Annotated in this window: 49 protein-coding genes, 7 pseudogenes, 1 riboswitch and 1 other annotated feature; of the genes and pseudogenes, 43 read left to right on the forward strand and 13 right to left on the reverse strand. The window is 32.5% G+C overall.

The annotated features are described in order from the left end of the window. Positions 1-103 (forward strand): annotated as a pseudogene (locus DN394_RS05865) (serine hydrolase domain-containing protein); the annotation flags it as partial. Between the two features lie 317 nt (positions 104-420). Here the strand turns inward: DN394_RS05865 and DN394_RS05875 are convergent. Both DN394_RS05875 and DN394_RS28890 read right to left on the reverse strand, forming a co-directional pair. Next, positions 421-1026 (reverse strand): annotated as a pseudogene (locus tag DN394_RS05875) (MFS transporter); the annotation flags it as partial. Positions 1027-3099: 2073 nt separating this feature from the next. Beyond that, entirely contained in the window at positions 3100-3264 is a 165-nt protein-coding gene (locus tag DN394_RS28890) for a hypothetical protein (RefSeq protein WP_001113468.1), read from the reverse strand. A gap of 126 nt (positions 3265-3390) precedes the next feature. On the opposite strand from DN394_RS28890, the gene DN394_RS05880 reads away from it, so the two are divergent. From DN394_RS05880 to DN394_RS05910, 7 genes and pseudogenes are all read left to right on the forward strand, one after another. Continuing rightward, positions 3391-4020, forward strand: a complete 630-nt coding sequence (locus DN394_RS05880; RefSeq protein WP_000511127.1) for a Holliday junction resolvase RecU — start codon at positions 3391-3393, stop codon at positions 4018-4020. A 137-nt stretch (positions 4021-4157) separates the two neighbouring features. Continuing rightward, on the forward strand, positions 4158-4544 hold the full coding sequence (locus DN394_RS05885) for an ArpU family phage packaging/lysis transcriptional regulator (protein WP_098704938.1): 387 nt from the start codon (positions 4158-4160) through the stop codon (positions 4542-4544). Positions 4545-4660: 116 nt separating this feature from the next. Further along, positions 4661-4951, forward strand: coding sequence for a DUF2089 family protein (locus DN394_RS05890; protein ID WP_098149926.1), 291 nt, complete (start codon positions 4661-4663; stop codon positions 4949-4951). Between the two features lie 2 nt (positions 4952-4953). Further along, positions 4954-5250, forward strand: coding sequence for a hypothetical protein (locus DN394_RS05895; RefSeq protein ID WP_097917114.1), 297 nt, complete (start codon positions 4954-4956; stop codon positions 5248-5250). Between the two features lie 476 nt (positions 5251-5726). Beyond that, positions 5727-6818, forward strand: a complete 1092-nt coding sequence (locus tag DN394_RS05900; protein ID WP_000391548.1) for a low temperature requirement protein A — start codon at positions 5727-5729, stop codon at positions 6816-6818. 74 nt (positions 6819-6892) lie between these two features. After that, positions 6893-7074 (forward strand): annotated as a pseudogene (locus DN394_RS05905) (alpha/beta fold hydrolase); the annotation flags it as partial. Between the two features lie 440 nt (positions 7075-7514). Continuing rightward, positions 7515-7718: a hypothetical protein gene (locus DN394_RS05910; RefSeq protein WP_000290978.1), complete on the forward strand. Its 204-nt coding sequence runs from the start codon at positions 7515-7517 to the stop codon at positions 7716-7718. A gap of 27 nt (positions 7719-7745) precedes the next feature. On the opposite strand, the gene DN394_RS29325 is transcribed toward DN394_RS05910, so the two are convergent. Further along, entirely contained in the window at positions 7746-7988 is a 243-nt protein-coding gene (locus DN394_RS29325; RefSeq protein WP_097917112.1) for a hypothetical protein, read from the reverse strand. Between the two features lie 111 nt (positions 7989-8099). On the opposite strand from DN394_RS29325, the gene DN394_RS05920 reads away from it, so the two are divergent. From DN394_RS05920 to DN394_RS05940, 5 genes are all read left to right on the forward strand, one after another. Continuing rightward, entirely contained in the window at positions 8100-9026 is a 927-nt protein-coding gene (locus DN394_RS05920) for a zinc-binding dehydrogenase (protein WP_098149925.1), read from the forward strand. Between the two features lie 192 nt (positions 9027-9218). Further along, positions 9219-9386, forward strand: a complete 168-nt coding sequence (locus DN394_RS05925) for a hypothetical protein (RefSeq protein ID WP_048547055.1) — start codon at positions 9219-9221, stop codon at positions 9384-9386. A gap of 211 nt (positions 9387-9597) precedes the next feature. After that, on the forward strand, positions 9598-10095 hold the full coding sequence (locus DN394_RS05930; protein WP_046959496.1) for a DUF421 domain-containing protein: 498 nt from the start codon (positions 9598-9600) through the stop codon (positions 10093-10095). 238 nt (positions 10096-10333) lie between these two features. Next, a complete protein-coding gene (locus DN394_RS05935) occupies positions 10334-10963 on the forward strand; it encodes a class I SAM-dependent methyltransferase (protein ID WP_046959497.1) in 630 nt (209 codons plus the stop codon). A gap of 217 nt (positions 10964-11180) precedes the next feature. Next, positions 11181-11462, forward strand: coding sequence for a hypothetical protein (locus DN394_RS05940; protein ID WP_046959498.1), 282 nt, complete (start codon positions 11181-11183; stop codon positions 11460-11462). Between the two features lie 121 nt (positions 11463-11583). Here the strand turns inward: DN394_RS05940 and DN394_RS05945 are convergent, their stop codons facing one another. Beyond that, positions 11584-11994 carry a hypothetical protein gene (locus DN394_RS05945; RefSeq protein ID WP_046959499.1) on the reverse strand — a complete coding sequence of 137 codons (411 nt, stop codon included), beginning with the start codon at positions 11992-11994 and terminating at the stop codon, positions 11584-11586. A 506-nt stretch (positions 11995-12500) separates the two neighbouring features. Between DN394_RS05945 and DN394_RS05950 the strand changes: the two genes are divergently transcribed. The 3 genes and pseudogenes from DN394_RS05950 to DN394_RS05960 form a co-directional block, all read left to right on the forward strand. Next, on the forward strand, positions 12501-13013 hold the full coding sequence (locus DN394_RS05950) for a hypothetical protein (RefSeq protein WP_097917108.1): 513 nt from the start codon (positions 12501-12503) through the stop codon (positions 13011-13013). A 420-nt stretch (positions 13014-13433) separates the two neighbouring features. Continuing rightward, positions 13434-14915 carry a UDP-N-acetylmuramoyl-L-alanyl-D-glutamate--2,6-diaminopimelate ligase gene (locus DN394_RS05955; RefSeq protein ID WP_098149924.1) on the forward strand — a complete coding sequence of 494 codons (1482 nt, stop codon included), beginning with the start codon at positions 13434-13436 and terminating at the stop codon, positions 14913-14915. Between the two features lie 81 nt (positions 14916-14996). After that, a pseudogene (locus DN394_RS05960) lies at positions 14997-15173 on the forward strand (hypothetical protein); the annotation flags it as partial. A gap of 38 nt (positions 15174-15211) precedes the next feature. On the opposite strand, the gene DN394_RS05965 reads toward DN394_RS05960, so the two are convergent. Together DN394_RS05965 and DN394_RS05970 are read right to left on the reverse strand one after the other, a co-directional pair. Beyond that, positions 15212-15913 carry a class I SAM-dependent methyltransferase gene (locus tag DN394_RS05965; RefSeq protein ID WP_097917105.1) on the reverse strand — a complete coding sequence of 234 codons (702 nt, stop codon included), beginning with the start codon at positions 15911-15913 and terminating at the stop codon, positions 15212-15214. Beyond that, complete coding sequence (locus DN394_RS05970) at positions 15910-16812, reverse strand: SMP-30/gluconolactonase/LRE family protein (RefSeq protein WP_141475102.1); 903 nt, start codon at positions 16810-16812, stop codon at positions 15910-15912. The genes DN394_RS05965 and DN394_RS05970 overlap by 4 nt, the downstream gene beginning before the upstream one ends. Before the next feature lie 142 nt (positions 16813-16954). Here DN394_RS05970 and DN394_RS05975 point away from each other — a divergent pair, with 142 nt between their 5' ends. Then, positions 16955-17125, forward strand: a complete 171-nt coding sequence (locus DN394_RS05975) for a DUF2197 domain-containing protein (protein ID WP_000551044.1) — start codon at positions 16955-16957, stop codon at positions 17123-17125. Positions 17126-17191: 66 nt separating this feature from the next. After that, positions 17192-17448: a binding site (T-box leader), on the forward strand. Positions 17449-17522: 74 nt separating this feature from the next. Then, positions 17523-19076, forward strand: coding sequence for a lysine--tRNA ligase (gene lysS, locus DN394_RS05980; RefSeq protein WP_097994358.1), 1554 nt, complete (start codon positions 17523-17525; stop codon positions 19074-19076). Between the two features lie 55 nt (positions 19077-19131). Here lysS and DN394_RS05985 read toward each other — a convergent pair whose 3' ends face one another. Continuing rightward, positions 19132-19560, reverse strand: coding sequence for a cell wall hydrolase (locus DN394_RS05985; RefSeq protein ID WP_001128408.1), 429 nt, complete (start codon positions 19558-19560; stop codon positions 19132-19134). A 157-nt stretch (positions 19561-19717) separates the two neighbouring features. Between DN394_RS05985 and DN394_RS05990 the strand changes: the two genes are divergently transcribed. From DN394_RS05990 to DN394_RS06000, 3 genes are all read left to right on the forward strand, one after another. After that, on the forward strand, positions 19718-20632 hold the full coding sequence (locus tag DN394_RS05990) for an acetamidase/formamidase family protein (RefSeq protein WP_046955979.1): 915 nt from the start codon (positions 19718-19720) through the stop codon (positions 20630-20632). A 126-nt stretch (positions 20633-20758) separates the two neighbouring features. Then, the gene (locus DN394_RS05995) at positions 20759-21466 is read left to right on the forward strand and encodes a response regulator transcription factor (protein WP_046955980.1); all 708 of its coding nucleotides are present in this window, start codon (positions 20759-20761) and stop codon (positions 21464-21466) included. Further along, the gene (locus DN394_RS06000; RefSeq protein ID WP_141475104.1) at positions 21463-22446 is read left to right on the forward strand and encodes a sensor histidine kinase; all 984 of its coding nucleotides are present in this window, start codon (positions 21463-21465) and stop codon (positions 22444-22446) included. Before DN394_RS05995 ends, DN394_RS06000 begins: the two co-directional genes overlap by 4 nt. 237 nt (positions 22447-22683) lie before the next feature. Here the strand turns inward: DN394_RS06000 and DN394_RS06005 are convergent, their stop codons facing one another. After that, a complete protein-coding gene (locus DN394_RS06005) occupies positions 22684-23310 on the reverse strand; it encodes a DUF6518 family protein (protein WP_097917095.1) in 627 nt (208 codons plus the stop codon). A gap of 192 nt (positions 23311-23502) precedes the next feature. Here DN394_RS06005 and DN394_RS06010 point away from each other — a divergent pair. From DN394_RS06010 to DN394_RS06035, 6 genes and pseudogenes are all read left to right on the forward strand, one after another. Next, positions 23503-23667: pseudogene (locus DN394_RS06010) on the forward strand (LysR family transcriptional regulator); the annotation flags it as partial. 488 nt (positions 23668-24155) lie between these two features. Continuing rightward, positions 24156-25784: a ribosomal protection-like ABC-F family protein gene (gene abc-f / locus DN394_RS06015; protein WP_097994360.1), complete on the forward strand. Its 1629-nt coding sequence runs from the start codon at positions 24156-24158 to the stop codon at positions 25782-25784. Between the two features lie 20 nt (positions 25785-25804). Further along, positions 25805-26389: a GNAT family N-acetyltransferase gene (locus DN394_RS06020; protein WP_097994361.1), complete on the forward strand. Its 585-nt coding sequence runs from the start codon at positions 25805-25807 to the stop codon at positions 26387-26389. Positions 26390-26645: 256 nt separating this feature from the next. Next, entirely contained in the window at positions 26646-27416 is a 771-nt protein-coding gene (locus DN394_RS06025) for an ABC transporter ATP-binding protein (protein WP_097994362.1), read from the forward strand. Then, entirely contained in the window at positions 27391-29325 is a 1935-nt protein-coding gene (locus tag DN394_RS06030; RefSeq protein ID WP_097994363.1) for an ABC transporter permease, read from the forward strand. Before DN394_RS06025 ends, DN394_RS06030 begins: the two co-directional genes overlap by 26 nt. A 68-nt stretch (positions 29326-29393) precedes the next feature. Then, positions 29394-30065: a lipoprotein BA_5634 family protein gene (locus DN394_RS06035; RefSeq protein WP_141475106.1), complete on the forward strand. Its 672-nt coding sequence runs from the start codon at positions 29394-29396 to the stop codon at positions 30063-30065. A gap of 75 nt (positions 30066-30140) precedes the next feature. On the opposite strand, the gene DN394_RS06040 is transcribed toward DN394_RS06035, so the two are convergent. Beyond that, positions 30141-30482, reverse strand: coding sequence for a DUF3914 domain-containing protein (locus tag DN394_RS06040; protein WP_097994364.1), 342 nt, complete (start codon positions 30480-30482; stop codon positions 30141-30143). A 267-nt stretch (positions 30483-30749) separates the two neighbouring features. On the opposite strand from DN394_RS06040, the gene DN394_RS06045 reads away from it, so the two are divergent. The 8 genes from DN394_RS06045 to DN394_RS06080 all read left to right on the forward strand — a co-directional run bounded on the left by DN394_RS06045 (position 30750) and on the right by DN394_RS06080 (position 38747). Next, complete coding sequence (locus tag DN394_RS06045; RefSeq protein ID WP_097917083.1) at positions 30750-31991, forward strand: esterase/lipase family protein; 1242 nt, start codon at positions 30750-30752, stop codon at positions 31989-31991. A gap of 87 nt (positions 31992-32078) precedes the next feature. After that, the gene (locus DN394_RS06050) at positions 32079-33122 is read left to right on the forward strand and encodes a homoserine dehydrogenase (protein ID WP_205728255.1); all 1044 of its coding nucleotides are present in this window, start codon (positions 32079-32081) and stop codon (positions 33120-33122) included. 123 nt (positions 33123-33245) lie between these two features. Beyond that, complete coding sequence (gene pdxR, locus DN394_RS06055) at positions 33246-34694, forward strand: MocR-like pyridoxine biosynthesis transcription factor PdxR (protein ID WP_097994366.1); 1449 nt, start codon at positions 33246-33248, stop codon at positions 34692-34694. 4 nt (positions 34695-34698) lie between these two features. Further along, positions 34699-35613: a D-alanine--D-alanine ligase gene (ddlB, locus tag DN394_RS06060; RefSeq protein WP_002007738.1), complete on the forward strand. Its 915-nt coding sequence runs from the start codon at positions 34699-34701 to the stop codon at positions 35611-35613. A 72-nt stretch (positions 35614-35685) separates the two neighbouring features. Further along, positions 35686-35791, forward strand: a riboswitch (TPP riboswitch). Positions 35792-35913: 122 nt separating this feature from the next. Further along, positions 35914-36603, forward strand: coding sequence for a thiaminase II (tenA, locus tag DN394_RS06065; RefSeq protein WP_149293677.1), 690 nt, complete (start codon positions 35914-35916; stop codon positions 36601-36603). Between the two features lie 447 nt (positions 36604-37050). After that, on the forward strand, positions 37051-37383 hold the full coding sequence (locus DN394_RS06070) for a heterocycloanthracin/sonorensin family bacteriocin (protein WP_097917079.1): 333 nt from the start codon (positions 37051-37053) through the stop codon (positions 37381-37383). A 368-nt stretch (positions 37384-37751) separates the two neighbouring features. Further along, positions 37752-38231, forward strand: a complete 480-nt coding sequence (locus tag DN394_RS06075; RefSeq protein ID WP_176522743.1) for a homoserine dehydrogenase — start codon at positions 37752-37754, stop codon at positions 38229-38231. Between the two features lie 126 nt (positions 38232-38357). Continuing rightward, entirely contained in the window at positions 38358-38747 is a 390-nt protein-coding gene (locus DN394_RS06080) for a hypothetical protein (RefSeq protein ID WP_098149922.1), read from the forward strand. Positions 38748-38875: 128 nt separating this feature from the next. On the opposite strand, the gene DN394_RS06085 is transcribed toward DN394_RS06080, so the two are convergent. Beyond that, on the reverse strand, positions 38876-39406 hold the full coding sequence (locus DN394_RS06085) for a GNAT family N-acetyltransferase (RefSeq protein ID WP_098149921.1): 531 nt from the start codon (positions 39404-39406) through the stop codon (positions 38876-38878). 2356 nt (positions 39407-41762) lie between these two features. Between DN394_RS06085 and DN394_RS06105 the strand changes: the two genes are divergently transcribed. From DN394_RS06105 to DN394_RS06120, 5 genes are all read left to right on the forward strand, one after another. Next, positions 41763-41978: a hypothetical protein gene (locus tag DN394_RS06105; RefSeq protein ID WP_098149919.1), complete on the forward strand. Its 216-nt coding sequence runs from the start codon at positions 41763-41765 to the stop codon at positions 41976-41978. A 29-nt stretch (positions 41979-42007) separates the two neighbouring features. Further along, positions 42008-42094: a DUF3983 domain-containing protein gene (locus DN394_RS06110; protein ID WP_098149918.1), complete on the forward strand. Its 87-nt coding sequence runs from the start codon at positions 42008-42010 to the stop codon at positions 42092-42094. 153 nt (positions 42095-42247) lie between these two features. After that, positions 42248-42418, forward strand: a complete 171-nt coding sequence (locus tag DN394_RS28895; protein ID WP_098149917.1) for a hypothetical protein — start codon at positions 42248-42250, stop codon at positions 42416-42418. 27 nt (positions 42419-42445) lie between these two features. Beyond that, positions 42446-42928: an ArpU family phage packaging/lysis transcriptional regulator gene (locus DN394_RS06115; RefSeq protein ID WP_088122219.1), complete on the forward strand. Its 483-nt coding sequence runs from the start codon at positions 42446-42448 to the stop codon at positions 42926-42928. Further along, positions 42928-43461, forward strand: coding sequence for a site-specific integrase (locus DN394_RS06120; protein ID WP_098149916.1), 534 nt, complete (start codon positions 42928-42930; stop codon positions 43459-43461). Before DN394_RS06115 ends, DN394_RS06120 begins: the two co-directional genes overlap by 1 nt. A 165-nt stretch (positions 43462-43626) precedes the next feature. On the opposite strand, the gene DN394_RS06125 is transcribed toward DN394_RS06120, so the two are convergent. Next, complete coding sequence (locus DN394_RS06125; RefSeq protein WP_098973337.1) at positions 43627-44793, reverse strand: serine hydrolase domain-containing protein; 1167 nt, start codon at positions 44791-44793, stop codon at positions 43627-43629. Positions 44794-45329: 536 nt separating this feature from the next. Between DN394_RS06125 and DN394_RS06130 the strand changes: the two are divergent. After that, a pseudogene (locus tag DN394_RS06130) lies at positions 45330-45827 on the forward strand (SH3 domain-containing protein); the annotation flags it as partial. A gap of 82 nt (positions 45828-45909) precedes the next feature. Here the strand turns inward: DN394_RS06130 and DN394_RS06135 are convergent. Continuing rightward, positions 45910-46122 (reverse strand): hypothetical protein, encoded by a 213-nt coding sequence (locus DN394_RS06135; RefSeq protein ID WP_098150351.1) that lies wholly within the window; start codon positions 46120-46122, stop codon positions 45910-45912. Between the two features lie 387 nt (positions 46123-46509). Next, the gene (locus DN394_RS29330) at positions 46510-46674 is read right to left on the reverse strand and encodes a hypothetical protein (RefSeq protein ID WP_252195181.1); all 165 of its coding nucleotides are present in this window, start codon (positions 46672-46674) and stop codon (positions 46510-46512) included. Positions 46675-47705: 1031 nt separating this feature from the next. Here DN394_RS29330 and DN394_RS06145 point away from each other — a divergent pair. Both DN394_RS06145 and DN394_RS29200 read left to right on the forward strand, forming a co-directional pair. After that, complete coding sequence (locus DN394_RS06145) at positions 47706-47969, forward strand: hypothetical protein (RefSeq protein ID WP_000807636.1); 264 nt, start codon at positions 47706-47708, stop codon at positions 47967-47969. Between the two features lie 259 nt (positions 47970-48228). Beyond that, positions 48229-48451 (forward strand): annotated as a pseudogene (locus tag DN394_RS29200) (hypothetical protein); the annotation flags it as partial.

Genomic DNA, 48451 nt, shown 5'->3' on the forward strand with positions numbered 1-48451 from the left:
TACACTTGGAGGCAAGCACACATTGGCTATCAATTTGAATGGCCATAAAACTAGCCGTTCTAATCCTTTTAAAAATATTTTACTTTCCGAATTTAACAAGTAGTCAAAAAGGAAAGTCAAGTAAATTTTTTTATAGTTAAAAATATACGTTATAAAATATTTATAGACTAAAAAGAGGCTTTTTATGTTACATGATGATCCAAAAAGTATACATTTGCAACCGGCATCCAACTTTGGATAATTGGCTCTTGATTTCCTGTCCCATCACTTCTATTTCATAATTCTCTAACTAGAATTTAGAAGTCTTTAAAAACTTGAAATCTGCACCAAAAGCTCAATACAATTCGTGAATAATTTTTAAATCTCAGATAATCGAATTTTAGCAGTCAGGATACTGACTGCTAAAATTTGATTATAGAACTATTTTTCTGTGGCAAAATAAAGCAAGGCTATGGTCGGAAAAGCGATTCCTATCCATAATGTTAGATTCCATCCTCCTAAGGCATATGCCCATCCTCCAATAAAGGATCCAACAGCACCTCCTAAAAAGAAAATAGCCATAAATAGCCCGCTTAATCTACTACGAATTTCTGGACTCAACGAGAAAATTAAACGTTGGCTAAGCACAAGTTTTGCAGACACTCCCATATCCAACAGAATTGCAGCAATTACTAAAACAGCTATTCCTATGGGCGAACTACTTTGAATAATAAGTGGTAGTAATAAAGAAATAATAACAACAGTGAGAGCTATCCCAGTGGCGGGTCGTGTCCAGCCAAGATCAGCTAGACGACCACCTATTGGAGCGGCCATTGCACCTGTAATTCCGACAAGTGCATATAATGCTATGACAGTCTGGGAAAAATGAAAAGCAGGACTAGATAATAATAATGGAACAGTGGTCCAGAATAAGCTGAAAGCCCCAAATACACAAGCATGATAAATTACACGACGGCGTAAAATTCGAGTAGTTCGTAGTAGTTGCCACATTGAACTAAGTAAGGCGGTATAATTTGTTTTGGAGGTATAGCGTTATGACGTGTAGTTATTGAAACTGTGGATAGTAGTTTTAGAGAAGCAGTGGGTGTGCTGGTTGATAATGAAGTATCTAAAGGGGCCGAAACTCATATGATTGAACAAGGCATCCGTATGCGTAATAGCGTCAGTAAAAACGGAGGAACTAACGGAATTAGGGGCTAAGGGCACTAAATAAAAAAGGCTAGGATTTTCTCCTAGCAAAGAGTTATGTCGTACAGAAAGGTGCAAACCTAGTGTTTGCAATTTCATTATAAAGCGTTTATCAGGCGGATAGGTTGAATCATAGCAATCTTTACGTAAGTTTTACATGATATTGAGATTTTTGATAGAGGCCAAATTTAAAATTTGTACAAATAAACAGGGAGTGTGGGGAGAATCTGATAGGTAAAAGGCTCAATTCTCAAAAGGGAGAGAGTTGAGCCTGTGGATGTAATTACTAAGTTCTCGGGTTGATGGAAACTAGTAATTAAATAAAATCGCCCTAGGGTTAGGGGGTCTAGGGTTTCAAGTCTGAGTATATCTCACACGATAATATAAAAAGAATAGAACGTATTGAAGATAACACATGAATGTTTCGTAAATGTATCAAAAAAGTGAACAAAAAGTGATTTTGTAAATCAAGGTAGTCAGCGCAGTTCACTAACGGCTTGTAAAAAAAAGAAGCCCCGCAGAAAATGTTACAGGACTTCATAAAATTGAGCTATGTCGTACTCACAAGAGATTTTAACATGGATTCAGTGGTGAATATATTAGTAAATGTGTCCAATTGATCTAGAGGTGTTATCTTAAACAAAAACGCTATTTTAGTTATAGTTTAACAAAAAGGACCCGCTATAAATAGCAGGCCCTTTCCTAAAATGGAAAAGAGTAACTCTTACCTTACTCTTCTACTATAGAATACATCACATTTGGTTATTTTTTTTATAAAATGTATAAATATGCAATATTTCATATCGATATAAGAACACGAAGAAATGAGACCGATAATTGAATGAAAACGCTATTTTAGATAAGAGGCAGATTATATATTTAAAAATAAAATATGCCCTAGTAATCAATGCTAGGGCATAAAAGTTAGTTAGTAAATATCTTCCTAATAATACTACAATATTATAAGTTTTGAATGTTAGGTATTATAAATGTTAAAAGGTTATTTAAAAACTTAATAAAAATTTCATTTTTTCATAAATAAAAAGGCAGCTGTTTCCGCAACCACCTTTTTAAAAAACAGAGCAACTTTTTCAGAAATAAAATATGAGTGGTTTCTGAAAAGGTTATAGGACACACTCCTATTTTTATAGCCTAAGTGACGAGCTTAATTTATAAGAAAGGAATGACTACATTATATGAAAACTTGTCTGTAAAGGTCACAAATAAAAGAACAGCTAGCAAAAGCTAACTGCTCAATACAGGGAGATACAGAGAAAACTAAATGGATTTTGGCATACAGCCTATCAACATTATGGACATAATACTGGGTTTTATTCGAAGGAATTTATGTTTTACAAATTAGATTATGATAGTCGATATTCTCCATATTGACCAGAAAAGAATCAAGAATTCTAGAAAAATTCCAAGTGTTCTTTTCCTAGTTTTTTGAAATTCTTTTACTAAATAGCCAACAGCACAAATTGCTAGAAGAATGAAAAGAATAAGTTCTAGTGTAACTGGCATTTGATCTACTCCTATCCCTTAAATTAATTCAATATATAACGATTATAAGATATTTTTATGGTTAATGGTGAAAGTTAAACTAAACAATCTCTATATGAAAAAAGGTCCTGTTGTCTCCAACAGAACCTCTTCTAAAATGGAAAAGAGTTACTCTTACCTTACTCTTTATTTATATACTACAGGAGTGTTAATGAAAATCCAAGGTTCTTTATATTGAGAAATAAAGAAGAATCATTTTAAATAATTTTATCATTGTTATAAATAAAGGAGCAGTTAGCCAAAACTAACTGCTCATCTCCAAGGGGGAACAAGGAGAAAAATCTAATGTCATCCATATTATTGACGGAATATTGAGTTTTATTCATGGGAGGAATCATAATTTATAAATTAGATTATGATATTCGCTATTACCCATATCGCCCAGAAAAGAACTAAAAATTCAATCGTAATCCAAAGTGCTTTTTTCTCAGGTTTTTTAAACTCTTTTATTAAAGAAAAAACAGCACTAATTGCTATAAGGATGAAAAGAACGAGTCTTATTGTATCTGGCATTTGAACCACTCCTAATTTTAAATTAAGTTCATTATATAACGATTTTTTAATTTTTAGATAATTATTGATGAGAATTAAGCTAAATTTAAACAAAATAATCCTTTTAATAGAAAGCGAGGAATAACAATGGGAATAGGAAACCGTGGCATGGCATTTGAAATGCTTATTAATCTAGTGAATGAAATGTATCAAAGAGGTGGAGTGGCACTTATAAACAAGCGGCCGACTCCTGTCAAGGTGTTAAAAAGTAAAGGTGGCCGTGTACTAAATGGATTCTATGAAGCTAAAAGCACCGTAGACTATGACGGTGTGTATAATGGACGAGCTATCGCCTTTGAAGCGAAATCTACAGAGAATGCTACACGATTTGATTTAAAGAACATCGCGCAGCATCAATTGGATTACCTGGAGAAAGCAGAAAAGATGGGAGCAATTTGTATCTTCCTTATTGAATTTAGCAAGGACAAGTCAGTATTTGCAGTACCACTGTCAGTTATTCAATCTTATGTAAGGATGTCTCAACAACCAAAGGGTAAGAAGTCGATACCGAGAGCGGACTTTAATATTTATGGATACTTAGTAGAACAGACAGAACGAGCACCAATAGATTACTTGCAATACGTTGATGAAGCAGTAGCGCCAGCTATGTTTGATGGAATGATTCAGTTTGATCAGGACCATAAGAAAGTAGCGAATAACATTGAAGTAGCAAAAGAGAAGATGGCCAACAAGAAACGTAAATTATTAAAGGCTTAATGGATAACGGAACCATGCAGAGTGGATGGTGGGGGCTACTCGCTATGCATGTTTCCCTTATTCAACAAAGAGATAATAAAATTTCACGTACCTGATGTGAATATAAAAAGACAAATTCAGAAATAGGGGGATTACAGATGGAGCAATTAGCATTCTTTCCAGAAATCACGAATGAGGAGTACAAAAAGATACAGAAAATCGTAGCAAAAGAACTGTTCAATTATAAGGCTTTAGCCGTTCGTATGATGAATCAAGAAGAGTGTGTAAATGAAAGTATTCAATTGTTTCCTGAACTCCGTGACACAAGGAAATTGAATGAATATAAGTACAAACAAATTAAAAGAGCTTTAGAATATTCTTTAGATATTGAACAGAGGGATATTATAGAGCGTAAATATCTTAAAAGTACTGGGTGGGTAAGTGATAAGAATGTTAAAGCGCAGATGATGTTACAGAATGATTGGTTTTATTTCCAGAAGAAAAATGCAATTATGTCAATTGCTACAGCATTAAGAATTTTTTAAAAACAAAGGAGACTTTAAATAATATTATAGTCTCCTTTGTTTCTGAGTGTATTCCATGTTAATTTGTCTAGTCTTTAAAGTTTATTTTTTCTTGTTAATAGGTAAGCTTTTAACAAATGGATGGAATTCCTTCATGGATTCTCTCGTTGGATAAAGAGTCTTTAGAATTTATTAGAAAGTTTATATTGAATTCTGGTTCTTTAAAAAATATGTCTAGCTTATATGATGTTTCTTATCCAACAGTACGTGCCAAATTAGATAGGCTAATAAAAAAGATTGAAGTACACAGTAAAGAAGACGATATAGAGTTTGTAAATATGATTAAGGGATTTGTTATTGATGAACGAATTAGTTTAGATGTCGCTAAAATTATTATAGAAAAATATAAAAAAGAAAGGGATGTTTAATTATGAAACCTGTAGTTGGAATACTAGTTATTGTTGTTATAATAGTTACTCGAATTTTTTTATCGTCTCGAAAAACTCCTTATTTAGGTGGGATTCTCCCTGTAGCATATATAGGTTTTATTGGCTTCTTTTTTAATAAACTAATAGCTAATGGTAATTATTTGTCTACATGGATAATAATAATGGTTGGTTTGTGTGGTTTTTTAAGTATATGGGCTTCAGGCAGAAAACGTTTTAAAAAAAAGAGACAAAAAGATTTAGATCTAGAATTAGGTCTAATTGAGTTACAGAATCTCTAATTTAAAGAGATCCTTGTATTGTCAAGGTCTCTATTTCATTTTATTAATTAGTATGATATACCATCACAGCACCAGAAAGACTAATATAAGTTAGTATCCATACAATAAAAAACGTTATCATTTCTAATCTATACAAATGAGAAATGATAACGTTTTTTTGTACTTAAAGGTATTAAAATTTCTTAAGTACTTAAAGGTATTAAAATTTCTTAAGTTGATGGGCATGTAGGGTGACCCCTATATGGTGGAGATAAAATCGTAGCGGATAAAATAGGAGAAAAACTAAATGACCTAAAAGTATTGCATTTTAATATTAAAATTTTAAGGATAGTCAACTATATAAAATGTAACACTGACGTTCCAGGGGATTATGTTGAATACAATAATGAGGAGAAATGGTTTATGTCTATATTATTTTCTCTTCCAATTACTATATATTTTTAGCATACTATTAACTATAAGGAGGGAGTGAAGAAATGGAAGAAAAGAAAGTGACGTGGTTAGAACTCTTTTATGATTTGTTATTTGTGGCGGCAGTGACGGCTGCGACTCATGTTTTACTTCATGTTGAAGATGGTCAAATCCATGCAGAGTATTTAGTAAAATTCGTCTTAATTTTTATTCCAATCTGGTGGGCTTGGGTAGGGCAAACCATCTTTGTTAACCGGTTTGGAAAAGATTTATTTCATCAAAGAATTTTTTTGATCCTGCAAATGTTTTTTGTCCTAATAATGACATCAAGCTTATCAGCTGATTTTGATCCTTATTATCTTTCTTTTTTAATTGGCTATATTGGCTTAAGGGTCGTGACTGCAATTCAATATCTTGTTGTCCAGCGTATAGAAGAGGGGGCTCGAAAAAAAGCAGCACTCTTTTTAGGAAGATATTTTTGGATTGGAATCGTTATTTCATTATTATCCGTCTTTTTTGATTCTTGGATTCGATATGCTGTGTTATATTTTGGGATTCTTATCGATATTATTGTCCCACTGCTTGGAAGGAAGTGTTTAGAAAAGGTTCCTACAAATACAGCCCACTTGTTAGAGAGATTTGGTCTATTTTCCATTATTCTCTTTGGGGAAGCTCTTGTAAGCACTCTTGTGGTCATTCAACCTAAACAAGGAAATTGGGATTCAATAAGCTTTGCGATCATTTCATTTATCCTCATTATTTCAATGTGGTGGCAATATTTCGATAACATGGAGAAGAAACTCGACAAGTCTAGACAAACTTCTGGTCAAATTATTATTTACGGTCATCTATTTATTTTAATGTCTTTGAGTATGGTTGCAGCATCCATTAGATTATTATTTTTACATGAGGTCTATTATTCTTTTATCTTATATTTTGTTTTTGGTTCTGTATTGCTCTATTTCCTGTCAACTACAATTGTTTTTCATCAATACAGGTTTGAACAACACCGCTTGAACATTTATCATTTATGCTTGTTTTTAGGGATTTTAGCAGTCTTTTTTGTTATTAATTTAATTATAGTAGTGCCGAATATTGTGATAATAGGACAATTAACCTTATTTTTTATCATCTATGCTAAATTAACAAGCACATAAATAAAGGAATCAAATAAATTAGTATCAAACTATAATACTGGCTTATATGTATATATTGGTAACTTTTACATTTGATATTAAATCTTATAATTCACGGTGACTCTGATGCAACTGTACCTTTTGAGTTTAGTGGAAAACGCACATATGATTCCATTCCTGATAGTAAACTTGCTCTAATACAGGGTGTCCTCATGGATTAAACGCAACTCATGCAAAAGAATTTAATGAAGCATTATTAACATTTTTAAAAGAATAATCCTTGAGGAACTACCAGAGGCGGTTCAACAGCAATATCAAGAATAATAACACGAATTTATCGATTAGGGGTTTTCCAAAAAGAGTAGCGCTATCAAATTAAGAAATAAATTCTTCCCATAAACGAAAAAAACGAACTGAACTTCTATGGACAACTATGAAAGAATGAAATTTTCGTTTTGGGGATAATTCAAAATCTTAGGTTGATGGGCATTTGACGTTACCCCTATACAAGGAAATATGATAGTAATCATGTACCGGAAGTGATAGAACTGAGTTATAAAAAGTAAAAGAAAAGTGTTACCTTAATACTTTTTAGAGCACTCAATTGCTGAGTGCTCTTTTTGTTTAGGACTTAATTGTTATAAATGGAAATAAACTACCAATAGATGGTATCCTTAAAGTATAGCATTTATTTTGAATAGGAGGGTGATGGAGTCTATGGCAGTACGTTTAGTCGATGATTTACAACAATTATCGTTGTTACTAATGTTTTTATGTACATTTATATTTTACAGATATTTAAAAAAGGTAAGACAAGAGAGAAAATTGACTGGTTTTGAATGGACAATGTATTTTGTCACTCAATTTGCGACAGTAATTTGGACAATTACTTATTTTATTAAATTCTTAGCTGAATCGTAATTTCTATTCAATCAATCTAGTTTACTGTTATCTATTAGGGATATAAATATAGCCTGTTTCTAAATCAATGACGACATCGCTCATGAAGTTATCTTGTAGTAACTTTGGAATTTTTTCATAATGATAACGTACACAAAATAAGTTTAGAAGGTCCTCATTAGATATCTGTTTGTTTTTGACATTTAAATACATTAGTGTTAACTCGTCAAGAGAACAAGTAAGGCCAATAACATACTCATTTATTCTATATCCATCAAATTCAATTATCATATTATCACTGTTGGGTGCTAGCCAACGTTATAGCTTAAATTTTAGTTGAATCTATTATACATTGTTTGAAATTTTGTGAGAATATATTTTTATAAACTGTGAGGGTTATAAATGGAACAAAATAAATTAGTTTTAAAGGGACCAAAACGGCTTAAGTGGGAAACGCGCGAAATTAAGTCTATACAGGATGATGAAATTATCGTTAAAACAATTGCAGGTGCAATAAGTATTGGAGCAGAGTTACCACAGTATAAAGAATCGGATGTTACAGATACAAATCCTATCTATCCAAGAAAAACTGGTTATGAAAGTTATGGGGAAGTTATTCAAGTTGGTAATAAAGTAACAAATTTAAACGTAGGTGATAGAGTAGTTTCTTTTTATGGACATGAAACGATAGGAATAGTTAAGGGGGATAAAGTAATTCGAGTGCCTAGTTATATAACACCTAAAGTTGCTTTATTATCTATTCTTTCGTGTGATGCTGCTAAAGGAGTATTGAAACTAAACTCGCGACAGGATGAAAAGGTACTTATTACTGGAATGGGAGTTATCGGTTTACTGACCTGTTATTTCTTAAAATACTTTGTAGGTGTGGAACACGTGGATGTTGTTGAACCTAATAAAAATAGAAGAGAATTTGCAAAGAAGTTTGGTGTGAAAAACCTCTTTGATTCAGAAAAGCAAATAATAGAAACATATAATTACGGTTTGGAATGTTCTGCTACAAATAGTGGGTTTCACACATTACAAAAGGCTATTAATAGTAATGGGGAAATATGTATTCTTTCTGATGGTAATATAGAAGACCTAACATTAACCGCTGACTTTTATCGAAAAGAATTACGAATCATTGGTTCAAGTGACGGGTATGATTATCAAAAACATGCAGATTGGTTTTTTAGTCAAATTGAACAGACGCCATGGATAGAAGAGATTTTTCAACATGAGATTCATTATACTGCACTTGAAAAATGTTTTGAGGAATTGAGTGAAGGGATAATTATCCCTTTAAAAGTATTTGTCTCATATGAATAAAATGACCAAGTACTTGGCACATAGCTGACATATATTTCATCACTAATATGATAACAGAACGAGGAGTAACATAATGGGTTGTGTAAACAGGGAAGGGGTTTTTCTCTTTCATTATGTACAAATAGTATATTATCTTTCTCAATGTACATATTAAGTAAAGTGTTTAATATCGTACACAAAAGGCGGGATAATATGGATGAAAATAAGAAAAATGAAGAATTGATTAAATTTAAGAAACAATGGTTTAATGAAGATAATCAACCAGTAGCTGGTATAGAGTTAGCTTTACCACCTGATATAGGCAGCATGTTAGACTCCAAATCAGTTGATGATAAAAGTGGAGAGAGTAATAATGAATAAGTTTAATCTATGCATCCATGCGGGTGCTTTTTATTTTTTTGACAATGGAAGATGGATCATCAAACCTTTATTGAAAAAAGATTAATCAAAATAGATTCTTTTTCAGTATATTTAAGTTTGATTTTCACAAAAAAGTTTAATTAATATGCATTTAGAATGCTATATGAAATGGGTATGCTAATAACATTCACCATTAAAGGATTGGGCGATTATGAATATAATTTGGGAAAGCATTATTTTAATTCTCACTGGAATGATTGCATTAAAAATGACAGGTAGTAATTCTGTTAGCCAAATGACGAGAGCTGAAATCATTATAGTAGTTTCAATTGGACGTATTATTGTAGAGCCTGTATTAAGTAGGAAAGTAGTCCCATCTATATTTGCAGCTGTAATATTTGCAAGCATACTTCTTATCATTCATTTTTTTGAATTGAAATCAAAGAAGGTGGAGCAATTCCTAAATGGCAGTAGCATTGTAATTGTTGAAAATGGAGAAATTGTAAAAGAGAATTTGATGAAAGCAAAAATGTCGGAACAACAACTATATATGCAATTAAGAGAAAAAGGAATTCATGATTTAATGAGTTTACAGCAAGTTACAGCCGAACCGAACGGGCGTATTGGTTATCAATTAATAGAGAAAGCTCAACCGATAACTTTAGAAATGTTAGAAAAAATATTAGATCAGTACAATATAAAAAGATAATTTCTCTTGAGAAAAGCTAATACTACAACGGGAGTATTGGCTTTTTTGTTTTTCTACAAAAGCATAAGGGTTAATAAAAAAGAGTGGGTTTTACACCAATCTTTAAAATAGATATAGGCTTATTATTATGCTATATTCAATGGAGCTATAGTGACTGTGGTGAAAAAAGCAGCGTTAAAATTAATAGGTCTTTCATGTGATATTAAATATGAGATAAGAATAAGGAGATAGAAATATAATGGAATTTTGGGAATCAAGCTTTATTGAGAAACAAACGATGTGGGGATTTGAACCTACAGAATCTGCAATTTTGACAAAAGATTATTTTCTGGAAAAGAGCGTTAAGGACATACTAGTTCCGGGTATTGGATACGGAAGAAACGCAAAGGTGTTTATCGAAAATAGTATAAATGTAACAGGTATTGAAATTTCAAAAACAGCCATTGATTTAGCAAAACAAAACGGACTAGAAGATGTTAGTATGTATCACGGTTCGGTTAACGAAATGCCTTTTGATAACAAACTGTATGATGGTATATTTAGTCATGCACTTCTTCATTTGTTGAATGAGCAGGAAAGAGAGAAATTTATTAAAAATTGTTATAATCAGTTAAAACCAGGCGGGTATTTGGTTTTAACAACTGTTTCTAAAAAAGCTCCAATGTATGGAAAAGGAAATCAGTTGGGTAAAGACTATTTTGAAATAATGGAAGGCGTAAAAATGTTCTTCTATGATTCTGAATCTATAAAGCAAGATTTTAATAAGTATGGATTAGTACAAGTTTCGGAAATTGACGAACCAAATAAGAATGTAGAAAATAAACCTTCAATTAATTTCTTAATGATAAAATGTAGAAAAGACCTGTGAAAAATTAGTATATATTAATTGTATATTCTGCATAAATAATAAAGGCAAACATACTAGGAATTATAAATGAACTAGAAGTCTTAATAGAGATAAATTTAGAGAAACAAGATTAGATAGCGCTTAAAATATGGAAAATACAGTGATAAAATTAGAAACAAAATGTGTTTGATATTTTTTGTGGAGTTTTAATGTCAGAAAAAGGAGAAAAGGAGAAAATATGATTTTAGGGATTTCATATTTTGATATTTTTAGTATTATAATTATTGTCTTGTTTTTTTTCACTTTCTGGAGATTGAATGCTTGGTATAATAAGAAACATAATGTCCCTAAGGTTTTTCAATGGTTTCCTAGAAGGTGGGGGAAAAGAAAAGTTTCAGAGCATTTATCTCAACTAAATAAAAAGTTAAAAGCTGAAGGGAAAGGGATTTGGGTTACAATCTATGCTATAGATTTGTATATCGTAACTATTCCTTGTACAGTAAAAAAATATAAATCTTAATACATATATGTTTATAGAAGCGACTGTTTCTTTTAAAAGATACGATCGCTTCTATAAATTTGTCAATGTAACGCAATTAAGTGATGCATAAGAAGTCGTATCGTTATCTCAAAGTAGCGCCTTAAATACTTTTAATGAGTTTTATCCCCTCAACAAAGAAAAGTACTAAGTGTATAGTGTTCATTACAAACCATAACATGAGCTTTGAGTTCTTCACAGTTTTCAACTGATTTGATTTTGTATTAGACAATTCTATCTTTAAAGACATTAATATAATAGTATTAGACATAAAACCTAACAATATAAATCCGAATAAAGGTAAGTTTGTAATAGCGCCTAGTACCATAATTCCTATGTATATTATAGTTAGCTTCTTAATATACTGTTTATCTTCTTTTAATTTATCTATATTTTTGGTTTTGAACCAGTTTCTTACTATTCTTACAAAAATAACAGTTTGAAATACTAGTACAATTATACTTACAAAAAGAAGGAACAAAGTTCTTAAATTATTTTCCATTAAACCGTTCATTTCGTATGTACCCCTTTTATTTATGTTTATAGTATGAAAATGTAATTTTCAAAGAACCTGCATGTGATTAGTAGCGGTACTCGTTCTCTATTTTCATGTTACTCTATCCTTGTTAATTATGGAAAAGGACAAATCTAAGCATTTAACTGTTAGAATTGTATACCCTTTATATATTTTAGGTTAATTTTGATTGTTTGCATATAATTTTATATTGGAATAAGTAATACGTCAAAATGTTTTGTGAAAATTACGGCTATTAATTGCTTGTACAAATGAAAAAGATTAGTAGGTAGTCATATCGTAATGAGCGCGGTATACCTTATCTGTTGTCTGTTTGAAATGAAGTTTAACCATGTTGAAAATATGATTTTCATTTAGTATTTCTAGAAACAATAATGTGGTTAATTTTGGTGAAATTTAAAATGGAGGAAAAACGTTAGACCACTAGAGTGAATATATTCAAAGCCATATCATGTGTAGCGTTTAATATAATTAGGGGGAACTACATGACAAGAAAACAGATAATCATTACCTTATTTTCAATTACAGCGTCCATACTAATTTTAGTATCACTTGGTGTTTTTGAGGAAGAACTAAAAGAAACAGATTATAGTGAAGTTGTACAATTTATGGAAGATATGAAAAACAAAGAAGAAGTTAAGATTGATGTAGTTACTTACTATTCAGGTAAGGCCTCTTTAGAGAATCGTGCACCCAAACAACCAAATGGTTGGATTATTTATCATTTAAAAGCTCGTTATGATAAAGTAACAAATCAAAGGTGGATAGATGTGACGCCTGATCTTAGCCGTTTTAAGAATGTGGAGAAAATTTCTGGGGATATCATTACCTCGCACCAACAATGCGGCTATATTAATCATAATACAGACGAGAATAAAGGAAAAGTAGGATACATGTTAACAGAATGCTTCGATAAGTGGGAATACGATGTGAAGCCATCAGGGTTTGAAGGGTATAGGATTAATTACACAATATTACCGAATTTAGGTTTAAAATAAATTTAGTATTTGTTTTATCAATTTGTTAATCAATTAGCTGATAATGTAGCTGAACAAGTAATGTATGATTTTAAATTTATATTTTAAAAATAGTTTTGGCTTATCTTTTTTAGCCTATTTGTAATGAGTTGAATAACCTTTATTCTAAAACAGTAATTAATAAAATTATTTAGTGTTAATATAAATTCTTATATGTTGATTACGCACAAATAAAAAGGACAAGCATATAATATAATTACCTTTTAACTTTAAGTAACCTTAACTTTCGTTAATAGGGTATCTCAAAATCCCCAAAAAGAGCACTTGCGGAAACAAGTGCTCTTTTATTTTTATATTTAAGATGATTGATATGGAATTTTAAACCATTATTTTATATAAAGTGGTAAAATAAATAGGGAAATGTGTAAGGGGGCGGGGGATTTGAAATTAAAAGAGCTGGCGAATTTGTTATTGATTAAAGAAACCATTGGCGATATGAATGTAGAAATTACGGGATTAGAAATGGATTCCAGAAAGATCACTAGCGGAAATCTTTTTATATGTGTATCAGGTATTGATGGTTTTCTTGAAGATCGACATCAATTTGTTGAAGATGCAGTAAAAAATGGCGCTGTGGCGTTAATTGTAGAAAGAGATGTAAACATTGAAATACCTAAAATAATTGTTAAAGATGCTAGGTATGCTATGGCAGTTATTGCGTCACATTTTTATAGTTACCCATCTAATGAAATGAAGCTAATTGGAATTACAGGAACAAATGGTAAAACAACTACATCCTATTTACTTGAAAAAATTTTGACTGATTATGGATTTCAAACAGGGATTATGGGGAATAACGGAGTCAAAATTGGTTCAAAATGGTATCCTACTGATATTAATACGCAAGAATCTCCAGCGCTTCAACGGAATTTGCAAATGATGAAAAATCAAAATGTAGATTATTGTGTTATGGAAGTTACTTCACAAGGGTTACATATGGAGAGAGTTAAAGGTTGCAACTTTAAAATTGCTGTTTTCACAAATTTAACGCAAGATCATTTGGATTATCACGGAACATTTGAGGAATATAAGCACGTAAAAGGTCTTCTTTTTTCAAGATTAGGAAATGATTTTTCTGCTACAGATAAAAAAATTGCTATTTTGAATGCAGACGATCCATCGGTAGAATACTTTAAAAAAGTTACTTCTGCTGAAGTGATTACATATGGGATAAATAATGGTGCAGATGTTCAAGCGAAGAACATAACTTTAAGTTCAAAAGGAATTCAGTTTTTAGTTCCTTCCTTTAATGGAGAAATAGAAATCATTCTAAATCTAGTAGGCCGCTTTAATGTATATAATGCATTAGCAGCAATTACAGCTGCATTGGTTGAAGGTATTCCGCTTACAAACATTAGTGATAGCTTATCCAATGTAAAGCGCATTGAAGGTAGAATGGAAATTATAGACGAAAATCAAGATTTCCTTGTAATAGTGGACTATGCTCATACGCCCAATGCGTTAGAAAATGTTCTCTCTACAATTAGCGAGTTTTCAAAAGGTAAAATTATTACTGTTTTCGGTTGCGGTGGAGATAGAGATGCAAAAAAACGACCTATAATGGGTGAAATTGCTGGAAGTTATAGCGATTTTATTTATATTACTTCTGACAATCCCCGTTCGGAAGACCCGCAGGCAATAATGAAAGATATTGAAAGAGGATTTTCAAAGAATAATAATTTGAATTATAAAGTAGAAGTAGATCGTGAACTAGCTATAAATCAGGCAATAAAAATGGCATCTTCTAATGATATTGTTTTAATTGCGGGAAAAGGGCATGAAACGTATCAAATATTAAAAGATTCAACTATTCATTTTGATGATAAAGAAATTGCTCGACAAGCAATTAAAAATAGTAGATAGATTATCTTTTAAAAAAGATAGGATGAGATTAAGTTGTGAATGGAGTGTTATTGAATGCAAACAAGAAAAGCTTATTTCTATGTAGCGTCTGGTGAAAATCTTATTACTGCATCTGGAGTAGCTACTTTGGAATTTGCAATGGAAGTACTGAAAAAATTAGATGTATTTGCGCCGAATACACTCCATTCATGGCATGAATTAAATAAGACATATGAACCGGAACGTTTCTTCCAGTTAATGGATTTATTAAATAGTTAAGTCGTTTTGTACTTCTGTTTGATTAATATTTTATGTTGTTATTTCTGAACGACAAATGTAATAGCATTTGTTTTTAATTGAATGTGTCTTTCGTTTCGGACTATATTATAAGCTAATTCTTTTATTTCAACTTTTATTTCTTGCCATTCTTTATAAATGCTTTTTAATAGATGTAGCATATCTTCAGTAGGAAGGTTAATTTCAATTAAAGCATCTAATTCTTCTTTCGTATGTAAGTCAATTTCTTGTATGTTCGAGTTAATAATTAAACAATTGATACCACCAGTCTTTGTACCTTTTTTCATAGAATGGAGCACGTTTTTTAAATCTTCTTCTGATTGAACATGCTCTAAACTTGATATTGCAACGATATAATCAAAAATATCAGGTTGGATGTAGTAGTTTTCAATTGCTGCTTGTTCTGTTTTTATAACTTCAAAAACATCATGTTCTTTACTATAAATTTGTAATTTTGTTAAAGCGGAATCCAGTAAGTCCACACAAGTAACAGTGCCGTTATTATTTTTTATTATTTGAGCAATTGGAATGCTATTTCTTCCAACGCCAGAGCCTAGATCAAGTACTTGTAAGTTATTTTGTCCTTCAAAGTACTCCATTAAGTCCATAACTGTTTTAACCGGTTTGTAAAGCCAAGAGCCAGTTTCAAATAGTTTATATTGTTCATAACAAAGATCGTGATATTTCTTTTCCTCCTTTCTTATGTGATCGATACGGTTCATATAGTTTCAGCTCCAATATTATTATTCCGAAATGAATGGGTAGGACAACCGTTTATATTTGTTTGAATTCGAAAAATACCACCAGCATGTGGATATTTTTTCAATTCGTCATCCGTCATTCTTGTTCTGGCTGTTGTAACATATAGGTCTGTTAAATTAGGTCCTCCAAATGTACAAGACGTTACATATAGCGCTGGAATTGGAATACTTAATATTTGTTCTCCAGTTGAAGGGTTCCATCTAGTAATCTTTGAACCTCCCCAATGAGCAATCCATAAACAACCTTCCTCGTCAATTGTCATACCATCAGGTAGACCTTCATTTTCAGGGAAAATGATTACATCACTTGGATTACGAATTACTCCAGAGCATATATCATAATGAAAACGAACTACTTTTTTAGTAGGTGTATCAATATAGTAAAGGTATGTATGGTCAGGTGACCAAGCTATGCCATTTGATGTATTTACATGTGAAACTTTTTTCTCTACCATTAAATTATTATTTAAACAATACAAGGAGCCAGCAGCATTTATACCGTATGTATCTGTAGTACCTGCCCAAAAACGTCCTGCTGGATCACATTTTCCATCATTAAAACGATTTTCAAATAAATGTGGTTCAGGGTCAAAAATATGTGTTAGTTTTTCTGTTTTTACATTAATAGAATAAAAGCCGTTTTCCATAGCTAGGAGTAGTACGTCATCTAAATATGGAACAACACAGCCAATTCGTTGATTGAGAGCAATTACTCGGTTTGTATTAGCAGTAGGACTAAATATGTACAATTGTTTCTCCACAATATCAACCCAGTATAAAAGTTGCTTTTTTTCATTCCAACATGGTCCTTCAGCTAAACTTGCTTTCGCATCTAAAACTAATTCTATATTACTGATCAAGATTTTCACCTCGCTTTATAAGATATTTATATAATTCGATAAGAATGAAGGTAAACCTTTTAGTCAGAGGATATTAAGATTTGTACTATAGAAAACTGATTTTCTTAAGTGATTAAAAAAATGTATAAACATGGAGAGGAAAATGCATATGATGTTTTATGAAATTGTTTGCTTTTCTTGTAAAAATATATTTCGTGTTTACGAAGGTAGTGAAAAATATAAGCGATTTAAAGAGAAACCGAAAGGGACATATTGTTGCGAGGAATGTAGTCATAAAATTCAATTAGAAGCGATAAAGCATTTGTTTAGATAGAATTTTTATTCGGAAAAGTTTGACAATAAAGGCGTTATAAATTATCATATGAAAAAACTAATATTTAAAATGGCATGGAAGAGAAGAGTAGTTAAGAAAGAATACGTACAGAGAGCTCTGGTTGCTGAGAAAGAGCGGTATACATCTTGACGAAAAAAGACTTGGAGCTGCGCAAGGAACTAATTTGTTTAGGGATGGTGCGACGGATTCTCCCGTTATAGAGATAGGGTATAAGCATATTTTGCCGTACCTGAAGAGGTTAATATGGCGACGTATTAACAAACTGAGGTGGTACCGCGAAGCTAACAACTCTCGTCCTCAAGATGAATAATCTTGGGGGTGGGAGTTTTTTTATTGCATAAATATGAAAATAAATAATAATTGAGGTGAATAACATATGCATTGGGCGTATGAAGTAGCACATGAATTAATAAGAAAACATCCAAATAAAGAAACTTTTGTTTGCGCATCTGGAATAAGTCCATCTGGTTCTGTTCATATCGGGAACTTTCGCGAAATAATAACGACTTATTTCGTTGTAAGAGCACTTCAAGATTTAGGGAAAAAGACTCGTTTTATATTTTCATGGGATGATTATGATAGGTTTAGAAAAGTCCCTAAAAATATTGATCCATCTTTTGCAAAATATATTGGTATGCCATACTGTGATATGCCAGATCCATATGGCTGTCATAATTCGTATACAGAGCATTTTGAACAAGAGTTTGAGGAATCTCTTCAAGTATTTGGGATTGAAGTGGAATTCATATATCAACATGCTGAGTATAGTAGCGGAAGGTATAATGAAAATATATTAGAGGCTTTGTATAAAAGAAAAGAAATATATGATATTTTAATGAGTTTTAAAACTGGAGAGTGTAGTAAAGAAGAGCGAGAGAGCTTTTATCCGGTTACGTTATATTGTGAGAAATGCGGGAAAGATGCAACAACGATTACACATTTTGATGAAGTGTTAAAAACAGTACGGTATGAATGTGAATGTGGAAAGCAAAATGAATTATCGGTCTTAGATACAAATATAATGAAATTGAATTGGAAAATCGATTGGCCGATGAGGTGGATGATAGAGGATGTTATTTTTGAACCGGGTGGAAGAGATCATTCATCAGAAACGGGTAGTTATAATGTATCAAAGAAAATTGCGATGGAAATATTCAATCGTGAAGCTCCTCATTATGTTTCTTATGATTTCATTGGCATTAAAGGGAATCATGAAAAAATGTCTAGTTCTTCAGGGAATAGTATTACACCTAGCGAGCTATTAAAAGTGTATTTGCCCGAAGTGATTCTTTTTATGTTTGCTAAATATAGACCAAACGCAGCTTTTCATATCGGCCTTGATGAAGATGTGATTCGCAATTATACAGAGTATGAACGATTAAAAGATAGTTATGAAAATAAAACGCTCAAAAATGAAGATTTATTTGATGCAATTAAACTCTCTAAAGTTGATAGCGGGTTTAAAGAGTATCCAAAGTTTAATCAAGTTGCTGGAACGTTACCGCTATTAAATTTTGATTCATCTATTTTACAAGGTATATTAGAAAAAACAGATAGGAGTTATGCATTAGATGCTATGATAGCGATATGTAACCGTGCAGAGTATTGGATAAGAAACTTTCAATCTGAAAAATTAATTGCGGTAAATCAAGAGAGAAATACAGAGTTTTACAACACATTAGATGAAAGACAGAAAGAATGGCTAGTAGAAGTTTGCAACATACTTTGTTCTAACAAAGATTACTCTAACTTAATGGAACAATTGTATTCGATTTGTCATCAAGAAAATAAAAAAATAATGAAAGAAAATCAAAAACAATTATTTATTATTATATATAGGCTCGTTTTAAATCAGTCTAGCGGTCCACGTATACCGTTATTAATACATGTAGTAGGCATTGAAAAATTCATCACATTATTAGATTTCTAAAAAATAAAGGAAACGCAAGTACTCAGAGATCTAAGTACTTGCGTTTCATATTTTGCTACCGTGAATACATTTTCGGACATTCATCACCACGTGGTTCATAAAAACAATGACTTTTAAACTGTCCTACAAACGGCTGATTATACCATTCAGGTGGACAAGCACCAACTGGGCGGAAATACCAAAGAGCCCATCGTGCTGGCCAGCGCCATTCACCTTGTAAAACTTTTCTTGCAATTTCTTTTTCTGAATCACGAGCACGCTGATAAAAATATCCGTATTGTACGGCTTCAAATCCCCCGGGGCTTTGATATACTGCATCACGTACAGATCGAAGTTGTTTAAAATCTAAGCAATCACAAAATACACGATTTACTACTACGCAACCGACAAGTTGTTCACCTTGTCGACCTTCTCCTTCAGCTTCAGCACGAATTAAACGAGCTAGTAAATCAACATCACTTTCGTTATATGGAATAAGGGGCATAGTGCTACCACCTTTCTTTACCTGTTATAGTAAAGAGTGTATGTATGAAAATAAGCTAGGTGCTTTTTCACGTGCAAATATAATCAAATATGAAGAGGAGCTTGTATGAAAAAAGCTAATTAGTAATTGTAGACCAATATAAAAGGGGAGAGATAAAATGTATCGCATTCATAAAGAACATATTATATACGCAATGTCACCAGATAATAAGCCATGTATGGAAGTAGAAATTGGGAGTCGTCTTGTATTTGAAACATATGATTGCTTTGAAAATCAAATTGATTCTGAAGATGTTGCGTTTCAAGAATTAGATTGGAACCGAATTAATCCAGCGACTGGACCTGTATATATCATTGGTGCAGAACCTGGTGATATATTAGCCGTAACGATTGAAAAAATTAAAATTGCAGAGCAAGGCGTTTTAACTACAGGTGCAAATCTTGGTGTAATGGGTGAAGAGCTAAATGAAAATACAGTGAAAATTGTTCCGATACATAATGAACATGTTTTATTTTCAAATGAACTGCAAATCCCGATTAATCCAATGATTGGTGTAATTGGTACTGCGCCGAAAGAAGAGAGCATTTCATGTGGCACACCGCATGATCACGGCGGGAATATGGATTGTAAGGAGATAAAAGAAGGGACAACATTATTATTACCTGTAAATGTTTCTGGTGCTCTATTAGCATTAGGTGATTTACACGCAGCGATGGGTGATGGTGAAATTGGTGTTAGTGGAGTAGAGGTTGCTGGTGAGGTAACAGTAACAGTTCAAATAATAAAAGGAAAGAAATGGCCACTACCAATGGCGATCCAAAAAGAAAAACTTATGACGATTGCTTCAGAAAAATTGTTAGATGATGCAGCGAATCGCACTGTACGTAATATGGTGACATTTTTACATGAAGAATTAGAAATGTCTAAAGCGGATGCAACACTTTTATTATCAGCTGCAGGTAATCTAAAAGTATGCCAAGTTGTGGACCCGCTTAAAACAGCACGACTGGAACTAGATATGGACTATGTGGAGAAGCTAGGTTTTAATTTGAGTAAATTTCATATTAAATAAGAATAATAGAAGAAGGATGCTGTTGTATAAAAGTATCCTTTTTTGATTTACGGATGATATAAAAAAAGGTAGTATTTATTTTATATAATTGAATATAAGATTGTGGATCGAAAAAGGAGTAAAATGATGGTTAAAATTATGATTGTAGAAGACGATATGAAAATTGCAGAACTATTATCAACACATGTTGCGAAATACGGGTATGAAGGAATTATTGTATCGGACTTTCAAAATGTATTAAACATTTTTTTAGAAGAACAACCAGAGTTAGTTTTATTAGATATTAATTTACCAAGTTTTGATGGGTACTATTGGTGTCGTCAAATTCGTGGAGTTTCTACATGTCCGATATTATTTATTTCGGCTCGTGAAGGCACAATGGATCAAGTTATGGCGCTTGAAAACGGTGGCGATGATTTTATTTCAAAGCCATTCCATTACGAAGTTGTAATGGCGAAAATTCGTAGTCATTTAAGACGTGCTTACGGAGATTATGCACCGAAAGTAGAAGAACGGATGGTTGAGCAACAAGGTCTTTGTTTATATCCCGAAAGGCTAGTATTGAAGCTTAAGAATCAAGAGATTGATATAACGAGAAATGAAGCTATTTTATTAGAGATGTTAATGAAAAATTATCCGCGTGTTGTGGGTAGAGAAGTGTTGTTAAATAAATTATGGGATAGCGAATCCTACGTTGATGATAATACATTAAGTGTAAATACGACACGTGTGCGAAAAAAGTTAAAAACGTTACAGATTGAAGATGCGATTGAAACGATTCGTAGTGTCGGTTATAGATTACATATTACTTGGGATACTGGTATGGAGAAATGATAAGATTATTTATTCGTGATCATATACCACTTATTTGTTTTACAGCAATCCAATTACTAGCCATATTTCTTGTATATTGGTTTGATGGGCATAAGCATATTGCCACGGCATTATATGCAATGTTTTTAGGTGTCTTTTTTATGGTAGGCTATTTAGTATTTCGTTACTTTACTCATCGTACGTTCTATGAACGATTAGCAAATCCGTTGTACTCTTTGGATGATTCTGTTCAAAAATCAGATTTTGCAGTTTTATCTACTGCGCTTCAAGACTTACTTGAGGTACAATATCGCCATTATCAAAATCAGCTCCAAATACAAGAGAGAAAAAATAATGATCATTTAACTTTTATGAATCAATGGATACATCAAATGAAAACACCTTTATCTGTAATAGAATTAATTACACAAGATGAAGTCGATCCACGGTTTGAAAGTATAAATGAGGAAACAGATAGGCTGAAAAAGGGGCTAGAGATGGCTCTGTATGTCGCACGTTTAGAGGCATTTACGCAAGATTTTTATGTAGAAAGAGTACAACTACATAAAATAGTGAATGATTCCGTACATGAACATAAACGCTTTTTTATCCGGAATTTTGTATATCCAGAGCTTAAAATTGAGAAGGATATTACTGTAGAAAGTGATGCGAAATGGTTACAATTTTTAATTGGACAAATACTATCGAACGCGATCAAATATTCATCTGGTAGTCGAGAAAAGATTAAAGTGGAAGCTTTTAAGGAAGGTAATAACGTTATACTTGAAATTACCGATAATGGCGTAGGGATACCGAAGCAAGATTTACCAAGAGTATTTAAACCTTTCTTTACAGGAGAAAATGGTAGAGATTTTAAAGAATCAACTGGAATGGGGCTATATCTTGTATATGAAATTACGAAACAATTAGGACATAGTGTAGAAATTCATTCAGAAGTTGGTAAAGGTACCGTTGTACGAATTAAATTTTTCAATGTGTAAAAATGATTTAGGCTAAAGAACTTTTGAAATAAGTTTTTTAGCCTTACTTTATATCGATTAAATGAAATGATATAAAAGACTGGTATGATTCTAATAAAAGGTCGTGTAAGTATGTGTAATGACACAATAATAAATAAGGCTGTTAAATGAGAGGGGTTTAATAATTTATTAATATATAAATAGTTTTTTGTAAGAAAAAAGCTCGCCCTTTGAAAGAGCTAGCTTTATGAATTTTAATTAAGTAAACAAACTTAATAATTTATATCCAATTAATCCTAAAATAGTGATAGGAACCATCATTAAGAAAGAAGAAATTCGATTAGCATTAGAGCGTTCTAATACAAGAATCAAGATAATGCCGACTATCACTTCGGTATATCCAACAGGTAACATGTGACTATAGTCTTCAAAATTTAAAAGAATGTGAAGTCCATCCGTTACAAAAACTCCACTAATAAGCGCGCTTCCGAATTTATGAAGTGGATTTGTAGTATCTTTCCATAGAAAACCTGCAATTCCAAAGATAGTCCCTCCTATAAATGCACATACAATCCATACAGATATAAAATAAATAGAGTGAGCTACATTTTTAATAACTATTGCATAACCATAATAGCCTAATACCATACCGAGTAGTGCAAGGATACCAGAAAGTATAGCTGTACGCTTAGAATAACTAAAGCTAGCCACAAAAAAGGATGGAACTAACCAAACGCTTCCTAGATTAGCTAATGAATTCCAATGTCCTGGAAGTATACCTTGCCCTAATTTAGTTAGTATACCAACAATTATCCCTACTATAATCGGGATGAGAAAAATCCTTAAAAACATATTTAACTTTGTGATTTTTAATGTCCTGTCCATAAATTCAATCCTTACATTAATATTTTCTACAAACATATAATAGCTTATTACAGGAGAGTAATCAATAAAAATTTATCGAAAAACAATAAGTGGTTATTGGATAACGAATAACATTTTCTTTTTATCCTTTTCGGCAAGAAGGTTCCATCTGATTTGTGTTACGGTTGAAACGAATGATAGGGGGGGATTGTAATGGATATTCGTAAAATGAAATATTTCATAACAGTGGCAGAAGAATTAAACTTTAGTCTTGCGGCAGAACGGCTTATGATGGCACAACCGCCTTTAAGTCATGAAATTCGAAAGTTGGAAGAAGAATTAGGTGTTCAACTTCTTCACAGGACAAAAAGGATAATTTTAGTATAAGAATTGAAATGTAGTATGTATAATATATAATTACTCTTAAATTTATATAATAATTATATAAGAGGGAGTGTTTAAAAGTTTATTACTAGGGAAATCTAAGGTAAGTAGTATAAACAAACGTAATTTGTGTTTGTTCTATATGTAGTTAAGAAATGATAATTAGACCTAGAAGAAAGCAATCTTTATTACAGTACATATAAGTGCATTTACTCATACAGTACTAGTATGGTACAATATGGTTACTAACGACGGAAAGGAATGATGGGTGGACGATGATTAACTAATCTTATTTTTAAATGTTGAAATGAAATAAATTTCAATTTCTAAAAAATAGGATTAGTCTGCCCAATTTCCATACAACGGTATTGCTATTTATGTTGCGCAATAGCTTATTTGGGTATAAATAATGTAATGACTAATCCTGCCAAATTTATTTGGGAGGATTTTTTTATTCTCCCTTAACGAAAGGGATCGGTATTATGAAAGAAATTTTAAAATTAAATGATGTTTATGTTGATATAAAGGAAAATACTTTGTTAGAGAAAATGAATGTGACAGTAAAACAAGGGGATGTTATCGGATTAATCGGTAAAAATGGTGCTGGTAAATCAACGTTACTTCAATTAATAAATGGTAAAATTGAGCCATCAAAAGGCATTGTTGAATGGCAGCAAATGAATATGACAACCGCATATGTAGAACAAGAAATAGAATCTTTTGTTAGTAACGATGTGATTGCAAAAGAAGCAGAACTTCTTGCGAAATGGGGCGTGCCAACGAACGATTTTCATATGTTAAGTGGTGGTGAAAAGCTGAAAGTTCGGTTAGCAAAAGGATTTGCCGAAAATCCTAATGTCTTAATATTAGACGAACCGACAAATCATTTAGATGAGATGAGTACGGAATTTCTCATTAAGCAAATTAAAAATATGAAAGGTACAGTTATCGTCGTATCGCATGATCGATACTTTTTAGATGTTGTCGCAACTAGAATATGGTCGATTGAGGATAAGAAATTAATTGACCATAACGGTAATTATACGAGTTATATGAAAGCACGTGAGCATAAAAGAATGACGCAGCAACGTGAATATGAAAAACAACAAAAAAAGATAGAACAAGTAGAAACTCATATAAAAGAATTAAGTTCATGGTCACAAAAGGCACATGCGCAGTCTACAAAACAAGAAGGAGTTAAAGAATTTTATCGTGTAAAAGCGAAGCGCATGGATGCACAAGTAAAGTCAAAACGAAAACGTCTTGAAAAAGAGCTAGAGAAAACGAAGGTAGAACGTGTGAAAGAGGAATATTCAGTTGAATTCTCTATTCAAGCGAGTAAAAAAGTAGGAAAACGATTTTTAGAAGTAAAGCAATTAAAAAAAGAATTTCATGGAATAACATTATTTGAAAACGTTAATTTTACAATTCAACATGGTGAGAAGGTTGCGATTGTTGGACCAAATGGTAGCGGGAAAACAACATTACTGAAGATGATTATGGGAGCGGAACCTGCTGAAGGAGAAGTATGGATTTCACCATCAGCAAACATCGGTTATTTAACGCAAGAAGTATTTGATTTACCACTGGACAAAACACCAGAAGATTTATTTTTCAAAGAGACGTTTGAAGAAAGAGGAAAAGTCCAAAATTTAATGAAACATTTAGGGTTCCAAGCCTCTCAATGGAAAGAGACGATTGAACATATGAGTATGGGGGAACGAGTGAAGTGTAAGTTAATGTCTTATATTTTAGATGAAAAAGATGTACTCATTTTGGATGAGCCGACGAATCATCTTGATCTGCCTTCACGTGAACAACTTGAAAATACATTGGCTGAGTATAACGGAACACTCGTTATCGTTTCTCACGATCGATATTTTCTGGAGAAAACAACTAACACAAAACTCGTGTTTATAAACAATACGATACAAAAGCAGCTAGAAGAACCTATTAAAACAAGAGATGAAATTGAAGAACTACGTTTAACGTTAGAAACGGAGAGACAAGAAGTATTAGGGAAATTAAGCTTTTTAACTTCTAAAGACAAAGAATATAAAGCACTGGATGAACGGTTTATGGAACTTACGAAGCAGATTAAAGCTCTTTAATGTGAGTATGGGGGATTAACATGGGAGAAGAGAGTTTCACTAGGTTATTTAAAATAGATTGTGGAGATATATACTTGCAAGAGTTTACGGTTAAAGATGCAGAGAGTATTTATAAAATAGCCAATCAACCGGAGATAGAAAAGTTTTTACCGGACTGGAAATCAACGAAAGAACAACGAGTTAATTGGGTTACAAATGATGAAATACCAGAAAACAAAGCGTTTCTTAATGCTGTTAGAACTAGTCTTAACATAGATGATCATATATTAAGACTAGGAATATTTAAGAAAACCACAAATGAATTTATTGGATGGTGTTGCACAGGTTTGAAAGGTGAACTCCCTGCACCGAACAGAGAAATTATGTATGCTATTTCAAGTGAGTATCAAAATAATGGTTACGCAACGAAAGCTACAAAAGGCTTGATCGGCTATTTGTTTGAAAATACAAATGTGGATGTTCTTAACGCAATTGCTTTAATTAAAAATGTACCATCAAATAAAGTAATTGAAAAATGTGGATTTACTTATTTGGGCCAACAGACGATAGAAAATCAACTATATAATCATTATATATTGAGGAAAACTGAGTGGATAAAAATATAACTTTGGGAAGGAAAAGACCGATAAAGCAATCGGTCTTTTCGCGTTTTTATAATAAAGATTTGATATACAATTGTATTTTCTATCACTATACAATTATTATAAGATAATGCGTTAATATTAATTTGTAAAAAGTTTATTATCAGTTTTTTTAGAAATCTTACAAGCGTGTAAGATAGATGAAAGATGAATCAATATGAGATAAAAGACAATTCATTTACACTCTATTGTGAGAAGTGCAAATGAAGGGAGAATAGAAATGGAAATTTTACATGCGAAAAATATTAGTAAAGTATATAAAGGGAAAATACCTTTTAAAGCATTAGTAGATATTGATTTATCAATTCAAGAAGGTGAATTTATAGGGATCATGGGGCCATCAGGTAGCGGGAAAACAACGTTATTAAATATGGTATCTACTATCGATTCTCCGTCCTCAGGAGAAATATTAATAAACGGTACAAATCCTTTTCAATTATCATCAGAAGATTTAGCTTTATTCCGTAGGAAACAATTAGGATTTGTTTTTCAATCATTTAATTTACTTAGCACGCTTACAGTGAAGGAAAATATCGTATTGCCGATGACATTAGATGGCGTTTCTGTGCAAGAAATGAACAAACGCGTACAAGAAATTGCAGAGAAATTAAATATTACAGATATATTGAATAAAAGAACGTTTGAAATATCAGGAGGCCAAGCTCAAAGAACAGCAATTGCTCGTGCAATTGTTCATAAGCCGCAATTATTACTTGCAGATGAACCAACAGGGAATTTAGATTCTAAATCTTCAAATGATGTAATGGAGATGTTAGATACTCTAAATAAGGAAGAAAAAGCTACGATGATGTTAGTGACTCATGATCCGTATGCAGCGAGTTTTTGCAGCAGAGTTATATTTATAAAAGATGGTCAATTATATAACGAAATTTATTGTGGTGAAAGCAGGCAAGCATTTTATCAAAAGATTATGGATGTCCTTTCTTTGTTAGGAGGGAAAAGGCATGACTTTTCGTCAGTTCGCATTTAATAATATTTTTCGCAATAAGCGTATATATGCAGCTCACTTTTTAAGCAGTGCATTTTCAATTATGATTTTCTTTACGTACGCTCTTTTATTATTCCATCCTGATTTACAGGGGGAGTTACAGTCGACGAGTGCAACAATAAGTGCATTTGGTACATTGGGATTTAAAGTTTCACAAGGTTTGATTTTTGTATTTTCATTTTTCTTTATTTTATATTCAGTGAGTTCGTTTTTAAAAACGCGTAAGAAAGAATTTGGCATTTTAATGATGCAAGGTATGTCAATGAGACAGCTTAAAAAATTATTGTTAATTGAAAATATGTTAATTGGACTTGGTTCAATTTGTATTGGGATTCTTATCGGCCTCGTATTTTCTAAACTAGTTTTATTAATAAGCGCCAGTGTATTAATGATTAGTAACGGTTTACCTTTTTATATACCAGTCCAGGCTGTATTATTAACAGTTATCACGTTTCTTTTCTTATTTTTAATTGTTTCGCTAGTTACTTTTAAAATGATAAAAGTAACAGAACTTGTGGAACTTATTCAAGCAGGGGAAAAGCCAAAGCCTGAACCGAAATCGTCAATTTTATTATCAATTTTTTCTTTATTTAATATAGGATATGGCTATATTTTAGTATTCCGCTTTATCCCAAGTTATAGTTTTATTACGCTCGGAATGGGTGTGCTCCTAGTAATTATAGGAACGTACTTTTTATATACACAGTGTAGCGTTTATATATTGCATCTTGTGAAAAGGAGTGAATCTTTCTTTTTAAAGAGAACCAATATATTAACATTTTCAGAATTAATATACCGTATGAAAGATAATGCAACAATGTTTTTTATAGTATCTATTATTTCAGCAGTTGCTTTTACAGCAATTGGCACGACAGCAGCTCTTGGAAATAAAGATTTGGTAAGGATGACAAACCCGTATACATTTCTGTATACAGCTCCTGATAAAAATAACATAACGGATAAACATCTCTCGATTATAAAAAAACATCTTGCTGATTCTAATATTCCATATCGAATGGCTTCCACTTCAGATATTTATACAGAAAGTAATGTAAATGTAATGAAGTTAAGTGAATATAACGAACTTGCGAGAGCACTCGGGTACCAACAAGAAACGATTGAAAAAGAAGATGAAATGTTATTAATCCCTGGAGTCGTATCACAAAAACAAGAGTTTAAAAATGGTGATTATAAAAAGAATATTGAAGTCATTCAAGGCGATTGGACAAAGACATTTCATGTGAAAAAAACTGTAGATAATTTAGTTTTGCCACACGATACGGAAGGGATTAATATTGCGATTCAAGATCATGTGTATGATGAAATTCCGCTTAATAGTAATCTAGATTTTGAAAATATTATTCAATATCGAACTTATGGATTTGTTGTAGATGATTGGATAAAAACAAAAGAGATTTCAAACCAATTAAGTGACATATTCGATCAAGATCCTAGAGACATACATTTTGAATTTAGAGCACTAACTATAGAGTTGTTAAGTGCAAAACAAACGAATGGGTTATTACTTATGGCAAGTGTTTTAGTTGGAATCGTTTTCTTTACTTTCGCCGCTAGTTTTATATATTTCCGGTTATATACTGATTTGGACCGCGATCAGCAGCAATATAAGATGATTTCGAAAATGGGATTAAGTAAACGAGAGTTGAAAAAAGTTGTAACAAGACAATTAGTATTAATGTTCTTCTTACCGATTATCGTTGCAGTGATTCATACTGTGGTCGCTTATATGGCATTACAACAATTAGTCGATTTTTCTATTATGAATAGCTCTATCATAATTTTAATTTCATTTATATGTATACAAGTTTTATATTTCTTTATCACTCGTTGGCGTTACTTACAAAAGCTTTATAAAACTATGGAACAGTAGAGAATATCAGCAAGTAAGATTGCAGAAAAGCATGTAAAAAAACAATTTGAGTTATGAAAGGAAATGTGATGAAAAAAACACTCTCTATTTTCATATTAAGTATATTAATTTTAATAAGTTTAAGTGCATGCTCTAAAAATGAAAACAGATTTCCAGCTAACGGAGTATTAATCATTGGAGATGAGAATCATACTTCAACAATTATGAATCGTTATAAGGAAAATACGAAAGAACATGAAGTTTTTTCGGTGAAAACAGGTAGATTTGACCAAAAAAGGGTTTTGATATTAAATGAATCTACTGCAAAAGCGATGATTAAAGCAAAAATTTTTCGTAAAAGAGATCATTCATCTCATTCTAAACCTTTAGATACGTTACCGAATTTTCCAAAAGAAAGTTCACTATTATTTATAAATGAAGAAGAAAAGAATATAAAAAGTATTGAAATAGAAGGAAAAGTGATACCAGTTACATATGATAGTGATGCTTGGCTTGGTAATAATCGAAATTATGGAACAATATGGTATGTAATTGTGGCGAGCAATAGTGTATATAAAGAAATACAGGCAAATGAAACAAAAATGCAACTTCTTCATCTGAAAAAATCTTTAGGTGACGAAAAACCTAAAATGTCGACAGATAATATATTGACTAATGAATATGTAAAAGTAAGAAAGTTAATTAAAGATTTTGAGGAAGAAGTATCAGTTCAATTTGTCACGATTGGAGAAAAATCATAAAAAAGAGTTCAAGGTTGATAGGGATTTTATCAGCCTTGAACTCTTTTTAATTTTAGACCATTTAGATAACATAGTTTACATTACTTCATTTAATCGGGTCTCGCTCGGTTCTTCAATCGCATTTGAATTTTGAACTGAATTATTTTGAGATTCTTTTTCCTTACGAGACCTTTGTAGCATTTCAAGTATGATCCATAAAGGAACACTTTTATCTTTTAACATCTTCCATAAATCTAATTCGTTAAATTTATGCTCAGGTTGTTTCATTTCTTTTTCAGATGAACGAATATCAAATTTGATGGGATCATTTGATTTTTTATCTTCAAGTTTAGTAGAAGTGATAGTATTATGCTCAAGATTAGATGGAGTTATTTTAGTAGGTTGAGATAACGTATGAATATTTAATCCGATTTGCATGCCTTTTCCTCCTCCTTAAGTAATAAAATTAGTTTTCTTATAATTATTAAAGCTATTTAACATGAGGAAACTAAATCTAATTATAAATTCAAATAATCGGATTTACAAGTTATATTGTAAAAAGTAATTCCTCACTTGAATTAATATTTATCAACATTTGTGTATGTTTTCTCTATATACAATGTATATAAAATACTTTACATTATGTTTAAGTTAAGAACTCATTTTTAATAGGGAAATGTAAACGTTTTATTAGGGGGAGGAAGCATGGGGAAATTATTTTTAAAAATATGTTTATTCGCAATAGGGACTGTGTTTTTATTCGCAGCAAAAATAACTTACGCTGAAGAGAAACAACAAAATAATTATCCTATCATACTAGTGAATGGATTTGCTGGGTGGGGTAGAGAGGAAATGTTAGGGGTTAAATATTGGGGTGGTGTTCATGATATACAAGAAGATTTGAAACGCAAAGGTTATACGGTACATACCGCAGCTGTTGGACCTGTTTCTAGTAACTGGGATCGTGCATGTGAATTATATGCGCAAATTAATGGAGGTACAGTAGACTACGGTGGCGCACATGCTGAGAAACATGGACATAATCGTTTTGGTAGAACTTATAGTGGTTTTGTGCCAAATTGGAGTGAAATAAATAAAGTTCATTTAGTTGGGCATAGCATGGGTGGACAAACGATTAGAACATTAGTACAGCTATTAAAAGAAGGCAGTTTTGAAGAAAAAAATTATGTGAAAAATCATCCGAACACAAATATATCACCACTATTTGAGGGAGAGAAATCATATGTTCATAGTGTTACAACATTAGCAACTCCTCACAATGGCACAACACTTGCGGATGGTAGTCTTCTACTGCCGTTCGTTAAAGATTTACTCATTACAGCTGCAAGTTTAGGAGGAAACAATAATTTATCATTATACGATTTTAAATTGGATCAATGGGGGTTAAAAAAGAATGCTGGAGAGTCCCCTTTCCAATATACTGATCGTATTTTAAATAGTTCAATTTGGAAAAATACAAAAGACATTAGTCAATGGGATTTAAGTACTGATGGTGCAAATGAGTTAAATAATTGGGTAAAGACGCAATCGAATGTATATTACTTATCCTATAGTGGACAGGCATCGCAAGCTGCACCTATAACCGGTTTACATTTGCCTCATATAACGATGAATAAAGTGTTAATGGGTAATGCATTTTTCTTAGGTTCTTACGCAAGATATGAAGAAAACCGGCCATTAATTGATACTTCTTGGTGGCAAAATGACGGTGTAGTAAATACAAGTTCTATGATTGCACCATCTGCTAATGCTACACTAAATAGTAAGGAGTCTTTACAGATTGGAAAATGGAATCATATTGAAACAAAAGCAAATTGGGACCATCTCGACATGGTAGGATTAAGTGTTTCAGATACGTTAGGTTTTTCTAGCATTCAAGAGTTTTATAGAACAATTGCTGAAAAGCTAGCACATTTACCAAAATAGGTAATAATAAAGCGCTCTCGATGGAATTCGAGGGCGCTTTATATTATATTGAAAGAGGGATATGGTAGAAAAATATGGGGGTATATTATGAGAATTCAAGTTGTATTATCAGGATATGGAACAGTTGGCAGAGAGTTTGTAAAATTATTAAACGAAAAATATTCATATATATATGAAACATATGGGATTCAATTAGTTGTAAGTGGCGTATTAGGTAGAAATATTGCAATACATAATGAGGACGGATTATCTATTCAGCACTTATTAATGTATGGTGGCGGTAGCGCTGCAATTGAAGAATACATTGAACATCATCCAGGGGAACGAGCAACAACTAGCATAAGTGGAACTGTATTAGTAGAATCAACCGTTACAAATCTTAAAGATGGAAATCCAGGAAAACAATATATAAAACAAGCGATTGAGAAACAAATGGATATAGTAGCAATTTCAAAAGGCGCACTCGTTACAAACTGGAGAGAACTAAATGAAGCAGCAAAAATCGCAAATGTACGAATTCGATATAGTGGTGCAACTGCTGCGGCATTACCGACACTTGATATTGGTCAATTTAGTTTAGCTGGTTGCCGTATTGAAAAAATAGAAGGAATTTTAAACGGGACTACAAATTATATCCTTTCGAAAATGAATGAGGAAGATATTACGTTTGAAGAAGCACTGAAAGAAGCGCAAAGTAAAGGAATTGCTGAAACGAACCCAATATTAGATGTAAGTGGTTCTGATAGTGCATGTAAATTGTTACTTTTGACAAACAGTTTAATGGGAACAGAAAATACGCTTACAGATATACATATAAAAGGAATCGAACATGTTACAAAACAACAAATTAGAAATGCTAAGGAACAAAATAAATATATTAAATTAATAGCTTCAGCATATAAGGATAAGGACGGTAAAGTGTCTCTTCATGTGGAACCGTACAAAATAGATAAAAATCATCCGCTAGCAAAAGTAAATGGGACAGAAAAAGGAATTACGTTCTTTACAGATACGATGGGGCAAGTTACTACAATTGGTGGTGCTTCTAATCCACGCGGAGCCGCAGCAGCAGCTTTAAAAGATATTATTAACTTATATCGTAAAGATTTGTACCGTATTAACGAGGGGTAATATCCCTCATTGATTACTAGCCTTCACTTTATAAGACCGTACCGCCCTTTATAAAAAATACATATGTAGTGGACCTTTTGAGAATGAAATAAATATGCAAAAATGATTGCAGGGGGTAAGGAATTGTTTAAAGATTTTAAAGTTGTGAAAGATCGTCCCGTTTATATTCAATTGAAAGATTATTTGAAAAAGATGATTATGAAAGGTCATTTGCTCGGGGATCAAAAAATCCCTTCAACTAGGGAACTAAGTGAATTACTAAGTGTGAGCAGAAATACTGTACTCGCTGCTTATGCGGATTTAGAGCAAGAAGGACTCATTTATGCAGTTAAAGGTAAAGGGAATTTTGTAGCGAAGGTTGATATATCGAACAATTCGTCTGTTGAAATAGATTGGAAAAATAAACTTAATACCGTTACCTTATTAGCGGATGAATTAGATTTAATGAAACATGGTGTTCGCTGGGAAAAAGGAATGATTGTTTTTAATAGCATTGCTCCGGACGAAAAGCTATTTGATGTGGAAAATTTCAAAAGAGCTTTTCTTACTCGTATGTCCATTGAAGGGGATGTCGTATTAAACTACGGATACGCAAAAGGTTATAGACCTTTAATGAATTATCTACTTCATTATATGGAAATGAAAGGTGTAGATATTTCGAACAAAGATATTTTAATTACAAATGGATTTACAGAAGGATTAGACATCGTACTATCCTCGTTATCGAAGAAATCAGGGCGGGTTATTTGTGAGAATCCAACTCACCATGCTGCATTGAAGCTTTTCCGTTTACATGGACTTGAAGTTCACGGAATTAATATGAATGAAGATGGCATCGATACGAACGAAGTAGAAAAAAGTTTGCGTGAAAAAGAGTTTGATTTCGCGTATTTAATTCCTTCCTATCATAATCCAACCGGTATTGTTACGAGTTCGGAGAAAAGAACGGAACTGATGAGATTATTCTCAAAATATAAGGTTCCTATTATAGAAGATGGATTTAATGAAGAGCTACGTTATTCAGGTTCACATTTAGCACCATTATTAACTTTTGCTGGCGCTGGTAATAATGTAATTTATATTAGTAGCTTTTCAAAGGTACTTTTTCCTGGTTTACGTGTAGGCTGGATTATCGCAGATAAAGAACTGATTCATCATTTAGAAAGTGTAAAAAGAGCAAGAACGATTCACACATCTACGTTAGATCAAGCTGTTCTATTTCAATATTTACATGAAGGATATTTTGAAAAATATTTAAAAAAGGCAAGATCAGTTTATAAGAAAAAATATGAGTTAGCTGTTGGGGCGTGTAACGAGTACATTCCGTTTCAAAGAATGACCGGTGATGGTGGACTTCATTTATTTATAGAGTTAGAAGAAAAAATTCATGCCCGCACACTTTTACAAAAGTGTTATGAGCAAGGGGTTACATTTTCTCCTGGAGATGTTTTTTATTCTGATGGAGGAGGAGCGACTACTTTTCGATTAGGGTTTTCACGTCTGAAAGAAGAAGAAATAGTTCGTGGAATCAAAATAATCGGTGATACAATAAAAAATGAAATTTGGAGTTGAGGAAATGAGAATTGGCGTTATTATGGGTGGAGTATCCTCTGAAAAACAAGTATCAATTATGACTGGAAATGAAATGATTGCAAATTTAGATAAAAATAAATATGAAATCGTACCAATTACGTTAAATGAAAAAATGGATTTAATCGAAAAAGCGAAAGACATTGATTTTGCGCTGCTCGCATTACATGGAAAATACGGGGAAGATGGGACGGTTCAAGGCACGCTTGAAAGTTTAGGTATTCCTTATAGCGGGAGCAATATGTTATCTAGCGGTATATGTATGGACAAAAATATTTCGAAAAAGATTTTACGCTATGAAGGTATAGAAACACCCGATTGGATTGAACTTACAAAAATGGCGGATCTAAATCTTGATGAATTAGATAAGTTAGGATTTCCGTTAGTGGTAAAGCCAAACTCTGGTGGATCAAGTGTTGGGGTAAAGATTGTATATGATAAAGATGAATTAATTTCAATGCTGGAAACTGTGTTTGAATGGGATTCTGAAGTAGTAATAGAGAAGTATATAAAAGGTGATGAGATTACATGTTCAATTTTTGATGGAAAACAGTTACCTATTATTTCAATCCGACATGCAGCTGAGTTCTTTGATTACAATGCAAAATATGATGATGTTAGTACAATTGAAGAAGTTATCGAACTTCCAGCTGAATTGAAGGAGCATGTAAACAAAGCGTCACTGGCTTGTTATAAAGCATTGAAATGCAGCGTTTATGCAAGGGTGGATATGATGGTAAAGGACGGAATTCCATATGTAATGGAGGTTAATACATTACCAGGGATGACACAAGCAAGTTTACTACCGAAAAGTGCAGATGCAGCTGGTATTCATTATAGTAAACTATTAGATATGATTATTGAAACTTCATTAAAAGCAAGAAAAGAAGAAGGATTTTAAGAAGCGCTATCAGGAATACTTTTGACAGTAACATGAAGTATGTTATGATGAATACAATACGAAAATTAAATATTTATCCACTAGGGGGGCCTATTATAGGCTGAGATCAAATGGAAATTTGAGACTCTTAGTACCTGATCTGGTTAATACTAGCGTAGGGAAGTGGGAAGACATTACTATTTTATGAATAAATACTGTCAATTTCACTTTCTTTACGTTTGTAAAGAAAGTTTTTTTATTTTAAAGATTTAATAACTGTGGATAAATACTTAAATTTTATACTTTATTGGAGGGATTTAAATGAAATTTTCACAATCATTACGTCAAGAAGTAGATTCAATTTGGGAAGCTAGTTTTCATCACCCTTTTGTAAAACAACTTGGTGAAGGAACGTTAGATTTAGCTAGTTTTCGCTATTATGTGCTTCAAGATTCATATTATTTGAGTCACTTTGCTAGAGTACAAACTTTAGGAGCTGCAAAGGCTCTAGAATTAGAAACGACAGCTCGTATGGCACACTATGCTCAAAATACATACGAGGCGGAATTATCTTTACATGAGAACTTTGCGAAGAAACTAGGGATAACACAAGAAGAAAAAGATAATTTTATCCCTGCTCCAACTGCATACGCTTATACTTCACATATGTATCGTGCTGCGTATGAAGGACATTTAGGCGATATCATTGCAGCAATTTTACCTTGCTATTGGTTGTATTATGAAATTGGTGAGCGTTTAAAAGAGTGTCAGCCAGAAGAGCAAATTTATAACGAATGGATTTCTGCTTATGGATCTGATTGGTTCCGTACGCTAGTTGAAGAGCAAATTACAAGATTAGATACTATCGCTGAAAACGTAACAGAGTCTGACCGTAAGCGAATGAAACAGCATTTCATTATTAGCAGTCAATATGAATATTCATTTTGGGAAATGGCTTATACTTTAGAAAAGTGGCCAGTGAATACAGAAGTAGAAGATGTAATGGGATAATGAGTAGGGGTATTGCTATTCACAGGTATGGATAATACTTATGTATATGATTTCACAAAAGAAGTATCGCAAAAAGACGCATTAATCTAAGTGCGTCTTTTTGCGATTTATAAAAATGAGACCATGGAAAAAATAACCTAAAAATAGGTGTATGAACAAGGTACATCATCTAGTGAGAGGTCATATTTTGTAGGGGTACGTATTGAACTTAGTTTATCCCGCGTTAACGGACAGTAAAACTCCCACCTCAAAATTCAGTTGGAGCAAAGAAGTTAGGTGGGAGATCAACTGTCCGTAAACGTCCGATTGGTGAGGGCTAATAATCAGTGGGGGATGAACAAAACCCCCACTGATTAAAGTTTCACTTTATAGCGCTATTTCTACTTAGATTTAACGAACAGAAATATAGGAAAGCATTGAAAAGATTGAAGTTTATAAACGGAGGTCATGAAAATGAATAAGTTTCAACAAGAACTACAAGCGTTAAGCCTTAATGATTACCAATCTGGAAATATTGTGTATTGGGACCAACAAAACCAATATCCATATTATTATATTGAAGATGCTGCTCGTCGTTGTGGCGGTTGTGGTCGTTGTGGAGGTTGTGGAGGTCGCTGTGGTGGATTTCGTTGTGGTGGATTCCGTTGTATTGGTTGCTTCGGTTGTTTTGGTTGTGGCGGCTGTGGCGGCTGTGGTAGTTGTGGTAATTGTTCTAATTGTTTTAGTGGTTTTAATGGTACTACTGATACAACTGGTACTATTGTAACATATGAATATTGATAAGAGAAAAAAGGAATCCAATAGTGAAGTATTATATAATTTTTATTAAAGAATTTAATAAAAACACATGTAGCATTCAAGTGAAAGAATGATATTTAGATTTTTAGTTGTAAATCAAGATAAGATATATAAAGCAATGACTAGACTTAAAACCTAATCATTGCTTTTTTATATTTTTACTATCAAATAAGGGATCTGTTGCTTCTAGTTAGTGGGTAGCGAAAGAAATTATTACAACTATGTAAGGTTAATGTAATGTTAATCGATAGTAAATGAAGATACTTGAGTGTATTTTAAATAAGATTTAAAAGAACTGTTTATTTTTAAAATATTGGGGTAAGTAAAATTCTATTAGGAAGTGTATTAAAATGATTGAACTTAAATCTATTATCCATTCGTACAAACTAAAGAGAAAAATAGCAAGGGATTTATACGGAAACAGAGATGAATTGACACTGTTATTAAATGAATTTAATAAAATGAAACACACAGTAACATGTGAAAAAAAGAAAAATAATATATTATCTCGTTTACAATTAATTTATCAACATATGAAATTAGATAAACGGTATCCTCTTCCAATTACTTTTAATAGTAAATTATTGGATCGATTAGAAAAAGAATCTCTTCATTCTATTGAGGAAGGTATAGCATGTCTACATTTCATGTTAGATATGAATTATGAGAAAATAAAACAATATGGATCGAGTACAAGTAGATCGTTTGTTCCATTATCTCAGTCTTCCATTTGTCTTGCTGATTGTGTTTGCATAACTGGATTTGTATTAGGATTACTAGGTGCAATTACATTTGGAGGGTTTATGTTATCTATATGTTCAATTACATAAAGTTTGATGTTTGCAAGAAGGGCACTGACTTAAGGTGTTCTTTTTTAGTTTTATTGTAAAATTATTGTAAATGATAAATACATTACATTATATAATTCGAATGTATTGAAATTGAGATTTCAGGGGGTGCTGTATAAGCGATTAAATATCATTCTTGATGAAAAAGATGCACTTCGAAAAGAGTTAAGCAAAGTATCGAAACTGTACGGAGAATTAAAAGATATAAAAGAAAAACTAGCGCAAGGTCTCATCCAAGAAACAAAAGCACGCTTTGAAGCGGAAGATGCATTTGAAAGCATGAAGCAACAATCGCAAGCTCGCGAGGAAGATCACAATTCATTACTAAACGAATTTAATGCGATTACGGAAAAGAATCATGAATTAGAGCATGACCTTCAAAAAATGCATATCAACGTACGTGCTGCAGAAGAAACAGCTGTGAAAGAACGTGCACACCGTCTTGAGTTACAAGGTAGATCACAAGCGCTCGGTATAGCGCTAAAAGCAGTCTTGTAGGTTGAATCATATCAATCTTTACGTAAATTTTACATGGTATTGAAGTTTTTGATAAAGACCAAATTTGAATTTTGTATAAAAATTAAAGAAGCCTATACTTCAATATAGTATAGGCCGAGAGACTAAAATTAATCTGTTATTAATTTCGAATAGATATTTAAATCGATAAGCTTCCCAGCTGATATTTCAGTTTTTCTTAGAGTCCCTTCAAAAGTGAATTGTAATTTTTGTAATACTTTTATGGAGTTCACATTTTCAGGTTCAACTTTTGCTTCGACACGATTTAGTTTCAAATGTGTAAAAGCATAATCTAATAGAGCAGAAATCGCTTCAGGGGCATATCTTTTGCCCCAAAAGGATTTCGAAATATCATAGCCAATTTCTGTTTTTGAGTTTTCGAAATCCAAGGAATTATAGCCACATGAACCGATAATTTGATTAGAGTCTTTTTCAATAATGGTAAAACGGAGAGCTTTGTTATTTTGAGCAAGTTCATTGAGAAAATGAATCATGTCTTTCGCTTGGTTTTCATCAGTGAAATTACTTATATTCATGAATTTTGTAACGTTAGGATCAGACCATATTTTAAACATACTTAATGAATCAGATTCCTTCATTTGTCTTAAATGTAATCTTTGTGTCTGTAATTCTGTAATCAATACTTTTACCTCCATTATGTTGTTGTGATGGGTAGATTAAAAATATTGATATCTGCGCATAATTCAGTCCCTTCTGGATTAGTTAACTTCCATTATATAAGAAATTACTAAATTGAACAAAAGCGTTATTTTATAGTGATGCAAAAAGAGTACATATCGAATATGTACTCTTGAAAAAAGGAAGTGTATATAAGTGATGAAACACTATACTACAACATATGCTTGTCTCATTTAAAAGTGCAAGGAATATAACAAAATAGTTATTGTATGATGAAAAAATTAAAGAACCTGTTATAACTAACAGGTTCTGTGTACAAGGAGTTCAAGGAATACAAGGTAACTGGACCAGAGAAACCTATGAAATTCCTTGTAATAATAATGTATGAAAAGGAATCAATAAGGTTGATGAAATTTAAACTGAATTCTTATTTAATAAAAAAACCGTGTACAAAAAAATGTACACGATTATATAAAAATTATGTCTTGCGTGCTCATTGCATTCTATGTTTATGGTATGTAAAACGTTATACATTGCAATACATTAAAAGAGCACTCTTAAAAGTGCTCTCTAACCAAAACTAATATTGAAAAAGGATACCCAAGATATTATATGTATGTTTTTTAGATATGTGTAAATTTAAAACAAAATCTTTCTTTTACACAACAAAGCAGCTAGTTAACAAAACTAACTGCTCGTTGTACAAAAGAAACGCCGCGCTTACAGAAATAGTTTGTAACTTTAAGTTACAAAAATAGTATGAACAGGGTTGAAAATGTTATGCGGAAATAAAATAAAAAAGAGCACCATGCATAAGTGCTCTTTAAGATAGGAGGTAACACTTTGAGCTGGATGTTTAGGTTAAAAGTATATGATGTAGAAAAGGAATAAGACCTAAAACTTATTTTTAACTAAATACAAAATAGCAGCTAGCATAGGCTAACTGCTATAAGAACATTACATCCACGAATTTAAGGATTATAAATATTTCGTGAGTTTTATATAGTATGGACAAAAATATCAAGTTTATGTAATGAAAATTAAAATAGAGCAGTCATTTGCATTAACTGCTCCATTCGGTACAACCTGGGTAAGAAGCAGATTGTATTGTGATTATGATTAGCAGGATATTGAATTAAAATCCTTATTTAAATATAGAAGCCCTAGGATTAGGGGGCTAGGGCTTCTAGTCATGGTATATCTCACACGACATTATAAAAAGAAAAGAACGTACTGAAGATAACATATGAATGTTTCATAAATGTATCAAAAAGCAAACTTTTTTTATTGTAAAGAAAAAAGAGATAGGGTTCACAACCCCATCTCTTCTACCAGAGAAAAATGCAATTTTGCTTCTTCACAATTTGGATTAATACAGTAATGAATAAACGAATGTTCATCGTGTTGTAGGAGAGTTTGATCATAACATACACATGTATATGGTGAGAGCATTTTATATACCTCTTTACAAATTATAGATTAATTTCAACGCAGTTTTATTTGGTTGAGGAGTAAGACAAAATCGTTATTTGAATTATAAATGCTAGTTTCGTACCTTACTAAAGGATGGAGAGGGGAAAATAGAAGTTACGCTGCTACTTTCCCCTAGAAATAAACAGCATTGATTAAGGTTGAGTTAGATTCGTTGTAACGCAACTTGCTTGGAATTTGTCATTGAATATAAGAGTACCTTCACCAGTAAATGGAACTCTTATAACTAGATTCTTACTAGTATAATCGAATTCCGTTGCTAGAGCACAACTTCCACAATCAACAGTAGAAGATATTAATATACCCGATGAAACATTATAAACAAGCGTTAAACAAAGTGGCTGTGTTAAACCTGTAACAATACAAGACATTCTATTTACACCTCCTATTCTACTTACTTATTAATAGAAAATGCAAATGGGACAACCATTGGCACGGTAGGAGCAGATAGAGTACAGAATGATAATGGAAATTTTCAACAAAAAGCTATTTTATAAAAAAAGAGAAGCGCTTAATCAGGACGCTCCTCTTAATGCCAATATACAATAACTATTCCATTATAATGTATAAACGTAAAATACTTAACAATTAGCTATGTGGTAAAAATTTCATTTTTTTAGTTTGAAACGAAAAAAGAGCACTTTATTAAGTGCTCTCGTGACGAGATTCATTTTGTAACGACTATTTTATAAAGAAAGGAACGCAGAATATTATATGTGCGTTCAGTTAATCGAGTGCTTTTTACAGACAAAGAGCAGCTAGTAAAAGCTAACTGCTCTCCAGAAAAACGTTAAGAAGGAAGTTCAGAACTCAAGTGCATTTATAGTATGAACGGAATATTGAATTTTATTCAGGGGGTAGAGGGAAATGGTTCAAATTTGTCCGATGTATAGCAAAGAAACATGTAATTCAAGCGATGAAGGAATTGACGTTAATTTTTGTGATGAGTGCATGACAGCAGCAATTGATATGGAGGGCGAGAAACAGCACAAACAAACGATAATAGGAATGGATTGGGGTAGTCCTAATGGTTCGTTTAGTGCCACTGTTACGATCCCATATAAAAGAAACTTAACAAAATAATCCTTTGAATAAAAAGTGAGGTTAGGAGAATGAAAGGTTTGAAGAAAAGAAAAATTAGAAAAGCAATTGCTCGTCGTACAAAAGAAATGGAGAAGTATCAAGTTAATAAAGCTTGAAGAAACATCTTTGTACAAGCTGGTATTTTAAAATAAAGCAAACATAATATAGTCTGGCTAGAAAACTAGAGGACACCAATTCATTAAAGCGGCGATTAAGGCTGTTTTATGAATTGGTGTCCTTTTTATTTTGAAAAGGGAGATGAAGGAAATATGAAGGCATTAAAAGACCAATTATGTGAGTGGAAAAAGCAATCGAATCAAACAAAAAAGAAAACTAAGAAGAAACGAAAAGAGAAGTTAAGCACTCGTGACATTGAAGGTTTAATGGGGATTCGTGGACCGCGTTATGAACGTAGACGTAGAGCATTAAGACAAAAGTAATTTAATAATAAAAAGGAGTGGTCTTACATGACTAAACAATTATCTTTCTTACCAAAAATCGATAGAGTAGCAACGCAGAAAAAATTAGAAGGTGTTCTCGAAAGTGTACGTTTATATAGACAGTTTGGAATGATGCGTGAAGAAATGAAAGTCACTCCTTCTTATGAAATTAGATATCATGGACCTACAAATGATGTAGGAAAGCCATTAGAAGATGTAGCGATGGCTAACATTCAACAAAGTAAACGTGACGAGTGGATTAAGCAAACATCATTTCGTATTGACCAGTTTCTTAGTCGTTTGGGTAATGGACGTGCAGGAAAGGATCAAAGAAACATCATCATTAAGCGTTATTTAGAAGATGAAGATGTATGTGACTATATGGTTTATAACGAAATCGGCATGAGTGAGCGTACTTATCGACGTGTTAAGGCTAGAGTGTTTTATAAACTTGCTTTTGCTCTTAGATTAGAAGTTTATGAGACTGAAGAAATTGGAGGTAATGAATAATGAATTTTGTTCAGCCAATACGTGATCCAGAGCAAATACAGCAGTTGAAAGACTATTTTAAGGAAAAGAGTTTACGTAATTACATTCTCTTCATTATGGGAATCAATACAGGCCTGAGAATCTCGGACATTTTGAAATTGAAGGTAGTAGGCAGTCATATATCTATGAGGGAAAAGAAAACAGGGAAGCAGAAACGAATACAAATTACTGCAGCATTAAAAAGAGAACTTAAATGGTTTATAGAAGAGAGAGAAGAACAAGAGTATTTATTACAAAGTAGACAAGGGAAGAATCGTCCTATTGGGCGTAGCATGGCATATAAGATATTAAGTGGAGCAGCGGCAGAGTTTGGATTAGATGAAATAGGTACACATACGCTGAGAAAGACGTACGGGTATCATATGTACATGCAAACTAAAAACATAGCATTACTCATGGAGATATTCAATCACTCGTTAGAGAAGGTCACGTTACGTTATATAGGTGTTAACCAAGATGCAATGGATAAAGCAATGACTAGGTTTAAAATATAATCATTGCTTTTTTCATTTTAAATTTAGGGGGTACCGCCACATGTCCATCAACTTAAGAAATTGTTTTACCCCCAAGTTTTTTAGAGTAAGTTGTTTTTTTGAACCAGAAAGGTATATTTTTAACTATAAAAACCATGGGGAATTTTATCTGTTTTTCCTTTTTACCTACTTGCTAAATTCAGCAAGTAAAATATTTTTAAAAGGATCAGAACGACTATGACTAGTTTTATGGCCATTCAAATTGATGGCCAATATATGCTTGCCTCCAAGTGTGCCTCCAGCAAAAGTAGTAAAGCCTGGAACACCGCCTGTGTGTCCCCATATCGAGGTACCGTTTTGAAGTTTAGTTTCATAGATTCCAAGACCATATCCATTGATTTCTTCTATTCCTGTAGGTACTGTAGTAAGCATTTGTTTTAGTTGCTGTTCCTTCAGTAATTTGCCACTGAGTAAGTAAGAGAAAAATTTGTTTAAATCTTCAGCAGTAGAAATCACATCTCCATCCGAGCTACCTGGGGTAGAATAAGTAACGTCTTTTAGCTCACTTTCTCCGTCATATCTTTCATATCCACGGGCATGCTTGGTGCCTGGAATAACCGTTGAATTACCAGGTAGAAATGTATTCGACAATTCAAGCGGTTCAATAATTCGATTTTCAACCTCTTCCGCATAGCTGTTTCCAGTTACTTTTTCAATAAGGATACCCAATAATACGTATCCCGTGTTTGAATAAGACCAGCCCTTTCCTGGAGCAAAGTCTGGGGGAAGAGAAATACCCATCTTTACGAATTCTTCAGCTGTATACGCTTTTTTTGTATCTTTAATATCAAAGTCTTTTGACTTTATATAGTCAGCGATACCACTTGTATGATTCAATATCTGCCGGATAGTAATCTGGTTACTATCATATCCGTTTCCTTGAATAACACCAGGCAACCATTTTTCAATGGAGTCGTCTAAATTCAAGCGGTTTTCTCCAGCTAATTGAAGTAGCACTGTTGCAATGAACGTTTTCGTCACACTACCAATGCGAAAGCGAAAATCTGCCTTCATTGGTTTCTTGGTTCTCAGATCCGCTATCCCGGCGGCATAGCTCCAATTTTTACCACCCTTAGAAATTTGAGCGAGTATTCCAGGGTATCCAAGTTGGAGTGCATCCCGCATTGCTTTCTTAACGGAAGTACGATCGCTTTGATTACTTGTTTGTAACGAACTAGATACATTTTGCGTGGGTTCTGCTTTTACAATTGAGGCTGGTGTTATGTATAACAGGGAACTTCCAGCTATTAAAAGTGATAGACTTGCACATGTAATTTTACTGCGTGTTTTCATAAAGCATCCCTCTCCTTTATTTAAATTGTAAAGTTAGTTGCTTGCTGTTTCGTATTAATCACACAGCTATTATCTCCACCAATGACAAAAAGTCAGAATTGAATTCGTAATCATATTCATAATTATTATTTTTACAAACGCTATTCTGTCTTAACAAACGGTAAATCCCTCTTCTTCCACATGTATGTTAACCCCAGAAATTACTTCTTTTCCTTGAGACACTCTTGTTACTGGTTTGTTTTTCATATATAAGTCATATCTGTTCCGCCTTTCACACCTCCTTATATTTTTATCCTACACAATGAAAATCTTTTTTTTCTTACCTATTCCTTACAAATTACTTACGTTCAAAATAGCTTCTATAATAGGATAGAAGGAGCATCTGTACCCGAAAGTTCAAAGTATTTTCCAATAAATATATTTATCAAAAAGAAACACAGAGGTTTTTCACTTCTATGTTTCTTTTTTTCGTTTTGGGGAACAATTAATTTTTAAGTTGATAGCGATGTGGCGCTACCCCATCGCCATCAAGCATTAATTCTAATGTTGATGTTTCTGTTCCTGACAAGCCATCTAAACCTGTTGAAGTTCCAACGGCTGTAACAGATGGTATTGCTTATATTGAAGGTTACAATGTTAATTTACGTAAAGGGCCAGGCACAACCTATACTAAAATCCGCCAGTTAAATAAACCGGAAGCCTATATTGTGTGGGGTGAAAAGGACGGTTGGTTAAACCTTGGCGGAGAGCAATGGATTAAAAACGATTCATCTTATGTGAAATTTAGTAAGAAGAGCACTGTAGATTCTTCTATTGTAGGGAAGCGCGTTGTTTCTAAAGTTAACAATCTACGTTTCTACGATGCTCCATCTTGGCAGAATAAAGATGTTGCTGGCTCTGTAGGTACAGGATTAGGTTTCACAATCGATGCGAAAGTAAATGTTAACGGTTCACCGCAATATAAAGTACACAATAGCAAAGGAAAAACATACTATATTACGGTAAGCGAAGCCTATGTGTATGTAGTAAAGTAATTAAAAAGCTGACTATAATTAGTCAGCTTTTTGTATACTATAATCTAGTATTTATCAGTCCCAAAGACATGTTCTTTGCTTTTTAGTTGGCACTGAAAATCTTAACAATGTTTCTTTTTACAATGACAACAAATAAAGAAACATTTACAACGACACTTATTTCGCTTGAACTTCCAATCGTCATCACAATGGTGTTTATCTTTAGATTTCCACCAATCGTCATCACAATGGTGCTTATCTTTAGATTTCCACCAATCATCACAACAATGATTTTTCTTAGAACTCCAGCAATCATTATTCCAGGACATTCTTTTATACCTCCCTTCAATTAGGGTTCATACTATTCTATGTTTTAGTAAAAAAACTGCTTGTTTATTAACCTATTGTTATACTCTTATATGATAGAGAGCTTTCTACTAGATATAGAATTCATACAAACTATGCTAATTTCTAAGGGATAGTGGAGAGAACTACTAGTTGCGACATTTATCAACAAACACTAGTTGAAGAAAAATATTCTCGTTTTAAATAATATCTTATCTTTGGGTACGTTTTTTGGGTGTATATTTCACAATAGCGAAGGAAAAACATACTATATAAATGCAAATGAAGCCTATGTGTATGTGAAGTAAAAACAAGCCGTCCTGTCGGCTTGTTTTAGTTTATAACGTATTAAATGGGTTCAACTGGGGAGATCGGTTGGATAAAACTGCCCGTTCAACATCGTATTCCCTTGCTGAATCACTCCTCCAAAGTTAATGCCCCATGTATTTATGATAACTAGTCGGACAGGGTCTAGTGGTAGTGCAGCGTCTGTTGGAATAGCCGGATTTACTGGCTGTGTCACTCGAACTACGTATATAGGGTCTTGTGAAAAATAGGTTCTTGGGGGGCAAACACCCTTAAGCTAAAAAGTTGCTGAGGTGGAATCGTAAATGTAACTGGACCAATAAACGGAGTTACTCCTTCGGGTTCGCAATAGATACATTATCCATTACCATTCTTATTGCCTACGTCATCATCTGAACCACCGTTATCATTGTTAATTAACTCCCCACAAAGATATTCATAAGAGGGAAATACATCACCAACACAAGTATCTTGGTAATTTTGTACCGCTATAGTTACAATTTGTGGCTCGTCTGTTTGATTAAGCGCAGAAACTTGAATGAAGTCGGTGTCCGAATTGCGAAATAAAGGTCCAGATGTTAACGTTTGATAGCGAGGTTCACAAAGACAATCACAGTCGCATTTTTTACGCTTCTTCCGGTAGCACTTATGTGAACGGTCGTAATAATAGCATGTACTAAAAAGCAAGAACCTCCTTTTAATTTATATTTACTAATTTGTTGAATCTAAATTCTGTATTTAAATCAAAGGCACCTGTATAATACACTGTTTCTATGATGAAAGATTGGAATTCACAATTAATGCAAAAATAAATGGCTGGACACAATATAAAGTACATAATAGCAAAGATCAAATATTTTATATTATAGCAAACTCAGAGTTAGTTACTGTCAAGAAAAGAGAAATTCACTTTTATAAGGAAGAACGTTATTGTTTTCAATTCTATTATCTAATTTAATAAATAAAAAGTTATCGTAATCTTTGGTATGTTAAGTATCGAGGTTTTCACAGATAATGCCCCTGAATATATTATTTGAATTTTCTGAAAATATAGGGAGACGTTTGAATTTATATTATTAGTGAGCAAGTCTAAGCAAATTGCAAGAATAAACATAATCTATCTTATAAAGTAGTGAGGCAGTACTAAAAAGATGAGATTTACTTTACTAGTTTTTTTTATAGTAAGTAGGTTGGATTCCAAAAGACTTCTTCACTACTTTATAAATTTTAAAGGAAAGGATGATATAAATGGCAGAACATCGTGAAGATGAAATCCGTACTTTGTTACGCGCATTTCAATTAGTAGGAGCGAGGGTTGTATTATTTTTGCCTTCATTTCACGTAGAAGGTCTTATTACTCGAATCGGAGAAACCTTTGTTACACTTCGTCGTGGTAATGGAGAGGGCGTAGAAGTTGAAAGTAATGATAATGGAAATGCACTTGAAAATCCTAACCAAATTAGTGTCAAAATTAGTGATATTTTATCAGTTAGTGATGATCGAGGAGAGTAATTAGCAAGGTGAAAAAATGCACTAGGTATTGTATTCCTAGTGCATTTTTTAATGTTATATAAAATTCAAATAAACAAAAAATGTATCAAGTATGGAATTTGAAATTAATTACATACAAGCCTCTTGATAGGACTCTTATCGTAATTTATAAAAAAAGTTTGAAAAATATAAGTTATATCTATATTTTAGGTAATTGTACTATCACTTTTATACAAGTCATGTTTACAATATAATACAAACCTTTATAGGAGGGGATTATGTGTGTAAGTTCTGTTCAAATCAAGACAATACCAAATCTAAATTCAGATTATTCGATACAAAACCTATTCCGTTTTTTATTCCATCAAAATCTTTTACACAAACAATCAGACCTCAAGAAACACCTGATACCTCAACACAAACAATTAGACCTCAAGAAACACCTGATACCTCAACACAAACAATCAGATCTCAAGAAACACCTGATACCTCAACACAAACAA

This window comes from Bacillus sp. BB081, from assembly GCF_008368895.1.
In the GTDB taxonomy this organism is placed as follows: domain Bacteria; phylum Bacillota; class Bacilli; order Bacillales; family Bacillaceae_G; genus Bacillus_A; species Bacillus_A wiedmannii.

Excerpts from the sequence above, each read along its gene's own strand:
- tenA (WP_149293677.1), top strand. The coding sequence starts at position 35,914 with ATGAAATTTTCACAATCATTACGTCAAGAAGTAGATTCAATTTGGGAA.
- DN394_RS28890 (WP_001113468.1), bottom strand. The coding sequence starts at position 3,264 with ATGCCAGATACAATAAGACTCGTTCTTTTCATCCTTATAGCAATTAGT.
- DN394_RS05895 (WP_097917114.1), top strand. The coding sequence starts at position 4,954 with ATGAAACCTGTAGTTGGAATACTAGTTATTGTTGTTATAATAGTTACT.
- DN394_RS05995 (WP_046955980.1), top strand. The coding sequence starts at position 20,759 with ATGGTTAAAATTATGATTGTAGAAGACGATATGAAAATTGCAGAACTA.
- abc-f (WP_097994360.1), top strand. The coding sequence starts at position 24,156 with ATGAAAGAAATTTTAAAATTAAATGATGTTTATGTTGATATAAAGGAA.
- DN394_RS06115 (WP_088122219.1), top strand. The coding sequence starts at position 42,446 with ATGACTAAACAATTATCTTTCTTACCAAAAATCGATAGAGTAGCAACG.
- DN394_RS06075 (WP_176522743.1), top strand. The coding sequence starts at position 37,752 with ATGATTGAACTTAAATCTATTATCCATTCGTACAAACTAAAGAGAAAA.
- DN394_RS05890 (WP_098149926.1), top strand. The coding sequence starts at position 4,661 with ATGGATGGAATTCCTTCATGGATTCTCTCGTTGGATAAAGAGTCTTTA.
- DN394_RS05945 (WP_046959499.1), bottom strand. The coding sequence starts at position 11,994 with ATGAACGGTTTAATGGAAAATAATTTAAGAACTTTGTTCCTTCTTTTT.
- DN394_RS06110 (WP_098149918.1), top strand. The coding sequence starts at position 42,008 with ATGAAAGGTTTGAAGAAAAGAAAAATTAGAAAAGCAATTGCTCGTCGT.
- DN394_RS05900 (WP_000391548.1), top strand. The coding sequence starts at position 5,727 with ATGGAAGAAAAGAAAGTGACGTGGTTAGAACTCTTTTATGATTTGTTA.
- DN394_RS06105 (WP_098149919.1), top strand. The coding sequence starts at position 41,763 with ATGGTTCAAATTTGTCCGATGTATAGCAAAGAAACATGTAATTCAAGC.
- DN394_RS06040 (WP_097994364.1), bottom strand. The coding sequence starts at position 30,482 with ATGCAAATCGGATTAAATATTCATACGTTATCTCAACCTACTAAAATA.
- DN394_RS05880 (WP_000511127.1), top strand. The coding sequence starts at position 3,391 with ATGGGAATAGGAAACCGTGGCATGGCATTTGAAATGCTTATTAATCTA.
- DN394_RS29325 (WP_097917112.1), bottom strand. The coding sequence starts at position 7,988 with ATGATAATTGAATTTGATGGATATAGAATAAATGAGTATGTTATTGGC.
- DN394_RS05935 (WP_046959497.1), top strand. The coding sequence starts at position 10,334 with ATGGAATTTTGGGAATCAAGCTTTATTGAGAAACAAACGATGTGGGGA.
- DN394_RS06000 (WP_141475104.1), top strand. The coding sequence starts at position 21,463 with ATGATAAGATTATTTATTCGTGATCATATACCACTTATTTGTTTTACA.
- DN394_RS06125 (WP_098973337.1), bottom strand. The coding sequence starts at position 44,793 with ATGAAAACACGCAGTAAAATTACATGTGCAAGTCTATCACTTTTAATA.
- DN394_RS06030 (WP_097994363.1), top strand. The coding sequence starts at position 27,391 with ATGACTTTTCGTCAGTTCGCATTTAATAATATTTTTCGCAATAAGCGT.
- DN394_RS06005 (WP_097917095.1), bottom strand. The coding sequence starts at position 23,310 with ATGGACAGGACATTAAAAATCACAAAGTTAAATATGTTTTTAAGGATT.
- DN394_RS05985 (WP_001128408.1), bottom strand. The coding sequence starts at position 19,560 with ATGCCCCTTATTCCATATAACGAAAGTGATGTTGATTTACTAGCTCGT.
- DN394_RS28895 (WP_098149917.1), top strand. The coding sequence starts at position 42,248 with ATGAAGGCATTAAAAGACCAATTATGTGAGTGGAAAAAGCAATCGAAT.
- lysS (WP_097994358.1), top strand. The coding sequence starts at position 17,523 with ATGCATTGGGCGTATGAAGTAGCACATGAATTAATAAGAAAACATCCA.
- DN394_RS05950 (WP_097917108.1), top strand. The coding sequence starts at position 12,501 with ATGACAAGAAAACAGATAATCATTACCTTATTTTCAATTACAGCGTCC.
- DN394_RS05910 (WP_000290978.1), top strand. The coding sequence starts at position 7,515 with ATGGCAGTACGTTTAGTCGATGATTTACAACAATTATCGTTGTTACTA.
- DN394_RS06050 (WP_205728255.1), top strand. The coding sequence starts at position 32,079 with ATGAGAATTCAAGTTGTATTATCAGGATATGGAACAGTTGGCAGAGAG.
- DN394_RS06025 (WP_097994362.1), top strand. The coding sequence starts at position 26,646 with ATGGAAATTTTACATGCGAAAAATATTAGTAAAGTATATAAAGGGAAA.
- DN394_RS06020 (WP_097994361.1), top strand. The coding sequence starts at position 25,805 with ATGGGAGAAGAGAGTTTCACTAGGTTATTTAAAATAGATTGTGGAGAT.
- DN394_RS05885 (WP_098704938.1), top strand. The coding sequence starts at position 4,158 with ATGGAGCAATTAGCATTCTTTCCAGAAATCACGAATGAGGAGTACAAA.
- DN394_RS06145 (WP_000807636.1), top strand. The coding sequence starts at position 47,706 with ATGGCAGAACATCGTGAAGATGAAATCCGTACTTTGTTACGCGCATTT.
- DN394_RS05990 (WP_046955979.1), top strand. The coding sequence starts at position 19,718 with ATGTATCGCATTCATAAAGAACATATTATATACGCAATGTCACCAGAT.
- DN394_RS05975 (WP_000551044.1), top strand. The coding sequence starts at position 16,955 with ATGCATATGATGTTTTATGAAATTGTTTGCTTTTCTTGTAAAAATATA.
- DN394_RS06045 (WP_097917083.1), top strand. The coding sequence starts at position 30,750 with ATGGGGAAATTATTTTTAAAAATATGTTTATTCGCAATAGGGACTGTG.
- ddlB (WP_002007738.1), top strand. The coding sequence starts at position 34,699 with ATGAGAATTGGCGTTATTATGGGTGGAGTATCCTCTGAAAAACAAGTA.
- DN394_RS06070 (WP_097917079.1), top strand. The coding sequence starts at position 37,051 with ATGAAAATGAATAAGTTTCAACAAGAACTACAAGCGTTAAGCCTTAAT.
- DN394_RS05940 (WP_046959498.1), top strand. The coding sequence starts at position 11,181 with ATGATTTTAGGGATTTCATATTTTGATATTTTTAGTATTATAATTATT.
- DN394_RS05925 (WP_048547055.1), top strand. The coding sequence starts at position 9,219 with ATGGATGAAAATAAGAAAAATGAAGAATTGATTAAATTTAAGAAACAA.
- DN394_RS05930 (WP_046959496.1), top strand. The coding sequence starts at position 9,598 with ATGAATATAATTTGGGAAAGCATTATTTTAATTCTCACTGGAATGATT.
- DN394_RS06120 (WP_098149916.1), top strand. The coding sequence starts at position 42,928 with ATGAATTTTGTTCAGCCAATACGTGATCCAGAGCAAATACAGCAGTTG.
- DN394_RS05965 (WP_097917105.1), bottom strand. The coding sequence starts at position 15,913 with ATGAACCGTATCGATCACATAAGAAAGGAGGAAAAGAAATATCACGAT.
- DN394_RS06035 (WP_141475106.1), top strand. The coding sequence starts at position 29,394 with ATGAAAAAAACACTCTCTATTTTCATATTAAGTATATTAATTTTAATA.
- DN394_RS06135 (WP_098150351.1), bottom strand. The coding sequence starts at position 46,122 with ATGATTGCTGGAGTTCTAAGAAAAATCATTGTTGTGATGATTGGTGGA.
- DN394_RS05920 (WP_098149925.1), top strand. The coding sequence starts at position 8,100 with ATGGAACAAAATAAATTAGTTTTAAAGGGACCAAAACGGCTTAAGTGG.